Raw genomic sequence first — 46,098 nt, forward strand, 5'->3', positions numbered from 1 at the left:
GCGTGACCCGCACCCAGGACTTCGGCCGCCACGAGCGCAGCCGCACCGACTCGTTCGATGCCTCGCTCAACGCCTCGATCGACGCCTCGTATGAGAAATCGCACGAGAAGTCCTCCAGCTCCTCGTTCGAGAAGGCCTACGACTCTTCGTTCGAGAAAGCCTACGACTCCTCGTACGAGAAGTCGGGCAGCGCGGCCAACGAGTCGTCCAAGTCGGGTTCGAAGAGCTTCAGCGAATCCAGCTCGTATGACCTGAGCAACACTGTGTCGTTCCAGGTCCTGACCCCGACCGGCTGGGCCAACCCTGTGACCAACACCGCTACCCTGAGCGGCTCGGTCAACGGTGGCAGCGGCAACCTCGGTGTCAACGTGGCTGCCGGTGTGGGCAACCAGCAAAGCAACTCGCTGGCCATCTCCAACACCTCGTTCTGAGTGCAACGCCCATGAGGCCCCCTTCGGGGGGCCTTTCTTCGAACAGGACCAGGAGGCACCGACCATGCGTATGATCGCCCTGGCGTTTGTGCTGTGCATGGCCAGTTACAGCGAGGCGGCGCAAATGCCGCTTTCGGTGTTGCCGGGGGGCGCGGTGATCTACAAGCCCATCCAGAGCATCCGCGAGCGCAAGTTCGCCGACCTGGTGCAACAGAAAACCGACTTCAGTTGCGGCGCCGCGTCGCTGGCAACCATCCTGCGCCAGGCCTACTGGCTGGATGTGAACGAGGAGCAGGTGATCGAAGGCATGCTGGCCCACGCCGACCAGGACCTGGTCCGCGTCCAGGGCTTCTCCATGCTCGACATGAAGCGCTACGTCGAAAGCCTGGGCATGCGCGCGCGCGGCTACCGAGTGGCCGCCGAAACCCTGGCCAGCGTGCGCATCCCGGTGGTGGTGCTGATGGACATCCGCGGCTACAAGCATTTCGTGGTCCTGCAGCGCGTAGACAAAGGCTGGGTGTACATCGGCGACCCGGTGCTCGGTCACAAGCGCTACAAGGTCGAGGATTTCCTCAAGGGCTGGAACGGCATCATCTTCGCCGTCATCGGCCAGGGCTACGACAAGGCCAATGCCTTGCTCGACCCGCCATTGCCCCTGAGCGCCAGGGACAGGGTCAACCGCTTCACCCCGGTCAAAGATGCCGAACTGATCGACTTCGGCTTCATCCGCAGCGATTTCTTCTAATGACAATCGAGCACGACGCTCCGGGAGCATCCGATGAAGACCCCAGCCTGGCTCACCCTGATCTGCCTGGCCGCCGCCATGCCGGTCCAGGCAGAAACGTTCAAGCCCATTGAACTCAAAGACCAGGAGCTGGCGAACCTGCGCGGGCGCTACGTGATGCCCGGGCGCATCGTCAGCTTCGGCATCGTCATGTCCACCACCTGGCAGAACGCCAATGGCGATGTCATCGGCGCGACCTCCTCCATGCAGGTCCAGCAGACCACCATCAAGCCGCAGTTCTACGTCTCGATGATCGACAAGAAGGGCTCCGGCCTGGGCAACGCCGAAGGCCGCGGCACCGTCACCGGCGGCGGCGGCCTGAACACCAGCGAAGGCGTCACCCAGGTGGTCAGGGCGGCCGGCGACAACAACACCGCCTACAACAACGTCGATATCAACGTCAGCAGGGCCAGCCAGGCGCCGGACATGCCGCAGCAGGGCCAGGTGCTGGCCGCCGGCACCACGCTGGTGGGTGCCAATGGCGCCGGCTCGCTGAGCGTCTCCGCCAGCGGCGGCGGCGTGCAGCTCAATGTGCTGGCCAGCAACAACCAGGGCAGCAGCCTGCAGCGCATCGCCCAGGGCGGGTTGCTGCAGAACGCGACGCTGCTGGGCGACGGCAACCGGGTCAGCAACCTCACCTCGCTCAACGTGGTGCTGCGCGACAATATGGCCGCCACTTCGCTGAACGGCAATCTTGACCAGCTCAAAGGGCTTCGCGGCTTCGGATACTGATCTACGCTGACGCTCATCGTATGTTGTCTGAAGGGACGGCTAACCCATGCACCGATCGTTGACGTTCAGAGCTGTAGTCTGTTTGAGTACGCTGGCCCCCGCCACCGCGCTGTATGCAGCCGCGGATCCTACGGTCGAGGCGCTCAAGCAGGAGCTTCGCGAGCTGAAACAGCGCTACGAAGCCCAGCAGAACGCCCTGATGGTGCTCGAACAACGTGTGCGCCAGGTCGAGGAAGCCCCTGCGCTGGCGCCGCCCAAGCGCCTGGTGCGCTCGCCCTCGACGCCAGCCAAGGGCGCCGAAACCGTGGCCACGGCCAATGGCGGCAGCTCCTACGGCCAGTCGCTCAAGGAAGATTCGGAACCTGCGCAAAGCGTTTCCAACCTGTACGACGAGGCCAGTGGGTTCTTCGGCGGCGGCAAGTTCAGCGTCGAGACCGGCCTGACCTACACCCACTACGACACCCGGGCGCTGACCCTCAATGGTTTCCTGGCGCTGGATTCGATTTTCCTCGGCAACATCAACATCGACCGCATCAAGGCCGATAACTGGACGCTGGACCTGACCGCCCGCTACAACATGGATCAACGCTGGCAGTTCGACATAAACGTACCGATTGTCTACCGTGAAACGACCTATTCCTCAGGTGGTGTCAGTGGTTCCGGCACCAGCGCCTCGGATGCCTCGGTCACCCGTGATCCGGCCATTGGCGATGTCAACGTGGGGGTCGCCTACAAGTTTCTCGATGAATCGGAGAACTGGCCGGACGCGGTGGTCACGCTACGGGTCAAAGCCCCAACGGGCAAGGACCCTTATGGCATCAAGCTGATCCAGGACCCCACCAACGACAACCTCGCGGTTCCAGAAAGCCTGCCCACCGGCAACGGTGTCTGGGCGATCACCCCAGGGATCTCGCTGGTCAAGACCTTCGACCCCGCCGTGCTGTTCGCCAGCCTGTCCTATACCTACAACGTGCAGGACTCGTTCAGCGATGTCAGCCCCCAGGTGAACAGCAAAGTGAAGGGCGATGTCAAGCTGGGGGACTCCTGGCAAATCGGCGGCGGCATCGCCTTCGCCCTGAACGAACGGATGAGCATGTCGTTCTCGGTCACCGACCAGTTCGCTAGCAAGAGCAAGATCAGACCCGACGGCCAGGACTGGCAGTCGATCACCAACAGCGACTACAACGCCGCGAACTTCAACGTGGGCCTGACCTTCGCCGCCACCGACAACCTGACCATCGTGCCCAACCTGTCCATCGGCCTGACCGAGGATGCCCCCGACTTCTCGTTCAGCCTGAAATTTCCCTACTACTTCTGAGCCGGCCCCCATGCCGGCCCCGTTTTGCGGGGCCGGCGTTTCGTAACCAGCCTTGTCCTACAGCACCTTCATACGCCCAGCCTGATATCATCCAGCAGATTTGTGTGACGGTTTGATGGCAAGAAGGAATGCTGCAGTGAGAAATTTGCTTGACCACCCTCGGGCCCGGCTGATCGCCCTGGCCAGCCTGGTGCTGGTCATCCCCCTGTGCGCACGTGCGCTGCTGGGCTGGTCGGACCCGCTCGGTTACCTCTCGGACCTGGCCATCGGCGCCCTGCTGCTGCTCCTGTTGCAGCGCTGTCCGCTGTGGCTGGCGCTGCCGCTGCTGCTGGCCTGGGGCGGGCTGATGATCGCTTCGGCCGAACTGGTCAGCGCCGTGGGCCGCCTGCCCAACCAGGCCGATCTCACCTACCTGTTCGACCCACAGTTCATGGAAAACTCCACCGGTGGCGGCCTGGCGCAGCCCTGGCTGCCGTGGTTGCTGGGTGGTGCGCTGCTGGCCTGGCTGGCCAGCGCCTGGCGCGCGCGCCGGCAACGCCCCGCCGCCTTGCCGCGCAAGGCCTGGGCGCTGCCGGCAGTGTTGCTGGTCGCCCACTGGGGCAGCCAGCAACTGGTGCCATCGGACGCCGACCAATGGCGCCAGTACAACCTGCCTCACCAGTTGCTGGCCGCCGCTACCGGCGCGCTGCAACACCACGCCCAGGTGCTGGTGGCCGGCGAAACGCCGGTGACGCCGCTGCCGATCAACGGCCTGACCCAGGCCGACCTCGATGGCCGCCGCCTGCTCGACGGCCCCGGCGCGGCCCGCAACCTGCTGCTGATCACCGTCGAAGGCATCCCCGGCGCCTATATCCGCAGCAACCGCCAGGCCATCGGCGGCCGCTTCGACGACGAGCTGATGCCCAACCTCAGCCGCTGGGCCGAGCGCGGCATGAACACCCCCGACTACGTGTTGCATACCCACCAGACCATCCGCGGCCTGTACGCGATGCTCTGCGGTGACTACGACAAGCTGGCCAACGGCACGCCCAAGGGCGTCGAGCTGCTGACCCAGGGCCTGCGCAACCAATCCTGCTTGCCCGCGCAGTTGCGCCAGGCCGGGTTCACTACCCACTACCTGCAAGGCGCCGGCCTGCGCTTCATGGCCAAGGACCGGATCATGCCGCACATTGGCTTCGAGGCGGTGCACGGCCTGGAGTGGTTCGCCAACGACAACTACCTGGAGTTCCCCTGGGGCAAGGACGACAGGGCCTTCTTCGAAGGCGCGCTGGATTATGTCGGCGAGCTGCGCAAGCAACCGCAACCCTGGATGCTGACCTTGCTCACGGTCGGCACCCACCAGCCCTACTCGGCGCCCGAGGCCTACCTGCAACGCCATGCCACCGCCAAGCAGGCCGCCGTGGCCTATCTGGACGACGCCCTCGGCAGCTTCCTCGACAGCCTCGAACGCCAGGGCGTACTCAAGGACACCCTGGTGGTGGTCACCTCGGACGAATCCCACGGCATCGATGGCGTGCGCCTGGCCTCGGCCTGGGGCTTCAACCTGACCCTGGCCCCGGAACAGGCGCAGTTGCCGCACCTCAAGCGCGGCACCTATGGCCATGTCGACCTGAGCACCTCGCTGCTCGACTATTTCGCCCTGCCGATCCCGGCGGCGCTGGGTGGCCGCTCGTTGTACCGCGACTACGAGAGCGGCCGCGAGATGATTTCCTACACCAACGGCGTGCTGCGCTACCACGATGGCCAGGGTACGTTCAGCGAGTGCGACTTCCAGCAACGCTGCCGGCGCTACGCCAGCGAGGGCTTCATCGCCGCGCAGGCCAAGTACCTGGGGCGCGGCGCCGACAGCGTCGGCCCGCAGATCAGCCTGCTGGCCGCGACCCTGGACCAGTCCTTGCTGCAAACGCCGCTCAACCTGCGTTACCAGTTCGGCGGCCCGTCGCCCATTGCCCTGCAGGCCCGCATCCGCGACGACTGGGCCGACAACCTGATCGGCGCGCAGTATCTGGAAATGCCGCAAGGCACCCGCACCAAGGTGCGCTTGAAGGTCCGCGCCCTCGACCCGCGGCATGACGCCTACATTCAGCTCAAGGCCAAGGAACTGGAGCAGGATGTCCAACTGGGCCTGCCCGAGCAGATGCGGGTCAGCGCTGACCAGCCGCTGGAAATGGAGTTCGACTTCGACAACCCGACCGTGCGCAAGGCGTTTTCCTTCCACTTGCTGGGTTACGGCGGCGGAGAGGTCGAGGTGAGTGATTTCAGCGTGATCACTGCCGTGCCGGGTGAAGAGGAGCTACCCGAGGAGCTGATGGACGCTCCCATCGCCCACTCCAGCTGAGTGACCGTTTCCCCCCGCACCGGCTGTGCCGGTGTTCGCCGGCAAGCCGGCTACGCTGATTGCGGCCAGCCTGGCCGGTAGGAGCCAGCTTGCTGGCGAACCAGGCGACGCGCTGGCTGGCACCGGCCGTGCCGGCTCCTGCAGTGTCACCCAGCCCGCTGCAAACCGACCCTCAGCAGCCCTTGGCGGCTTCCTGGGCCGACACCGGCACGTCGAAGACCTTGTCGAAGCCCCATTGGAAAACAAAGGCGTAGACGAAGAAGAACACGAACAACGCCAGGTTGGTCACCAATGCCGCCCACAGGCTGATGCCCAGCCAGTACGCCACCAGCGGCAGCAGGATCAGCACCAGCCCACCCTCGAAGCCCAGCGCATGCAGCACGCGACGCATGAAGGTGCGGCTGCGCTTTTGCTGGCGCGCCTCCCAGCGCTCGAACGCCCAGTTGTAGGCCATGTTCCAGCTCAGGGCGATGCCCGACATCAGGATCGACAGCACCGTCGATTGCGCCATGCCCGCGCCGAACGCCAGTTCCAGCGCCGGCGCCACGCAAGCCACGGCAATGGCCTCGTAGAGAATGGCCTGAACGACTTTGCGCGCCTTGCCTTGCATGTGCAGCTCCCTCAGAAAAGACCCATCACGTTACTAAAACTGTCCTACAAGTAAAAGTCAGAAATACATTATTGACTGACCGTTCAATCAAGAAAAACTAGCATAAACGTTTCCGCAAGCTGCATCTCCCTGGTGTCCGGCCCCCTTCCCGCGCCGACACGACCCCGCTTGCATGACGCCTCGCCAGGGCTTGCCCTGCCGCCGCAAGGGTCATCGGGCACATTGGACAACCCTGCAATCGGCTGCTTGTATCTATCACGTGCGAGCGGCGACACGTCGTACAACTTCGTCCAGGGAATCGAACGAGGAACTCCACCATGGCCTATACCGTGATGATGGTATTCGGTACCCGCCCGGAAGCGATCAAGATGGCCCCGCTGGCCCGGGTACTGCGCAATTGGCCCGAGGTCGACCTGCGCATCTGCTCCACCGGCCAGCACCGCGAAATGCTCGAGCAGGTGCTCACCGCCTTCGGCCTGACGGTCGACCAGGACCTCAGGGTGATGACCCAGAACCAGACCCTCAACGGCCTGTCCCGCGACCTGCTGGACAAACTCGACCAGGCCTACGAACAGGCCAGGCCGGACATCGTCCTGGTCCACGGCGACACCACCACCAGCTTCATCGCCTCGCTGGCGGCGTTCCACCGGCATATTCCCATCGGCCATGTGGAAGCCGGGCTGCGCACCGGCAACCTGCAGCAGCCGTGGCCCGAGGAGGCCAACCGGCGCCTGACCGGGGTGCTCGCCGACCTGCACTTCACCCCCACCCGCGACTCGGACGCCAACCTGATCCGCGAGGGGGTAGCGCCCGAGCACATCGAAGTCACCGGCAACACGGTCATCGACGCCCTGCTGTGGATGCGCGACCACCTCGCCGAACAACAGTGGAAACCCGCCGCCGACTCGCCCCTGGGCGTGCTGCGCGATGATCAACCCATGGTGCTGATTACCGGGCATCGCCGGGAAAACTTCGGTCACGGCTTCGAAGGCATCTGCAAGGCCCTGGCGCAACTGGGCGAGCACTACCCGAGGGTGCAGTTCGTCTATCCGGTGCACCTCAACCCGCAGGTGCAACAGGCTGTGTATGGCGTGCTGTCCGGGCGCAACAACATTCACCTGATGCCGCCCCAGGACTACCAGCACTTCGTCTGGTTGATGAACCGCGCGCACATCATCCTCACCGACTCCGGCGGCGTGCAGGAAGAAGCCCCCGCCCTGGGCAAGCCGGTACTGGTGCTGCGCAAGGTCACCGAACGGCCCGCCGTGCTCAAGGGCGGCACGGTCAAGCTGGTGGGTACCGATATCGAGCGCATCGTCGCCGAAACCCGGCAGTTGCTCGACGACCCGGCGGCCTATGCGCGCATGGCCCAGGTCTACACACCGTTCGGCGACGGCCATGCCAGCGAACGCATCGCCGAGCGCCTGAGCCGCTGGTTCGCCGAGCAATCTGCCGCACGGGACGACGCATGAGCCTGGCCTTCATCGATTTCCTCACTTATGTGCTGTTCGGCCTGAAGATCCTGGCCATCGTCCTGGCCACCTTGATGTTCGTGCTCGGCCTGGACGACCTGTTCATCGACCTGTGCTACTGGGGCCGCAAGCTGATCCGGCGCTTTCGCATCTACGACAAGTACGAGAAAGCCGACGAGAAGCGTCTGTTCGAGGTGCCGGAAAAGCCCCTGGCGATCATGGTGCCGGCCTGGAACGAGGTCGGCGTGGTCGGCGAAATGGCGCGCCTGGCGGCTTCGACCATCGACTACGAGAATTACCAGATCTTCGTCGGCACCTACCCCAACGACCCACAGACCCAGGCCGACGTCGATGCCGTATGCCTGCACTACCCCAACGTGCACAAGGTGGTCTGCGCCCGCCCCGGCCCCACCAGCAAGGCCGACTGCCTGAACAACATCATCGATGCCATCCTGCGCTTCCAGCAGGACGCGCGCATCGAGTTCGCCGGGTTCATCCTGCATGACGCCGAGGACGTGATCTCGCCCATGGAGCTGCGGCTGTACAACTACCTGCTGCCGAACAAGGACATGATCCAGATCCCGGTGTACCCCTATGCCCCGGAATGGAAAGGCTTCACCGCCGGCCACTACGTCGATGAGTTCGCCGAGAACCACGGCAAGGACGTGATCGTGCGCGAGGCCCTCACCGGCCAGGTGCCCAGCGCCGGCGTCGGCACCTGCTTCAGCCGCCGGGCGATCAGCGCGCTGCTCGAGGACGGCGACGGCATCGCCTTCGATGTGCAGAGTCTTACCGAAGACTATGACATTGGTTTCCGCCTGAAGCAGAAAGGCATGAAGTGCATCTTCGCCCGCTACTCGATCACCGACCCCGCCCTGGCCCTCAAGCAGGACTGGCGCCCCGGCATGAGCCGCGAGTTCGCCCAGGTGATCTGCGTGCGCGAGCACTTCCCGCGCGACTGGCAACACGCCATCCGGCAGAAGTCGCGGTGGATCGTCGGCATCGTGTTCCAGGGCACCAGCAACCTCGGCTGGAGCCGCAAGGGCGCGCTCAACTATTTCCTCTGGCGTGACCGCCGTGGGCTGTTCGCCTACCTGCTGAGCTTCCTGGTCAACCTGTTGCTGCTGGTGCTGCTGGCCATGTGGCTGGTCACCGTCATTGCCCCCGAGTCGTGGCGCTTCATGTCGATCCTCAGCGACAGTCACCTGCTCACCACGCTGCTGTGGCTCAACGGCCTGCTGCTATTCAACCGCTTGTTCCAGCGCTTCTGGTTCGTCACCCGCTACTACGGCGTCTTCGAGGGCCTGCTGTCGGCGCCGCGGATGATGTGGAGCAACTTCGTCAACTTCTTCGCCAACCTGCGCGCCCTGCGCCAGGTGATGGAGATGGGCGACTCGCGGCGGGTGGCCTGGGACAAGACCACCCACGAGTTCCCCGCCCTCGCCTCGCCGGCACGCACGCCGCTGGGCCAGCGCCTGGTGGAAAAAGGCCTGATCAGCCAAGCGCAACTGGAACAGGCGATCACCAGCCCAGTACGCCGACGCCTGGGCCGCGAGCTGCTACTGCGCGGCTGGATAGACAGCGAGCAGCTGGTCCAGGCCCTGGCCGAACAGCTGGACCTGCCCTGGGCGCCGCTCAACCCGTTCAAGATTGCCCCAGCACTGATCGCCAAGCTGCCGCGCAAGCTGGCTACCCACTACGGTGTGCTGCCGGTGGAGGAAGACGGCCAGACCCTGGTGCTGGCCAGCGAAAGCCCGGTCAGCCAGGTGTCCCTGGGCGTCATCAGCCGCCAGCTCAAGCGCCCGGTGCGCGCCCGTCTGGCCCCCCAGGGCCGGGTCACCCTGGGCCTGCGCCACCACTACCCCAGCCCCTGGCAAAAACCGGAAACCCGCGAGATGCTCGCGGTGCTGGAGCGTCATCAGGACGACGCCGCGCTGCTGGAAAAAGTCAGCAGCCACCAGGTGATGCTTGGTGCCCTGCTGCAAGTACGCGGCATGGTGCCGGTCACCCTGTTCAACCAGGCGCTGATCGACTTCAACCCCGAGCAGCAGAGCCTGGGCGAGCACCTGATCGCCCGCGGCATCATTACCGAAGCCGTGCTGCAACAGGCCCTTGCCGAACAGGCCAGCGAACAGCAGGCGGCCTACGAACTGACCCGGGAGGTGGCATGAAGCCGCGTATGTCCCTGGCGCTCGCCAGCCTCTTGCTGTGTTCCTCCACCCTGGCCGCGACAACCGCGCCGATGACCGACTTCCAGCGTTTCACCAGCTACCCGTTCATGGAGCGCGGCTACCGTGAAGCGCAGAAGGACAACTGGGCGGAGGTCGAGCGATTGACCCGCCACGTGCTCAAGCGCGTGCCGAATAACAATGAGGCCCGCGCCCTGCTGGCAGAATCCCTGGCGCACCAGCGGCGCTACCAGGAGGCCGAGGCCATCGCCGAGGACCTCGACGACAACCCCGAGCACGCCGACGCCCTGCTCGAACTGCGCCTGACCTGGATCGCGCAGGATCCGCCGCCGGCCAGCCAGGTAGAGGCCTGGCTCGCCAACAGCCAGGGCCAGCAGCGCGTGCGCCTGTGGCAAGCCTATAGCGTCAGCCTGGCCAAGTTCGGTGGCGCGGCCAAGGCGCTGGAATGGCTCAATCACCTGCCGGTGCGCGATGACGGCCTGGTGCTGCGCACCACCAGGGCCAACTTCGCCGAGCAACTGCGCAACTGGGGCGAGACCATCGAGCAGTTGCAACCCCTGGCCGACCAAGGCCAATTGCCCGCCGAAGATTGGCAGCGCCTGGCCAATGCCTATGTACAGCAGGTCGACGAGAAAGGCCTGAACACGCTGCTGGCCAGCGCGCCCTCCCAAGAGGCTGCGACCCGAACCCGCCTGGCCATGGCCAACCGCGCCATCGCCATGGGCCACAACCAGCAGGCCGAGCGCTGGTTGCAAAGCCTGCCCGAGCAGCAGCTGCAACACCCCGAACAACGCCAACAACTGTGGGAACTGGCACGCGAGGGTGACGACGCGCCGCTGGTGCGACGCCTGAGCAATGAACTGCAGCGCCCCTGCCTGGAGACCGTCGACTGGCTGTCGCGCAAGGACCTTGCCCTGGCCCGCGAGCAACTGGGCCAATGCCAGGCCAGCGACAACCAGCGAAGCTATGCGATCCTCAAACAACGCCTCTACGGTGATCCGCCCCAGCCCCCACAACCACGTACCGTGGCGCAATGGGAGCAGCGTTACCGCCAGAGCGGCGACCTCGCCGCACTGGAGCAGGCCACCTTCATGCTGCTCGAGCAACGCCAGGCCGACCGCGCCCGACAGTTGCTCGAACACGCCTACGACCAGCGCCAGGGGCGCCTGACGCCCTCGCTGTTGCAGCGCCTGGGCAACCTCTATGCGCGCAGCGACGGCCCCCTGAGCACCGCGCGCATGCTCGCCCTGGTGCCGCAGGTCGATGTCATCACCCGCAGCCAGTTGCTCGCTCGCCTGGCCGAGGCCGGCCAGTGCGACGCGGTGCGCAAGGTCATTCCGGCCAACCCGAGCGAAGCTGGGCAGTATCGCGCCCTGGGCCGCTGCGCCATGCCCGACCAGCCCGGCGAAGCCGTTGTCTACTACCAGGCCGCCGAACGCCTGGGCGACCACGCCAGCCGCCTGCCCCTGGCTTATGCCCTGGAGGCCTCCGCTGACTCCGAGGCAGCGCTGCCGATCTGGAATAGCCTGCCGGCTGACGCCTGGACCGACAATGCCCGCCTCACGGCAGCGGGTGGAGCCCTGAATGCCGGCGACGCCAACGCCGCGCGTCGTCATTGGGATGCAGCCGCGCATCGCAATACCGACGACTGGGCGCTGGGCGCAGCCATCGCCCAACGCCAGGGCGACGTCCAGCAGGCCCTTGCCTTCCAGCGCGAAGCACTGCGCCTCAGCCCACGCGCCGATCACTACTACGCTGCCGCCGGCACCGCGCAACAGGCCGGCGACACGGCCCAGAGCACGGCCTGGCTGGCCGAGGCGGTGCGCCTGGCGCCCGAACAGCCGCGCTACCGCGCCGACTACGGCATGCGCCTGGCCGGCGCCGAGGACCAGGCCCTGCGCCGTCAGTCGATCCCCTACCTGCAACGCGCCACCGGCGACTTCCCCGAGGACTACCGCCTGGGCGAGACCCTGGCCCTGCGCTACGACGAAGCCGAGGACAGCGCCGCCGCCCGTGCCGAGTTGCGCCGGGTACTGGACGTGGAGCAGAACCTGGTCGACGGCGGCGACGAGTACGGCAGCCTCGATGCCCGCAAGTATCGTCAGCGCCGCGCCCATGAAACCCTGTCGCGGCGCGACACCATCACCCTGGCCAGCACCTGGTCGCCAGCCGGCACTTCGACCAACGACAAGTTCCTCGACACCGGCGAGCGCAGCGGCACGTCGCGCAAGGCGCGTTCGCAGAACGTCCAGCTGGCCATGTGGGACCATGCCCTGGGCGAGGAGCCGAGCCGCAACGGCACTACCCTGTCGGTGTATGGCCGGGTGCTGTTCGGCGGCCAGAGCCGCACCGACTACGCCCAGAGCATGGGTACCGGCGTGGGCCTGCGCTACAAGCCGCTGGGCCAGGCCAACCTCAACCTGTACGCCGAGCTGTACCACCAGCGCCAGATCGACAGCGAGCACTACAACGGCCTGAGCCTGGGCGAGTTGCTCAGCCCGGCCAAGGTCGGCGGCAACTGGGGCGACCTGCGCCACCACGCCGAGTCGAGCAACGACCTGCTGCTGCGTGCCACCGCCTCGTTCCTCGACCAGGGCAAGTACCGCAACGACTGGCGTGTCGACGAGGATGACTGGGACGAGCGCTTCCTCTACCTCGACGCCGCCTGGTGGACCCGCGCCGGCGACCATGCCTGGCTATCGCGTTTCCAGCAGGGCCATGCCTGGAAGTTGCCTGGCAACTCGCCGCAAAGCATCATGCCCTACGGCTTCATCGAGTTCGCCAGCCAGGACCCGAGCAACGACTGGCGCCAGGATGCCCGCGCCGGGGTGGGGGTGCGCTGGCAATGGTGGTTCGACGACGACCGCTACAACGCCTACCGCGGCTCGCTGAAAGTACGCGCCGAGTACCAGCAGGCGCTGGGCGGCAACCTCTACGTGCGCGCCAATGGCGTGCTGGTGGGTGTGGAGATGAACTTCTGATGCGCACCTTACTGGTAATCTGCCTGCTTGCCCTGTGCCTGCCCGCCCAGGCCGACCAGCGCCTGTTCTACCAGCCGCTGAATCGCGATGCGAACGTCACCCCCGGGCAATGGCAACAACTGTGGCGAGCCACCGTGGCCCAGGGCGGCAAGACCCTGATCGTGCAGTGGAGCGCCTATGGCGACAGCGACTTCGGCGGCGCCCAGGGCTGGTTGGCCAGCAGCCTGCGCCAGGCCCGGGAACAGGGCCTGGAACTGGTGCTGGGCCTGTACATGGACCCGGCCTACTACCAGCGCCTCGAAGAACTCGACGGCGAGGGCCTGAACAGCTACTTCAAGGCCCAGTTGGGGCGCTCCCTCACCCAGTACCAGCAGCTCAAGGCCGACTGGGCGCTGCCGGTGTCCGGCTGGTACCTGCCACTGGAGCTGGACGACCTGCACTTTCGCGACCCGGCCAGGCGCGATGCGCTGTACCGCCAGTTGCAGGCATTCAACCGGCAACTGGACAAGCCCCTGCACATCAGCACCTTCAGCGCCGGGCAGCTGTCGCCACGGGTCAATGGCGCGTGGCTCGATCAACTGGCGAGCCTTGGCCTGAATGTCTGGTGGCAGGATGGCGCGGGGACCGGGCGCTTGGCGCCAATGGTGCGCCAGGGCTATGAACAGGCGCTGCCCTGCCGGGTGGGGATCGTGCGCGAAGCGTTCCGCCAGGTCAGCCAGGCCGGCCAAGCGTTCCGCGCCAAGCCTGCCGAACCGGCCCTTGGCGGTGGCTGTCATGCCGAGGCGGTGTTCGCCTTGCGCTACCGGCCCTGGGCCAAGGATGTACTGAAACTGGACGCGTTGTAGGAGCGGCCTGACAGCCCTGGAAAGACACGACAGACAACTATTCCAAGGCCGCCCCCCCTTGTATAAAACCCTCGAAGCCCACATTCGCAAGCAGGATCGCTTCGTGAGCTGGGCGGCACGATGAAGCCGCCCCAGGCGCTGCATCAACCCGCAGGTAGGCGGATCCTGAACTGCGCCCCGCCCAGCGCCGACTGCGCCACCGTCAGCGTGCCGCCCTGCCCCTCGATGGCCCGCCGGCTGATCGCCAGGCCCAAGCCGAACCCCCCGGTATTGCGATCGCGGCTGCGATCGAGCCGGTAGAACGGCTGGAAGATCCGTTCGCGCTCCTCGGGCGGGATGCCGATGCCATCGTCCTCTACCGTCAACAGGCAGGCCCCGTCTTCCAGGCGCAGGCGCAGCAATAGGCTCTCGTCGCAATAGCGCATGGCATTGCGCACCAGGTTCTGCACCGCCCGGGCGGTCAGCCGCGGGTCGAGCACGAACCGCGGCAACTCGGACTCGCAGCGCACTTCCCACTGGATGCCGCGGCTGTCGAGCTCCTCGGCGAAACCGCCGAGCACGCTGTCGACCAGCTCCAGCAACGACACCTCGACCCGCTCGCGGGCCTGCTCGGCATTCTCCAGGCGGCTGTACGACAGCAACTCCAGCACCAGCTCGTCGAGCTCGCGCACATGCCCCACCAGCTCCAGCAGGCGCTTGCGGCTGGCCGGCGGCACCTCGTCGTACAGCAGCACCAGGCCGAAATCCAGCCGGGTCAGCGGCGTGCGCAGCTCATGGGACACCGCGTTGAGCAGTTCGCGCTGGTGGTTGACGTGGCGCTCCAGGTCACCGGCCATGGTGTCGAACACCCCCGCCAGCTCGCCAATGTTCGAACGCGGCGGAATCTGCGTACGCTCGCTCATGGCGCCCTGGCCCAGGCGCCGGGCGGTTTCCTTGAGCCGCTCCAGGTCGCGCCAGTGCGGCCAAACCCACAGCAGCAGGCAGCCGAGCATGGCCGCGCCGATCAGTACCGTCACGCCCCAGGACAGCAGGTTGATGTCCAGCGGGTCGTCCGGCGAGTGCAGGCGCACCAGCCATTGCGAGTCCAGCGGCGCCAGCGCCGTTTCGTAGTAGCCCCAATCGGCAAGGCGCACCACGTACAGGCCCTGCGCCAGGCGCGCCTGCTCCGCCGGCGCGAGGCCGGCCTGGTCGATGCGCTGCAAGGTCACTTCCAGCGGGCTGAACGCCGCGGCCAGGTCTTTTTCCAGCGCCGGCCACTGCGCCTGCGGCGTCTGCTGGAACTGGCGAACGATCAGGGTCTGCACGCCCTTGGCCTGATCCAGGTTGTAGGCCATGAAGCGCTCATGGAACAAGCCGACGATGGCATCGGGGATCAGCAGCAAGGCACCGGCATAGGCGACGATGATCACCAGGTACAGGCGCACCAGGATTTTCAGCATGTTGGCTCAGCACTCCCACTCGACGCGGCTGAACAGGTAGCCCTTGCCCCACACGGTCTTGATCTTGCGCGCTTCGCCGGCGCTGTCGTCGAAACGCCGGCGCAGCTTGGAAATCGCCACGTCCACCGAGCGGTCGGTGCCGTTGAACTCGATACCGCGCAGTTGCTGGAGGATCCGGTCGCGGCTCATCACCTCGCCGGCATTGCGCGCCAGCACCACCAGCAGGTTGTACTCGCCGCTGGACAGCTCCACTTCCTCGCCGCGCCAGCTGACGTTGCGCTCGGCCAGGTCGATGCGCAGGCCGCCAATCTGGATCAGGTCGCTGTCCAGGCGCGGCTCGTTGATACTGCTGCGGCGCAGCAAGGTGCGCACCCGCGCCAGCAGCACCCGCGGCTCGCAGGGCTTGGTGACATAGTCGTCGGCGCCCATTTCCAGCCCCAGCACCTGGTCGTGGCTGTCGTCGCGGGCCGTCAGCATGAGGATCGGCAGGCCCTGGGACTCCTGGCGCAGCAGGCGGCACACCTGCAAGCCATCGAGGCCCGGAAGCATCAGGTCGAGGATCACCAGGTCCGGCTTGTGCCGGTGAAAGTCCTCCAGCACATGGTCGCCCCGGGCGATCACCCGGACATGGAAATCGTTGCGTTGCAGGTAGCTGGCAATCAGCTCGGACAGGGCGCTGTCGTCTTCGACCAGGAGGATGTTCGGCATAAGTGGATTTGAACCAGGAGTGAAGTCAGGCAGGATATAGAATCCTGCGCCAGGCACCGTCGCTTGTTCACACTTTTTCACATACGCCCTACACAGCTTAACAGCGCCCACGCGAACGGCTGCCTTAGCATACGCTCGATCAATTCCGGAAGATCCGTATGTCCATTCCCTGCACCCTGCGCCTGCGCCCTCTGGCGCTGCTGGCGCTGATGACCCTTGCCCTGGCCGGCTGCAATGACGCCGCCGACCAGGAAGAACAAGCCCCCACCCCACAGGTTCGGGTCGAAACCCTGGCCGTCCAGCCGCTGGCCATCAGCACCGAGCTCAGCGGCCGCATCCTCGCCCCGCGTACCGCCGAAGTGCGCGCCCGGGTCGCCGGCGTGGTGCTCAAGCGCGTGTACCGCGAAGGCAGCGACGTGAAACAGGGCGATGTGCTGTTCCTGATCGACCCGGCGCCGTTCAAGGCCGACTTCGACAGCGCCCGCGCCACCCTGGCCAAGGCCCAGGCCACCCTGTACCAGGCCCGCCTGCAGGAACAGCGCTATCGCGAGCTGGTCGACGACAAGGCGGTCAGCCGCCAGGAGTACGACAATTCCCGCGCCGCCTTCCTCCAGGCCGATGCCGCCGTCGCCGAGGCCAAGGCCGCGCTGGAGCGCGCGCGCCTGAACCTGGGCTATGCCACGGTCACCGCACCGATCGCCGGGCGCGTCGGCCGCGCCCTGGTGACCGAAGGCGCGCTGGTCGGCCAGAACGAGACCACGCCACTGGCGACCATCCAGCAACTGAACCCGATCCACGCCGATGTCACCCAGTCGACCCGCGAGCTCAACGCCCTGCGCCGCTCGCTGCGCGCCGGCGAGCTGCAACGGGTCGGCCAGGACCAGGTCAAGGCCACCTTGATCCAGGATGACGGCAGTGCCTACCCGCTGGCCGGCAAGCTGCTGTTCTCCGACATCAGCGTCGACCCGAGCACCAACCAGATCACCCTGCGCAGCGAGTTCCCCAACCCAGACCTCGACCTGCTGCCGGGCAGCTACGTGCGCGTGCGCCTGGAGCAGGCCGTGCAGCCCAAGGGCATCAGCGTGCCGCAGCGCGCCATCCTGCGCGACAGCGCCGGCGTGCCCAAGGTCCTGGTGGTCGACCAGCAGGACCGTATCAGCGAACGCCAGGTGACCCTGGGCAGCGCCCAGGGCGACCGCTGGATCGTCAGCGAGGGCCTGGGCGCCGGCGAGCGCGTCGTGGTCGAGGGCCTGCAACACGTCAAGGCCGGCGACCAGGTGCAGGTCGACGAACAACCGGGCGCCAGCGCTGTCGCCCAGCACACCGGCCAGTGAGGGCCTGATCCATGCCGCAGTTCTTCATCGACCGTCCGGTATTCGCCTGGGTGGTCGCCTTGTTCATCCTCCTGGTCGGCAGCTTGGCCCTGCCCCAGCTGCCGGTGGCCCAGTACCCCGACGTGGCGCCGCCGCAGGTGGAAATCTACGCCGTGTACCCGGGCGCCTCGGCGGCGACCATGGACGAGAGCGTGGTCAGCATCATCGAGCAGGAGCTCAATGGCGCCGACAACCTGCTGTACTTCGAGTCGCAGAGCAGCCTGGGCAACGCCACCATCACCGCCAGCTTCCAGCCGGGCACCAACCCCGACCTGGCCCAGGTGGACGTGCAGAACCGCCTGAAAGTGATCGAGTCGCGCCTGCCGCGGCCGGTAACCCAGCAGGGCCTGCAAGTGGAAAAGGTGTCCACCGGTTTCCTGTTGCTGGCCACCCTTACCGCCGAGGACGGCAGCCTCGACGAGATCGCCCTGTCCGATATCCTCGCGCGCAACGTGATGAACGAGATCCGCCGCATCAAGGGCGTCGGCAAGGCGCAGCTGTATGGCTCGGAACGGGCCATGCGGATCTGGATCGACCCGGCCAAGCTGGTCGGTTTCAAGCTGACGCCCAACGACGTGGCCGAGGCCATCGCCGCGCAGAACGCCCAGGTGGCCCCAGGCAGCATCGGCGACCTGCCGGCCCGGCCAACCCAGGAGATCACCGCCAACGTGGTGGTCAAGGGCCAGCTGAGCACGCCGGAGGAATTCGCCGCCATCGTGCTGCGCGCCAACACCGACGGCTCCACGGTCACCGTCGGCGATGTCGCCCGGGTCGAGATCGGCGCCCAGGAATACCAGTACGGCACCCGCCTCAACGGCAAGGCCACCAGCGCCTTCAGCGTCAAGCTGTCGCCGGGGGCCAACGCCATGGAAACCGCGAGCCTGGTCAAGGCCAAGCTCGACGAGCTATCGCGCTACTTCCCGGCCGGGGTCAAGTACGACATCCCCTATGACACCTCGCCCTTCGTCAAGGTCTCGATCCAGCAAGTGATCAGCACCCTGTTCGAGGCCATGGTGCTGGTGTTCGCGGTGATGTTCCTGTTCCTGCAGAACCTGCGCTACACGCTGATCCCCACCCTGGTGGTGCCGGTGGCGCTGATGGGCACCTTTGCGGTGATGAACGCGCTGGGCTTCTCGGTCAACGTGCTGACCTTGTTCGGCATGGTGCTGGCCATCGGCATCCTGGTGGACGACGCCATCGTCGTGGTGGAAAACGTCGAACGGATCATGGCCGAGGAAGGCCTGGCGCCCAAGGACGCCACGCGCAAGGCCATGGGCCAGATCAGCGGCGCCATCATCGGCATTACCCTGGTGCTGGTGGCGGTGTTCCTGCCGATGGCCTTCATGCAGGGCTCGGTGGGGGTGATCTACCAGCAGTTCTCGGTGTCGATGGCCGTGTCGATCCTGTTCTCGGCGTTCCTTGCCCTGAGCCTGACCCCGGCGCTGTGCGCCACCCTGCTCAAGCCGCTGGCCAAGGGCGAGCACCATGAGCGCAGGGGCTTCTTCGGCTGGTTCAACCGCCGCTTCGAACGCATGAGCGACGGCTATCAGCGCTGGGTCAGCCACGCCCTGCTGCGCAGCGGCCGCTACCTGCTGGTGTATGCCGCGCTGCTGGTGGCGCTGGGCTATGGTTTCAGCCAACTGCCGACCGCCTTCCTGCCCACCGAGGACCAGGGCTACACCATCACCGACATCCAGCTGCCGCCAGGCGCCAGCCAGGCCCGCACCATCGCGGTGGCCAAGCAGATCGAGGCGCACAACGCCGAAGAACCGGGCGTGGCCAACACCACGCTGATCCTCGGTTTCAGCTTCTCGGGCAGCGGGCAGAATGCGGCGCTGGCCTTCACCACGCTCAAGGACTGGTCGGTGCGTGGCAGCGCCGACGATCACGCCCAGTCGATCGCCGAGCGGGCGACCATCGCCTTCACCCAGCTCAAGGACGCCGTCGCCTACGCGGTGCTGCCTCCGCCGGTGGATGGCCTGGGCGAGTCGACCGGTTTCGAGTTCCGTCTGCAGGACCGTGGCGGCATGGGCCACCGCGAGCTGATGCAAGCCCGCGACCAACTGCTGGACGAGGCGCGCAAGAGCAAGGTGCTGGTCAACGTGCGCGAAGCCTCGCTGGCCGAAAGCCCGCAGGTGGAGCTGGAGGTGGACCGCCGCCAGGCCAATGCCCTGGGCGTGTCGTTCGCCGATATCGGCGCGGTGCTCGACACGGCGGTGGGCTCCAACTACGTCAACGACTTCCCCAACCAGGGCCGCATGCAGCGGGTGGTGGTGCAAGCCGAAGGCGACCAACGCAGCCAGGTCGAGGACCTGCTGAAGATCCACGTGCGCAACAACGCCGGCAAGATGGTCCCGCTGGGCGCCTTCGTGCGCGCCCACTGGCAGACCGGCCCGGTACAGCTGACCCGCTACAACGGCTACCCGGCGGTGTCGATCTCCGGCGAGCCGGCGCCTGGCTTCAGCTCGGGCGAGGCCATGGCCGAGGTCGAGCGCCTGGTGGCGCAGCTGCCGGCAGGTTCCGGCCTGGAATGGACCGGCCTGTCGCTGCAGGAACGGCTGTCCGGCAGCCAGGCGCCGTTGCTGATGGCATTGTCGCTGCTGGTGGTGTTCCTGTGCCTGGCGGCGCTGTATGAAAGCTGGTCGATTCCCACCGCGGTGCTGCTGGTGGTGCCGCTGGGGGTGCTCGGCGCGGTGGTCGCGGTAACCCTGCGCGGGCTGCCCAACGACGTGTTCTTCAAGGTCGGCCTGATCACCCTGATCGGCCTTTCGGCGAAGAACGCCATCCTGATCATCGAGTTCGCCAAGGACCTGGTGGACCAGGGCCACGATGCCGTGGACGCGGCGATCAAGGCGGCGCGCCTGCGCTTGCGGCCGATCGTGATGACCTCGCTGGCGTTCATCCTCGGCGTGGTGCCCCTGGCCATCGCCAGCGGCGCCAGCTCGGCCAGCCAGCAGGCGATCGGCACCGGGGTGATCGGCGGCATGCTCAGCGCCACCTTCGCCGTGGTGTTCGTGCCGGTGTTCTTCGTGGTGGTGATGCGCCTGGCCGGGCGTGGTAAAGCCAAGGCCAGCGAGCTGGCCAGCGGCGAAGCCTGACTGGACAAGCCCGGCGTTAAATGGGAGGGTTCCCGGCATTGATTGCCTGGAACCCTTTTTCATGTCCGCCACCCTCTCCCCCTGCTCCATCCTCATCCTTGCCGGCGGCCGCGGCCAGCGCATGGGCGGCCGCGACAAAGGCTTGCTGGCCTGGCGCGGCGAGCCGCTGGTGGCGCATGTGCACCGTACGGCGCGTGGGCTGAGCGACGATGTGGTGGTCTCGTGCAACCGCAACCAGGCCGACTATGGCCGCTACGCCGACCAGCTCGTGGCCGATGCCGAGGACGACTTCCCGGGGCCTTTGGCCGGTGTCATCGCCGGGCTCAAGGTGGCCCGCCACCCCTGGGTGGTGGTGCTGGCCTGCGATGCGCCGCGCATCGACCCGGCATTGATCGAGGACCTCCTGGCGCTGGCGCAGGCCCACGACAGCCCGGCCATGGTGCGCCAGGGCGGCTACTGGCAACCGATGTTCAGCGTCCTGCCCCGGCGCGTGTTGCCACTGCTGGAGCAGGCCTGGCAGACGGGCGAGCGGAGTTTGCAGAAGGCGTTGTTGCAGGGCCGCGTGCAGGGCCTGGAATGTGCTGAAGATGACCTGCGCCTGAGCAATTTCAATAGCCCGGAGTGGTTGCAGGATTAACCTGGACCTTGGTACACCACGCGCCTCTGTAGGAGCGGCCTTGTGTCGCGAAAGGGCCGCGTAGCGGCCCCGGCAATATTTGCCTCGCCACGAGATCCTGGGGCTGCTGTGCAGCCCTTTCGCGACACAAGGCCGCTCCTACACAGCTTGTATGGACCCAAATAAAAAAAACCCGGGGCAAAAATCCCCCGGGGCCGAGCGGTTGGATTCGCCAACCAAAGGAGTTCCGCTCAACCCCTGTCCGGCCACCCGCCACCCAACGCGCGGAACAACTCGACCAGCGCCAGTTGCCGCTGGGTGCTGGCCTCGATGAAGGCCGCCTCATTCACATAATGGCTGCGCTGCGCATCCAGGTAGCGCAGGTGATTGTCCACCCCGCCCTCATAACGCGCCTTGGCCAACGCTTCGGTCGCCCGGCTGGTATCGGCCAGGGCCCGACGCGCCGCTTCCTCGCGGCGCAGGGTGTCGGTGGCGGCCAGGGCATCGGCCACCTCGCGAAAGGCGGTCTGGATGCTGCCCTCGTAAGCGGCTACCGCCGAATCCTTGCGCGCCTCGGCCAGGCTCAGGCCGGCCTTGTTACGCCCGGCATCGAACAACGGCAGCGACAGCTGCGGCATGAAGCTCCAACTGCGCGACCCGCCGTCGAACAAACCGGACATCTGCGCGCTGGAGGTGCCGAAGCTGCCGGTCAGGCTGATCCGCGGGAAGAACGCCGCCCGCGCCGCGCCAATATCGGCGTTGCGCGCCCGCAGCCGGTGCTCGGCGGCAAGAATGTCCGGCCGTCGCTCGAGCAGCGCCGACGGCGCGCCCGGGGCGATGTCCTGCAACACCCTCGGCTCGGCCGGGCGCTGGCCCGCAATCGCCTTGGCCGCCTCGGCACTGCCCAGCAGCAAGACCAAGGCGTTGTAGGCCTGGCGCTGCTGACGCACGGTGGACTCCAGCTCCGCGCGGGACTGCTCGACCAGCCCCAGCGCTTCCTGGTGATCCAGTGCGGTAACCGTGCCGGCGCCACGCCGCTGGCCGACCAGCGCCAGCGAATCCTCGCGGCTGGCCAGGGTCTGGCGAGTCAGCACCAGGCGCCGCTCGGCGCCATCCAGGGTCAGGTAGGCCTGGCTGACTTCGGCGATCAAGGCGATGCGCGCGGCACGGCCAACTTCCTCGGTGGCCAGGTACTGCTCCAGGGCTGCGTCACTCAGGCTCTTGACCCGGCCGAACAGGTCGACCTCGTATTCCGGCAGCGACAGGCCTACCTGGTAGGTGCTGGTGACACCCTCGCGGCCATTGCTCGACAAGTCCGCCGGCAGGTGCTGGCGGTTGCCGGAAGCACCGGCATTCAAGCCCGGCACCCGTTCGGCGCGCTGGATGCGGTATTGGGCGCGGGCCTGCTCGATATCCAGCAGCGTCTGGCGCAGCGAGCGGTTGTTGTCCAGCGCGGTAGCGACCAGTTGGCGCAGCGCCGGGTCGACGATAAAGGCCTGCCAGTCCAGTTGCTCCACCGCCTTGCCATGATGGCCGGCAGCATCGCCCCACGCGGCCGCCACCGGCGCCTCGGGGCGCTGGTAGGTCGGTGCCAGCGAGCAACCGACCAGGGTCACGGCCAGGGCGAAGGGTATTGCCAGATTACGCATGAGCATCACTTCGTCACCTCGACAGCGTGTTGCACGGGGGCCGGCTTGCGCTTGAGCAGCTTCAGCACCCAGACGAAACAGATCGGCACGAACACCACGCCCAGCAAGGTGGCACTGAGCATGCCGCCGATCACCCCGGTACCGATGGCACGCTGGCTGGCCGCGCCGGCGCCGGTGGCGATGGCCAGCGGCACCACGCCGAGGATGAAGGCCATGGAGGTCATCACGATCGGGCGCAAGCGCAGGCGCGCGGCCTCGATGGCGGCGTCGCTCAAGCTGTAGCCCTTCTCCCACAATTCCTTGGCGAACTCGACGATGAGGATGGCGTTCTTCGCCGCCAGGCCAATGATGGTGATCAGGCCGACCTTGAAGTACACATCGTTGGGCAGGCCGGTGAGCAGCACCGCCCACACCGCGCCCAGGGCGCCGATCGGCACGATCAGCATCACCGTCAGCGGAATCGCCCAGCTCTCGTACAGCGCCACCAGCAGCAGGAACACCACCAGGATGGCCAGGGCGAACAGGCCGGCGGCCTGGCCACTGGAGACCTTCTCCTGGTACGAAAGGCCGGTCCAGGCATAGCCGATCCCCGGCGGCAGTTCGCTGACCAAGCGCTCCATCTCGGCCATGGCCTGGCCGGTACTGTGGCCTGGCGCGGCGTCGCCGGCGATCCGGATCGACGGGTAGCCGTTGTAGCGCACCAGTTGCACCGGGCCCTCTTCCCACTGGGTGGTAACGAAGGCACTGAACGGCACCTGCTCGCCCTGGGCGTTCGGCGCATAGAGGCGCAGCACGCTTTCCGGGGTCATGCGCTCGCCCTGCTCGGCCTGCACCACCACCCGTTGCTGGCGCCCAGCGTTGGTGAAGTCGTTGATCACCGCCGAACCGAAAGCGGTGGCCAGGGTGCTGTTGATCGACTCGAAGTTCACACCCAGGGCGCGGGCCTTCTCACGGTCGATCTTGACCCGCAATTGCGGCGCCTCGGCCAGGCCCTCCATCATCGCGTAGAGGATCACCGGGTTGCCGTTGGCACGTGCCAACAGCTGGTCACGGGCCGCCAGCAGCGCCTCGCGCCCCAGCCCGCCACGGTCCATCAGACGCAGGGCGAAACCGCCGGAGTTGCCCAGGCCGTCGATGGGCGGCGGCATGACCGCGGTGATGGTGCCATCGCCGTTGGCGGCGAATTGCGCGTTGACCGCCGCGGTTTCCGCCTCGGCCGATTGCGCCTTGCTACGTTCGGACCAGTCCTTGTAGGTCGGGAACGCCAGCGCGGCGTTGTCACCCTGGCCCGAGAAGCTGAAGCCGCTGACGATGAACGAGCTGGCCGTCGCCTCGCGGGACATCAGAAACTGCTCCAGCGCTTGGGCGGTGTGGTCGGTGCGCACCCGGCTGGCACCCGGCGGCAACTGCACGTCGACGATGCTGTAGCCCAGGTCCTCGGCCGGCACGAAGGCCTCCGGCAAACGCAGGTAGCTATAGCCAAGCAGCACCAGGATGCCGACATAGGCCAGCATCCAGCGCCCGGCACGGGCCACCAGGGCGCTGTTGAGCAGCGAGTAGCGTTCGGTGACGCGGGCGAAGGCGCGGTTGAAGGCGCCGAAGAAGCCGCCTTTTTCCTGGTGGCCATGGGGCACCGGCTTGAGCAGCGTGGCGCACAGTGCCGGGGTGAAGGTCAGGGCCAGGAAGCCGGAGAACAGGATAGAGACCGCCAGCGACACCGAGAACTGCTGGTAGATCACCCCCACCGAGCCGGACATGAACGCCAGCGGCAGGAACACCGCCGCCAACACCAGGGTGATACCCATGATCGCCCCGGACACCTGGCCCATTGCCTTGAGGGTCGCATCCACCGGCGACAGCCCTTCCTCGGCCATCAGCCGCTCGACGTTTTCCACCACGACGATGGCGTCGTCCACCAGGATGCCGATGGCCAGCACCATGCCGAACATGGTCATCATGTTTACCGAGAAGCCCAGCAGCTTCATGATCATCAGCGTGCCGAGCAGGCACACTGGCACCACGATCGACGGGATCAGGGTGTAGCGCAGGTTCTGCAGGAACAGGAACATCACCAGGAACACCAGCACCATGGCTTCGATCAAGGTGTGGATCACCTTCTCGATGGCCACGTCGACGAAGCGCGAGGTGTCGTAGGGCACCGAGTACTCGACGTCTTCGGGGAAGAACTGCGCCAGTTCCGCCAGGCGCTCCTTGACCAGGGTCGCGGTCTGGATGGCGTTGGCGCCGGGCGCCAGCTGCACCGCGCCGGCCACCGCCGGGTGACCGTTCAGGCGCGCCGACAGGTTGTAGTTCTCGCTGCCGATGGCCATGCGCGCGACATCGCCCAGGCGCAGGCTGGAACCATCCGGGTTGGCGCGCAGGACGATCCCGGCGAACGCCTCGGGGGTTTCCAGGGTGCCTTGCACGGCCAGGGTCGCAGTCAGTTCCTGCTCGCTGGCGCCTGGCGTGCTGCCGAAGCTGCCGGCCGGCACCTGGACGTTCTGGTTACGGATGGCGTTGTTGATGTCGTCGATCGACAGGCCGTAGCCCACCAGCTTCTGCGGGTCGACCCAGACCCGCATCGCCGCTTCGGCGGCGAAGAACTGCAACTTGCCCACGCCCGGTACACGCAACAGTTCGTTGTTGATGTTGCGCACGGCATAGTCGGCCAGGGCCGTGGTGTCGCCGTGGTCGCCGGCCTTGCTGGTCAGGGCGTAGATCAGCAGGAAGCCCGAGCTCGCCTGCTCGACCTTCAGCCCCTGGGTCAGCACGGCCTGGGGCATGCGTGCCTCGGCCTTTTTCAGGCGGTTCTGCACGTCGACCTGGGCCATGTCCGGGTCGGTGCCCGGCTCGAAGGTCACCAGCACCTCGGCGACGCCGTTGGAGTTGTTGGTCGACTCGTAGTACAGCAGGCCCTTGGCGCCGTTGAGCGACTCCTCGATGATGCTGGTTACCGATTCCACCATCACCTTGGCGGACGCGCCTGGGTAGGCGGCGCTGATCGAGATCTGTGGCGGCGCCACGCTGGGGTACTGGGCCACTGGCAATGCCGGGATCACCAGCAAGCCGGCCAGGGCAATGAACAGCGCCACGACCCAGGCGAAGTTCGGCCGATTGATGAAGAACTTGGACATCTCGCTTCCCTCGCCTTAATGGGCCGCGGCCTGTTGCACCTGGACTGGCGCCACGGGCATGCCCGCTGCCAGCCCGGCCGGGCTGCCGACGATGACCTGGTCACCGCTGCGCAGGCCTTCGCTGATCTGCCAGCGCGAACCCTGCATCACCCCGGTGCGCACGCTGCGTACCTCGGCCAGGTTGCCGGCCCCGACCACCATCACCCGCGCCTGGCCATCGCTGCCACGCTGCACCGCGCGCTGCGGCACCAGAATGGCCTGCTGGTCAGTGCCCTGTGGGGTGCGCACACGCACATACATGCCCGGCAGGAGGATGCCGTCGCGATTGTCGAAGCGCCCGCGCAAGGTGACCTGGCCCGTGCCGCGGTCGACCGCCACGTCGGTGAACATCAGCGCGCCCTGGCGCTGGTAGTCGGTGCCTTCCACCTGCGCGGTCAGGGTCTGCTCGTCGCCACTGGCCAGGGCGCCGTCCTTGAGGGCCTGGCGCAGACGCAGGGCATCGGCGGCGGACTGGGTGAAATCGACATAGATCGGGTCGAGCTGCTGGATGCGCGCCAGCAACGTGGCGTCGCCCTGCCCGACCAGCGCGCCTTCGGTGGCCAGGGCCCGGCCGATGCGCCCGGAGATCGGTGCGGTGACGGTGGCATAACCCAGATTCAGGCGTGCGCTCTGCACCTCGGCTTGGCTGGCGCGTACCGCCGCCTGGGCACTGCGCAACTCAGCAGTAGCGCTGTCGAAGTCCTGCTGGCTGACCGCTTCGATCTTCACAAGCGGTTCGTAGCGCTTGACCCGCGCCTGGGCCTCCTGCTGCACGGCCTGGGCTCGGGCCAGGTCGGCCTCGGCGCGGGCCAGGGCCGCCTTGAACGGCGCCGGGTCGATCTGGAACAGCACATCGCCGGCCTTGACGTCGGCGCCCTCCTCGAAACGTTTGTGCAGGACGATGCCGGCCACGCGGGCACGTACCTCGGCCACACGCATCGGCTCGACCCGGCCCGGCAGGGTCGAGGCCAGTGCCAGTTGTTCGCTCGCCACCGTCACCGTCTGAACCGCCAATACCGCGTCGGCGGCGGCCGGTTGTTCGTCCGCCGCGCCGCAGCCGGCCAGCGCTACCGCCACCGCCAGCCAGCTGGCCACACCCATTGCACGCAAGTTGCTCATGTACTCACCCGAGCCTTTGATTAGAAAACGGCGCGAATGGTACTTACTGATTCATTTTGAGTCAATTTAGTCTCACATGAGCTTTATGTGAGCAATTGTAAAACCTCAACGCCCGGTCGTCGGCTGTTGCATCCCCACCCCGGTGCGCGCGTCAGATGAGCACGGTGCCATCGAGGTCGACGCGCACCTGCAGGCCACCGACGGCTTGTGGGCCGCTGGCGTATCGCGCGTTTCCCGCTCGCCGGCAGCCCCGTGCGCATCGAGCACTGGCGCCTGGCCCAGCAGCATGGGGTGATCGCCACCGTCAACATGCTCGGTGAGCGGCGCCGGTGTGACGATGTGCCGTTCTTCTGGACCTACCAGCACGGGTGCACTTACGAGGTGCTGGGGCATGCGCGCGGGTGGAACCGCATCGAGTATGTAGGAGCGCCGGAGCAAGGGGATTTCATTGCCCTGCAATGCCTGGATGACCAGGTCGAGGCGGTGATCGCCAAGGGCTATGAACGGGCCATGGCGGTGCCGTCGCAGCGGCTGAAGCGGCCACTGTCGAGCCGCCAGGCGCGGGAGCTGATCGAGGCTTGGCCGGGATGAGGGCACCTGGGGAGGCGGCGCTCGTGCTGATAGGCACTACACCTCTGTCGCCGAACGAATCGCCACCTGCGCCCACCACCCTTTCAAACCCACCATGAACTGTGTAAAACAAATCTCCCACACTGTCAGAAAAGGATGATTCGCGATGCTCTACCGCCCTCTCGGCCAATCCGGCCTGCAGGTCTCGGCCCTCACCCTCGGTAGCATGATGTTCGGCGAGCAGACCAGCACCGAAGACGCTCTGCGCATCATCGACAAAGCCTGGGACCAGGGCATCAATTTCATCGACACCGCCGACGTCTACAACGCTGGGCGCTCCGAGGAGATCGTCGGCGAGGCGGTGGCCCGCAACCGCCAGGACTGGATCGTCGCCTCCAAGGCCGGCTACGGCCCGGTCGATGGCCTGCCAAACCGCAGCGGCCTGTCGCGCAAGCACCTGTTCAATGCCATCGAAGCCAGCCTCACGCGCCTGGGCAGCGACTACCTGGACATCTACTACCTGCACCGCGAAGACCACAACGTACCGCTGGCCGAGACCGTGCGCGCCATGGGCGACCTGCTGGCCCAGGGCAAGATCCGCTACTGGGGCCTGTCCAACTTCCGTGGCTGGCGCATCGCCGAGGTCTGCAACCTGGCCGAGCAGCTCGGCATCGCCAAGCCAGTGGTCAGCCAGCCGCTGTACAACATCGTCAACCGCCAGGCCGAGCCCGAGCAACTGACCGCCGCCGCATACCACGGCCTGGGCGTGGTGCCCTTCAGCCCGCTGGCCCGTGGCGTGCTCAGCGGCAAGTACGCTCCTGGCTCGACCCCCGACCAAGGCAGCCGCGCCGGGCGCCAGGACAAGCGCATCATGGAAGTGGAGTGGCGCCAGGAGTCGCTGGCCATCGCCCAGAAGATCCACGCCTACACAGAAGCCAAGGGGGTCGGCATCGTCGAATTCGCCATCGCCTGGGTGCTGAACAACCGCCTGGTCAGCTCGGCCATCGTCGGGCCGCGTACCGAGGCGCAGTGGGACACCTATGCCGGGGCGCTGGCGGTGAAGATCAACGCCGAGGACGAGGCGTTCATCGATTCGCTGGTCACGCCGGGGCATGCGTCCACGCCGGGGTTCAACGACGTGGCGCATTTCGTCAGCGGGCGCCTGGCGCGTTGAGGCAATCCGCCTGAACCTGCAAGAGCCAGCTAGCGGATCTGGTGCTTGTGCAGCAGGCGGTAGAACGTCGGCCTGGACACCCCCAGCACTTTCGCCGCGATGCTCAGGTTGTCGCTGTGGCGATTCAACACATCGCACAAGGCCTGGCGCTCGGCCCGGTGCTTGTAGTCCTCCAGGGTGCCCAAGGGCTGGTCCTGCTCCGGCAGCGCCTGCAGGCCAAGGTCCAGGGCTTCGATCTGGCGCCCTTCGGCCAGTACCAGGCCACGCCGGACCCGATTGGCCAGCTCACGCACGTTGCCTGGCCAGTCGTGCCGCCCCATCGCCGCCAGAGCGCCTTCACTGAATGAGCGGGGGCGCCTGCCCGTCTCCTGGCTGTAGAACTGCGAAAAGTGGCTGGCCAGCATCGATAGATCGCCATGCCGATCGCGCAGGGGCGCGGTCACCACCTGCAAGACGTTGAGGCGGTAATACAGGTCTTCGCGAAAGCGCCCTTGCCCGATCGCCTTTTCCAGGTCCACGTGGGTGGCCGCCAACACCCTGACATCCACCGCGATGGGCTGGTTGCCGCCCACCCGCTCGATGTGTTTCTCCTGGAGAAAACGCAACAAATTGGCCTGCAACTCTAAGGGAAGATCGCCGATCTCGTCGAGAAACAGCGTGCCGCCGTTGGCCGCCTCGATGCGCCCCACCTTGCGCTGGTGCGCCCCGGTGAAGGCGCCCTTCTCGTGGCCGAACAGCTCGGACTGGATCAGGTGCTCGGGGATGGCGCCACAGTTGATGGCGATGAACGGCATGTCGTGACGCAGGCTCTGCCGATGCAGCGTACGCGCCACCAACTCCTTGCCCGTGCCGCTCTCGCCGCGGATCAGCACCGGCGACTCGGTGGGCGCCAGCTTGCCCAGCAGCTTGCGCAGTTCGCGCAGTGGCCGGCTCTCGCCCAGCAGCTCGTGCGCAGGCTCATTGACCTGCACGGCCCCCTTGCCGCGCAGGCGCGCCATGCCGAACGCGCGCCCCAGGGTAACCTGCACCCGCGACACATCGAACGGCAAGGTATGGAAGTCGAAAAACCATTCGCAAACAAAGTCGCCGACATTCTGCAAGCGCAGCTCTTCGGCGCTGAGCACGGCGATCCATTCGGTGTTGCTGCGCTTGATCAGGTCCTTGACGGCCTCGGGATGGCGCAGGTGCGAGGCCTGCAAGCGCACCAGGCCCACATCGCACGGCTGCTCCAGGGCAGCGTCCAGGGTACAGCTGCGTACCTCCCAACCGACGCTGCGCAAGCCCGGCAGCAGACGGTGGCAGTCGTCGCATGGGTCGACGATCAGCAAGCGGCGGTGGGAAGCAGGTTCAAGCATGACCGTTCCTTGGCGCCAGATTTAAGTTTTTTACGTATAAACAGTTAGTTGCGACGCCAAAATTAACAGTAGCAATGAACTTGACGCCCTCCATGACCGTTGGTCAGCCCATCTGGGTCGGCAAAAGTACCGCAGGGAATTTTCACCCCGGCATGACGTCATAGCCGCCGGGGAGCCGTAGATTAAATTCGGCACGCATAAAAAATTTCAACGGCCATGTGACTTCAACCCTGATCTGGAGCATCAGTACGAATAACCCCGCGCTGTAGACTTTGAAAAACTGCACCGCGGAACTTAATTTCGCTGTTTGGGACCATGAGAGAGACCGAACCATGAACGCCCCGCTCCGTGTCAACGAAGCACTGCTGATCGCCGACCACGCCTTCGAACCCTTCCAGTGCGTTGCCTGGGATGCACCCAACGGCACTGGTGAGCTGAGCCTGGCAGTGATCGACCGGACCAGCACCCGTATCGGCAGCAAGCAAGTATCCTCGCGGGTCTATTCCGACCCAGCGCAATGGGCCAGCCTGATCGAGGAAGTACGCGCGGAACTGTCGCGCAAGGGTTATGACCTGCAACCCTGGTCCATGCCGAAGTAAGACTGCCCCCACAAGTGCGCGCCCTCGCGCACTTGTGCTAACACCTCTTGAGTATTTTCAACAACTTCATACTTGCGACAAAGTGTCGCGCTTGTACCGTTCAGTTGACCGGCGCGAACTGTTCGATATGTCGATAGTCGGCCTGAAGTTGTTCGGCAAGTTGTCGTGCGCGGCCGATACGCACAGCCGCCATTTCCATATCCACCAGCAGGGTGCTGCAAGGCATCGGTTGTGGCGCGTGCCCTTGTTGCAGGCGACCGTCGGTCAATATCAGGCAGCGCTGCACCTCATGGGGCAGGCGCTTGCCGCGCGCCAGCAACCACTGGCGGGCCTCCTCCAGCGCCGCGAACAGGGGCGTGCCGCCGCCCGCGCCCAAGGTTTGCAGCCACGGCTGCAAGGCGCCTGAGGCCTTGAGCCCGTGGCGCTGCCAGTGCGGCTTGCTGCCGCTGGCGGTCAGCAAGGCCAAACGGGCCCGCTGCCGATAGGCCTGGTCGAACAACCCGGCCAGCAGGCCTTTGCCCTGGGCCAGGGCCTGGTGACGACGGGTCGAGGCCGAGGCATCGACAATCACCAACCACAATTCGGGGCCCTGGGCCTGGCGTTGTTGCCAGCACAGATCACGGCGCTGGCGGGGCCGGCCCTTGAGCAGGGTCGCCAGCCAGGCGATCCGGCCGCTGTCGGCGGCGCGTGCGCGACCACGGACAGTGCCCGGCAAATCACCGCCGCGCGGTCTGGCATCCGACGCCTGGGCGCTGCGTGCGCGGATGCTCAGGGCTTTTTTGCCCAGTTGGGCACCTCGCGGCGGGCCGCGCTGGTCACCGCCTGGGGGGGCAAGGCGCCCCAGTCGCCCTGCCCGCCCTGGGCGTCTTGCCCGGGCGCTGGCCCACCGCCTGCGGTGGCTGGCGCATCCGCACCATCGCTGCGGCGACGATGGCGCAAGGCGAACTCGGCAACCGCCTCGACGTCAGCCTCCTCGATCGCCAGATTGCCACGCCAGGCGGCGTGGGCCCGAGCGGCGCGCAACCAGACCAGGTCGGCGCGCAGGCCATCGACCCCGGCGGCGAAACAGCGCTCGGTGATCCAGGCCAGGGCCTGGTCGTCCAGGGCGATGCCGGCCAGGCGCTCGCGGGCGGCCTGGCAGCGGTCGCGCAAGGCCGCTTGCGCGTCGGCCCATTGGCCACGGAATGCTTCAGGGTCGTTGTCGAAAGCCAGGCGCCGGCGAATGATCTGCTGGCGCGCCTCGGGCGCCGGCAGGCCGTCCAGAGCGACATTCAGGCCGAAGCGGTCGAGCAGTTGCGGGCGCAACTCACCCTCCTCAGGGTTCATCGTGCCGATCAGCACGAAGCGCGCGGCATGGCGGTGGGAGATACCGTCGCGCTCGATGCGGTTGGTTCCGCTGGCCGCCACATCCAGCAGCAGGTCGACCAGCGGATCGGGCAGCAGGTTGACCTCGTCCACATACAGCACGCCGCCATCGGCATGGGCCAGCACGCCAGGCGAGAAGCGCGCCTGGCCCTGGCCCAGCGCGGCATCCAGGTCGAGAGTGCCGACCAGGCGCTCCTCGGTCGCCCCCAGGGGCAGGGTCACGAACGGGCCATCACCCAGCAGGTCGGCCAGGCCACGGGCCAGGGTGCTCTTGGCCATGCCGCGCGGGCCCTCGATCAGCACGCCGCCGATCTTCGGGTCGATGGCGGTCAGGCACAGGGCCAGCTTGAGGTCGTCGGCGCCGACCACGGCGGCCAGGGGGAATTGCACGGGTTCGCTCATCTTCAGCTATCTTCCTCGCCATCGAGCAACTGTTGCTCGAGGCTGTCGCGGTAATCGCCCGGCTCCTGCCACAAACCACGCTGCTGGGCTTCCAGCAGGCGCTCGGTAAGGTCGCGCAGGGCCTCGGGGTTGTGCTCGCGCAGAAACGCACGGGTGGCCGGGTCGAGCACGTAGGCGTCGGCCAGGCCCTGGTAATGGTGGTCGTCGATCAGGTGGGTGGTGGCGTCGAAGGCGAACAGGTTGTCGACCGTCGCCGCCAGCTCGAAAGCCCCTTTATAGCCGTGCCGCTTGGCGCCGTCGATCCACTTGGGGTTGAGGGCGCGGGCGCGGATCACCCGGTTCAGCTCTTCCTTCAAGGTGCGGATGCGCGGTCGGTCGGCCTGGCTGTGGTCACCGTGGTAACTGGCGCGCGCACTGCCGGCCAAGGTCTCGGCGGCGGCCAGCATGCCACCCTGGAACTGGTAGTAGTCGTTGGAGTCGAGCAGATCGTGCTCGTGGTTGTCCTGGTTCTGCAGCACCGCCTGCACCTGGCTCAGGCGCTGGGCGAAGCGCGCGCGCGCCGGGGTACCCTCGTCGCTGGCGCCATAGGCGTAGCCGCCATGGTTGAGGTAAACCTCGGCCAGGTCGTCGCGGCTGTGCCACAGGCGCCCGTCGATGGCGTTCTGGACCCCGGCGCCATAGGCCCCGGGCTTGGCGCCGAACACCCGCCATCCCGCCTGGCGGGCCGCCTGCTCGGCGTCCAGGCCTTCGGCCAGCAGGGCGGCGCGCTCGGCGCGCACGCGGGCGGCCAGCGGGTTGTAGTCGTCAGGCTCGTCCAGCGCCGCCACCGCCTGCACGGCCGCGTCGAACAGGCGGATCAGGTTGCCGAAGGCGTCGCGGAAGAAACCGGAGACCCGCAGCGTCACATCCACCCGCGGCCGGTCGAGCAGGCTCAATGGCAGGATCTCGAAGTCGTCGACCCGCAGGCTGGCGCTGGCCCAGACCGGGCGCACGCCCATCAGCGCCATGGCCTGGGCGATATCGTCGCCGCCGGTGCGCATGGTCGCCGTGCCCCACACCGACAGGCCCAGTTGGCGCAGGTGGTCACCGTGGTCCTGCAGGTGGCGTTCGAGGATCAGGTTGGCCGAGGCGAAGCCCAGGCGCCAGGCGGTGGTGGTCGGCAGGTTGCGCACATCGACGGTATAGAAGTTGCGCCCGGTGGGCAGCACGTCCAAGCGCCCGCGGCTGGGCGCACCGCTGGGCCCGGCCGGAACGAAACGTCCAGCCAGGGCGGCCAGCAGGCCGTCCATTTCGGCGCCGCCACAGGCATCGAGGCGCGGCGCGACATCGTCCAGCAAGGCCGCGAGCACATCGCGCAGCGGTTGCCAGCACGGCTCCTGCGGCAACTCGACAGCGCCGCATAGCGCCTGCTCGATCAGGCTCGACGCCAGCAGCTCGAGGCGTTCGCGGGTATCGCCGCAGGTCCGCCACAAGGCCGCGTCCACCGCCTGCAGCGGCGCAGGCCGCGGCCCGTCCCAGGGCTGCCCCAGGTCGCAGTCCAGTGGATCGAAGCCGAGCCCAAGGGCCTTGGCCAAGGTACGGATCAGGCTGGCGTTGGCCCCCTTGCCATCACCGCGCGCCACCCGCAACAAGGCCAGCAGGGTATCGGTGCGCAAGCGCCCGCCCGGCGATTGGCCGAACACATGCAAGCCGTCGCGGATCTGCGATTCCTTGAGGTCGCACAGATAGGTGTCCAGGCGTGGCAGCCACACCGCCGCGTCGTCCAGCTGGCCTTCGAGTTGCAGCTCGCGGTCGATGTGGTTGCGCTTGAGCAGCTCGAGTATGTCCCGTTGCAGCTCCTGGGCCCGACGTGGGTCGAGCAGCTGGGCTTCGTAATATTCGTCGGCCAGCTGCTCCAGGTGACGCAACGGGCCGTAGGTCTCGGCCCGGGTCAGCGGCGGCATCAGGTGGTCGATGATCACCGCCTGGGTACGCCGCTTGGCCTGGGCGCCCTCGCCCGGATCGTTGACGATGAACGGGTAGATGTTCGGCAGCGGCCCGAGCAGCGCGTCCGGCCAGCACTCGGCGGACAGCCCCACGCCCTTGCCCGGCAACCACTCCAGGTTGCCGTGCTTGCCGACATGGATCACGGCATCGGCGGCAAAGCCGTTGCGCAGCCAGAAATGGAACGCCAGGTAGCCATGCGGCGGCACCAGATCCGGGTCGTGGTACACCGCGCTGTGGTCCACCTGGTAGCCCCGCGCCGGCTGGATACCGACGAAGGTCAGGCCATAGCGCAAGCCGGCGACCATCATCCGCCCGCTGCGGAACATCGGATCCTGCTCGGGGGCGCCCCAGCGCGCCAGCACCGCACGCTGGTTGGCCTCGGGCAGCGCGGCGAAGGCCGTCTGGTAGTCGGCCAGGCTAAGGCTCTGGGCGCAGGGTCGCTGGTCGAGGTGGTCGAGGTCGTTGGTCACGCCGCCCAGCAACTGCTGGATCAGCGCGGTACCGCTGTCGGGCAGGCCGGCGACCGGGTAGCCCTGGCCCTGCATGGCCCTGAGTATGTTCAACGCCGCGCCCGGGGTGTCCAGGCCCACGCCATTGCCAATGCGCCCGTCGCGAGTCGGGTAGTTGGCCAACACCAGGGCCACGCGTTTTTCCTGGTTGTCCAGGCGCGCCAGCGCCACCCAGCGCCGCGCCAACTCGGCCACGAAGTCCATGCGCTCGGGGTGGGCACGGTAGCAGACCACGTCGGCCTGGCTGCGCTCGCTGCGCCAGGCCAGGTCCTTGAAGCTCACCGGGCGGGTGATGATGCGCCCGTCAAGCTCCGGCAAGGCAATGTGCATGGCCAGGTCGCGGGCGCCCAGGCCCTGCTCGCTCTGCTCCCAGCCGGGCTGGTTGTCCTGGGCGCAGATGGCCTGCAACACCGGTACGTCGCGGCGCAGCGGGCGCAGGTTGGGCTGCTCTGGGCTGGACAAGGCAAAGCCTGTGGTATTGATCACCACCTCGGCCTGCACCTCGTCGAGCCAGGCTTGCACCTGCTCCAGGCAGGCGTGCTCCTTGAGGCTGGCCACGGCGATCGGCAGCGGGTTGAGCCCGCACGCCTGCAAGCGCTGGCAGAACACATCGATGAACGCGGTGTTGGCCGCCTGCAAGTGCGAGCGATAGAACAGCAGCGGCGTCACCGGGTACTCAGGGTTCCACTCGCCGTACCAGTCCTGCAGCCCGGCACTGGCGCGGGCCGGGTGATAGACCGCCGTGCGCGGCAGCGGCTGGGGCTCGCCCCAGGAGTAGTCACGCCCCAGCCATTGGCTGGCCAGGCACTTGAACAGGTTGAGCGCGTTGGCCTTGCCACCCTGGCGCAGGTAGTGCCACAGGCGCTCGGCCTGGGCCCCGCGCAGCGTGCCCAGGTCGGTGAGTTCCGGGTCCGGGCGGTCGTCGCCCGGCACCAGGACCAACTGCACGCCACGGCTGGCGAGGGCCACCAGCTGCTCGACGCCGTAGCGCCAGTAGCCGACACCGCCATGCAGCGAGACCAGGACCAGCTTGGCATGGCGCAGGACCTGGTCGACATACAGGTCGACCGAGGCGTGGTTCTGCACCTGCATCGGGTTGGCCAGGCGCACGCTGGGAAAATCGTCCGGCAACTGCTCGGCGGTTTCGGCCAGCAGTGCCAGATGGGAGTCGCCGCTGCAGAGGATCACCAGCTCGGCAGGTGTCTGGCCGAGATCGGCAATGCTGTCGTCCGGCACGAAGCCGCCGGGCTGGGTCCGCAGCAGGTGCATGGGTCAGGCACCCAGGGCCTGGCGCAGGCGCGCTTCGAGCTGCATGGCGTCAAGGTCCTGGCCAATCAGCACCAGGCGGGTGATGCGCGGTTCATCGCTGCGCCAGGCGCGGTCGAAGTGCTTGTCGAAACGGGTGCCCACGCCCTGGATCAGCAGGCGCATCGGCTTGCCGGGGATGGCAGCGAAGCCCTTGGCGCGCAGGATGCCGAATTCACCGACCAGTTGGCTCAAGGCGTCGAGCAGCAGGCTTTCGTCGGCCTCGGGCAGGTCGATGGAAATCGAGTCGAAGGCATCATGATCGTGGTCGTCGTGATCGTCACCGTCGTGGTGCGAATCATGATGGGTGCGACGCCCATCGATATGCGCCTCGGACTCGGCGCCCACGCCCAGCAGCACGTCGAGCGGCAGGCGGCCACTGCTGGCCTCGATCACCTTGACCGCCGGCGGCAGTTCCTCGGCCACCTCGGCGCGCACCTTGGCCAGGCCGGCGGCGTCGATCAGGTCGGCCTTGTTCAGCACCACCAGGTCGGCGCTGGCCAACTGGTCGGCGAACAGCTCGTGCAGCGGCGACTCATGGTCCAGGTTGGGGTCGAGCTTGCGCTGGGCGTCGACCTGCTCGGGGTAGGCGGCGAAGGTGCCGGCAGCCACCGCCGGGCTGTCGACCACGGTGATCACCGCATCGACCGTGCAGGCGTTGCGGATTTCCGGCCACTGGAAGGCCTGTACCAGGGGCTTGGGCAGGGCCAGGCCGCTGGTTTCGATCAGGATATGGTCCAGGTCGCCGCGACGGGCCACCAGCTCGCGCATCACCGGGAAGAACTCCTCCTGCACGGTGCAGCACAGGCAGCCGTTGGCCAGTTCGAAGACCCAGCCCTGTGCCTCTTCCTCGGTGCAGCCGATGCTGCACTGCTTGAGGATCTCGCCGTCGATGCCCAGTTCGCCGAACTCGTTGACGATCACCGCGATACGGCGGCCCTGGGCGTTGTCGAGCATGTGGCGGAGCAAGGTGGTCTTGCCCGAGCCGAGAAAGCCGGTGACGATGGTGACGGGGAGCTTGGCCAGTGTTTTCATGTCGCGTTGCCCTTGGCGGCTGTGGCGCGGGCATGCGGGACGGCGGCCGCGGCCATGCTGGCCGGGCGCGTTCGCCACCGGATCACCCCGCCCGGTTGAAAGTCGAAAACGTCGCGAGGCAGGTCTCCTGGCTTGCACCATCCGGCGCCGGGGCCGGTGGGTCGGCGCCTTCCCGCGCGCCTGCGCAGTGGCTGTGCCGAACCTTTCAGTGCCTACAGTTGCGGGGGCAGCCGCGGCTTGTACCGCGTTCCCGTCTTAGCTCAGGCCAGGCCTGAGAACCTCGAAGCGGCAAGGCTACGCATCCACCCGACAACGGTCAACCGCCGCCGCGATTGACGCCGGCTACGCCCCGTGATTTGCTAGCGCATTGCCTGCAGGTGCCCCCAGCCGGGGGTGAAACGGGAAACCGGTGCGTCACATGGCCTCCAACAGGCCAGGACAAAGCCGGTGCTGCCCCCGCAACGGTAAGCGAGCGCACCCTGCCTCGCCAGCCCGGAGACCGGCCTGCCGTGCTCGCTGAACAACCCCGCGGTGGGCGGGTGCTGTCGCATGCCCTGGGCCATCCGTGCCTGGGCGCGTCGCGCTTGCCCGTTGCCCAAAACAAAAGCAGCAGAGGAACGCGTCATGCCTATCACCAGTGCCAAGCACAGCATCGCCACCCCCGTCAGCCTCAGCCAGCGCCTGCTGGTCGCCGTGGGCGCCAGCCTGCTGGGCCTGAGCCTGGTGTACTTCGCCGGCTTCTCGCACATCGAGGCGGTACACAACGCCGCCCACGACACCCGCCACAGCGCCGCCTTCCCCTGCCACTGAGTATCCCCGCATGATCACGCGCATCGCCCGCACCGCGGGTTTCAGCGGGCTGCTCGCCGCCCTGCTGCTGACCCTGCTGCAAAGTTTCTGGATCGCCCCGCTGATCCTCCAGGCGGAAACCTTCGAGAGCGCCGAGCCGGTAGCCGAGCAGCATGAACACGCGCCAGCCGAAGCCGGCCACAGCCATGAGCACAGCGCCGAGGCCTGGGCACCGGAAGACGGCTGGCAGCGGGTGCTGGCCACCACCGGTGGCAACCTGGTGGTAGCTGTCGGCTTCGCCCTGATCCTCGCCGCGCTGTACAGCCTGCGCGAGCCGGGGCGCGTCAGCACCGGGGCGCTCTGGGGGCTGGCCGGCTTCGCCGTGTTCTGCCTGGCCCCCACCCTGGGCTTGCCCGCCGAGCTGCCAGGCACCGCCGCCGCCGACCTGGGCCAACGCCAGGCCTGGTGGATCGGCACTGCCGCCGCCACCGCGGCCGGCCTGGCCTTGCTGGTATTCAGCCGGCATTGGTTGTTCAAGGTGCTGGGTATCGTGCTGCTGGTAAGCCCCCATGTGATCGGCGCGCCGCAACCGGCGGTGCATGCAAGCCTGGCGCCAGAGGCCCTGGCCAGCCAGTTCAAGATCGCCTCCTGGCTGACCAACGCCGCGTTCTGGCTGGCCCTGGGCCTGCTCAGCGCCTGGCTGTTCCGCCGCGCCAACCCGGCCTGATGCTCGACTTCCGCCTGCAGCCGGCGCTATACGCGGGCTTTGGTTGTCGCCGCGGCTGCCCCGTCGAAACCCTGGCGGTGCTGCTGCGCCAGACCATGGCCCGCCACGCCCTGCCCCTGTCTGCCTTGCGTGCCATCGCCAGCATCGACCCCAAGGCCCGGGAACCGGGCTTGCTGGCCCTGGCCGAGCGCCTTGGCGTGCCGTTTTTGTGCTTCGACGCCACGCACCTGCTGGCTTTCGAGCCGTTGCTTAGCCAACGCTCGGCCACTGCCTACGCCCAGACCGGCTGCTGGGGCGTGGCCGAAAGCGCCGCCCTGGCCCTGGCTGCCCGCGTTTCGCCACAACCCAACCTGCACGTGCCACGGCAGGTCCTTGCCGGCGCTACCCTGGCGCTGGCCATCGGCGGATAATCCGCTTCTTTACCTGCAAGGAACCGCCATGACGGTCTACTTCATCGGTGCCGGCCCCGGCGATCCGGAACTGATCACGGTCAAGGGCCAGCGCCTGATTCGCCAATGCCCGGTGATCATCTACGCAGGCTCGCTGGTCCCGCCTGCGCTGCTCGAGGGCCATAACGCCCGAACCGTGCTCAACAGCGCCGAAATGCACCTGGAGCAGATCGTCGAAGCCATGCGCCAGGCCCACGCCGAAGGCCTGGACGTGGCCCGGGTGCACAGCGGCGATCCCAGCCTGTACGGCGCCATCGGCGAACAGATCCGCCACCTGCAGGCACTGGGCATCGACTACCAGATCATTCCCGGGGTCACCGCCACTGCCGCCAGCGCCGCGCTGCTGGGCTGCGAGCTGACCCTCCCGGACGTGGCGCAGACGGTGATCCTCACCCGCTACGGCGACAGCTCGCCGATGCCGCCTGGCGAGCAACTGGCCGACCTGGCCCGGCATGGCAGCACCCTGGCCATTCACCTGGGGGTCAAGCACCTGGCGCGCATCGTCGACGAGCTTTTGCCGCACTATGGCGGCGACTGCCCGATTGCCGTGGTGCACCGTGCCACTTGGCCGGACCAGGATTGGGCCCGTGGCACCCTGGCGGATATCGTCGAGCGGGTAGCGGCCAAAGGCTTTCGCCGCACCGCGCTGATTCTGGTCGGCCAGGTGCTGGGCGATGCGCCGTTCGCCGAATCCGCGCTGTACCGCGCCGGGCACGCCCACCTGTACCGCCAGGGCAGCTGAAGCGATTGCCGTCGTTGACGGCCGCGCCGTCCTGTAGGAGCGGCCTTGTGTCACGAAAGGGCTGCAAAGCAGCCCCGGCATTCTTGAATGGAATGCGGCCATCCTCGAAAAATCGCGAAGACCTTGCAAGGGCTGATTGCCGTCGGGGATGGCGGCGTTGCACACTGCGTGCAACTTGCCAACGGAATGCCTGCCATGCTCGAACTGCGCCCCAACTGCGAATGCTGCGACCGCGACCTGCCGGCCGAAAGCCCGGATGCACTGATCTGCTCGTTCGAGTGCACCTTCTGCCGCCCCTGCAACGACCGCCACTTCCAGGGCCAGTGCCCCAATTGCGGCGGGCAACTGATGATCCGCCCCACCCGCACCGGCAAGGCCCTGGCCAACAACCCGGCAGCGACCCAGCGGGTCAACAAGCAACACGCAGCTTGCCCTTGAGGGTATTTGTAGGAATTTTCAACAACATCTTGTAGGTTTATCAACACACCTATACTCGCCTATTACCAAGGCTCCTGATTATCCGTAAGGTGCGCGCAGCCCAGTTGGCCCGGCACCTTGCGTATGCAGTACAGCGCAGGACACGGGCTGCACCTTGTACAGGAGTTACCCATATGACATCCGTGTTGCTGGTTGATGACCACCACATTGTTAGATTGGCCGTGCGCATGCTGCTCGAACGCGAACGTTTCACCATCGTGGGTGAAACCGACAAAGGCAAGCAGGCCAAGGACCTGGCCGCCAAAACCAAGGCCGAGGTCGTCATCCTCGACATTGGCCTGCCCGACCTCGACGGCATGGAGGTGATCAAGCGCCTCAAGGTGCTGGATCCTGCGCCGAGGATCATGGTCTACACGGGCCAGCCTGCCGATCTTTACGTGCGCCGCTGCATGGACGCGGGCATCTCCGCTTTCGTCAACAAGGACGAAGACCTCGACGCCCTGATGTTCGCTCTCAAGGCCTTGGTCAAGGGCTACTCGACCTTCCCGCAGATGGCGGTCAACAGCAACACGCTGGGGAGCGAGAGCGAGCGCCTGGGCCAGTTGTCCAATCGCGAAATGGAGGTACTACGCCGCCTCAGCAAGGGCCAGGCCAACAAGTTCATTGGCGAAAAGATGAGCCTCAGCGCCAAGACCATCAGTACCTACCGTGGCCGGATCATGGAAAAACTCAAAACTGAGTCACTGGTCGAAATGGTTGAGCTCGCCAAACGTAACGACGTGGCCTGAAGCATGATCGGGCGCACGCTGCTGTGCCTGGTGCTGGTCCTAACATGGCCGTTTCCCGCCCCTGCCGCCGTGCAGGGCGAAAGCCGCCACCTGCTGGCGCGGGCCTTGAGCGCCGCGCCCCCGTTGCAACTCGACGACGCCGACCGGCGCTGGCTGGCACAGCGTAAAGAGCTGGTGCTGGGAAGCTCGCGTCCGGACTACCCGCCATTCGACATCAACACCAGCCAGGCCGACTACGAAGGCTTGAGCGCCGACTACGCCGGGCTGATTGGCGAACAGCTCGGCGTGCCAGTGCGGGTGCGCCGCTATGCCAGCCGGGCCCTGGCCCTGGCCGCGCTGCGCGCCGGCGAAGTCGACTTGCTGGGCACCTCCAACGCCTTCGAGGCCAACGATGCCGAGCTGGCCCTCACCCACTCCTATGCCGACGACCTGCCGGTCATCGCCTCGCGCCATTCCCGCACGCTGCGCGAAGACGACGACCTGGCCGGGCTGCACCTGGCCATGGTCGACCACTACCTGCCGATGCAGACCGTGCAACAGCTGTTCCCCCAGGCCCAGTTGCGTCTGTATCGCTCGACCCTGGCCGGTATCGCGGCGGTGGCCCTGGGCCAGGCCGACGCCTACCTGGGCGATGCCATCAGTACCGACTACGTGATCGCCAAGGGTTACCAGGGGATGGTCAAGGTCGACCACTTCGTCAAGGCGCCGGCCGGCACCTTTGCCTTTGCCCTGGCCCGCGACAACCCGCGCCTGCTGAAACTGGTGAACCTGGCCTTGGCCAGGATCGCCGACAGCGAGCGGCTGAACATTCTGCGCCGCTGGACCAGCGGCAGCACCAGTGTCCTGCTCGATCGCCGCCTGGCCGCCCTGACCCCGGAAGAGCGCGACTGGATCGAGCAACACCGCCAGGTCAAGGTCATGATCAATACCACCCTGGCGCCGCTGAGCTTTACCGATGCCCAGCAAAACCCCCGTGGCATCGCCCTGGACCTGTTGGAACGCATCAGCCTGCGCACCGGCCTGCGCTTCCAGGTCGTCGAGTCCGAATCATTCCAGGACATGGTCGAGCAGACCGCCCAGGGCCAGGTCGACATGATCGGCGCCATCGGCTATGGCGTGCACCGCGCCCTGCGCCTGCGCTACACCCGGCCCTACATGATCAGCCCGCGGGTACTGGTTACCCGGCACAATGCTCCGCCGCTGATTGGCGACCAGCCGCTGAGCGGCCTGCGCGTGGCGCTGCTGCGCGGCTCACCGTTGCGCGATGGCCTGGAGCGCCAGGCCATCGGCATCCAGCCGATCGAGGTGGAGAACCCCTTGCAACTGATGGAGGCCGTGGCCAACGGCGAGGCCGACGTGGCGATCAGTTCGCACATCAACGCCGCCTACTTCATCAACCAGGTGTTCAAGGGCCGCCTCAGGATCGCCGGCCTGCAAGGTGACGAGCCAGCCCTGGCGGCATTCGCCGTCAGCCCGGCGCTGCCGCAGTTGCAGGCGATCCTCGACAAGGCGCTGCTGAGCATCCCGCCGGACGAACTGGAGCAACTGGTCAACCGCTGGCGTACCAATGCCGTGGTCAGCGACAGCCCCTGGCGCAACTACCGTACCCTGGCCTTGCAGGTGCTGGTGCTGGCCGCCGTGCTGCTGGCCGGCGTGGTGTTCTGGAATACCTACCTGCGCAAGCTGATTCACCAGCGCACCGAAGCCCAGCGCGCCTTGCAGGAGCAGTTGGCGCTCAGCCGCAGCTTGCTCGAACAACTGCGCCAGGCCAAGGACGATGCCGAACGGGCCAGCCAGGCGAAAAGCACCTTCCTGGCGGTCATGAGCCATGAAATCCGCACGCCGATGAACGCGGTCATCGGCTTGCTCGAGCTGGCCCTGGAGGACAGCCGCCACGGGCGCAGCGACAGCCACGCGCTGAAAACCGCCCACGACTCGGCGCTCGGCCTGCTCGACCTGATCGGCGATGTGCTCGATATCTCGCGCATCGAGTCCGGTCATATGACCCTGCAGCCCCAGCCGGTCGAGTTGGTCGAGCTGGTTCAGGCGACCTTGCGGGTGTTCGAGGGCAATGCGCGGGCCAAGGGCATCGAGCTGCGCGGCGCACTGCCCGAGCCACCCTGCTGGGTGCGGGTCGATGCCTTGCGCCTCAAGCAGGTGCTGTCGAACCTGATCAGCAACGCCATCAAGTTCACCGACCGCGGACAGGTCGACGTGACCCTCACCGCCAAGGCGCTGGACGCCCAACGGCTGCGCATCACCCTGCAGGTTCGTGACAGCGGCATGGGCATCAGCGCCGCCGATCAGGCGCGCCTGTTCAACGCGTTCGCCCAGGCCGACGGCAGCCAGGGCCGCCAAGGTGCCGGGCTGGGCCTGGTGATCAGCCGCGAGCTGTGCGAGTTGATGGGCGGCCAGTTGAGCCTGCAAAGTCTCGAGGGCCTCGGGACCCAGGTCGACATCCTGCTCACCTTGCAGGTCTGCCCCCCACCCAGTCGGGAGCCGGTGAGCGGTATCGGCCGAGAGATCGCCGGCGGGCCGCTGCAGGTGCTGGTGGTCGACGATTATCCCGCCAATCTGCTACTGCTCGAGAAACAGTTGCGCTCACTTGGGCACCACGTAGTGCTCGCCGACCAGGGCGAGGCGGCCCTGGCGCTGTGGCAGGCCGGGCACTTCGATGTGGTGCTCAGCGACTGCAGCATGCCGGTGATGGACGGCCATGAACTGGCCCGGCGCATCCGCGCTGCGGAGAAAGAACACACGCGGCCGGCTTGTCGCATCATTGGCGTCACCGCCAACGCCCAGGCTGAAGAACGCCAGCGTTGCCTGGACAGCGGCATGGACGACTGCCTGTTCAAGCCAATCGGCCTGCAGGCCCTGAAAGGCTGCCTGGCCCACCTGCACGGCATCGACCCAAACACCTGCCCCACGACACGTGCCAGTGGTTTCGATCTGGAACAGCTGCGCCACCTGACCCAGGATGACGAGCAGCTGATCATGCGCCTGCTGGAGCAGTTGGCCGCCAGCAATGCCGAGGACCTGCAGGCCCTGCGGGCGCTGGGCAGCTCCCCGCCCAGCGAGGCGCTTGGCCCGGTGGTACACCGGATCAAGGGTGGGGCCAAGATGCTCAAGGTCAGGACCGTGGTGCAGGACTGCGAAGCCCTGGAGCAGGCCATCGCCCACCGCCAGCCGCTCGCTTCGTTGCTCGAACGGCTGCACGCCAGCCTGCAGGGCCTCGAACGCGAACTGCGGGAAAACCTCAGTGCAATTGCAGGGTCGAACTAATCTGGCTGATCGCGTCAACCACGTGCCGCGAACCCTGCTGGATTTCCATGATCACCGTGCCCGCCTCGTTGGCCAGTTCCACCCCAACCCCGGTACGGGTCAGGCTCGACTGCATGCTGGCCACCGCGGTCAGGGACAGGTCGTGGTTCTGCCGCACCACCTCGACGATCTCCAGGGTGGCCTTGCTGGTACGCGCCGCCAAGTTGCGCACCTCGTCGGCCACCACCGCGAAGCCGCGGCCGTATTCGCCGGCCCGCGCCGCCTCGATCGCCGCATTGAGCGCCAGCAGGTTGGTCTGGTCGGCGATGCCACGGATGGTCAGGACGATCTGGCCGATCGCCTCGGACTGTTTGCTCACGGCATCGATACTGCGCGCGGCCTGGTTGAGCTCGGCGGAAATCTGCTCGATCACCTCGACGGTCTGCTGCACCACCTGGGTGCCCTTGCGCGCGCAGGCGTCGGTCTGTACCGAGCTGGCATGGGCGGCATCGGCGGCGGTCTGCTGGGTGCTGACCTGGTTGGTGATGTCGCTGGCGAACTTCACCACTTTGTACAAGCGGCCCTTGTTGTCGAAGATCGGGTTGTACGAGGCCTCCAGGTAGACGGTCTGGCCCTGTTTGTTGATGCGCTCGAAGCGGTGCGAGTGGTACTCGCCGCGGTTGAGCGAGGCCCAGAAGTCGCGGTACTGCGCCGACTCACGTTCGTGGGGCAGGCAGAACAGCCCGTGGTGCCGGCCCACCACTTCCTCCAGGCGATAGCCCATGGTGTCGAGGAAGTTCTGGTTGGCCTTGATCACCCGCCCGGCCGGGGTGAACTCAATCACCGCCATGGAACGGCCGATGGCCTTGAGCAAGCTTTCGCTCTCGTGCTCCTCATTGACATGGCGGGTGATGTCCGAGGCCACCTTGATGACACTGGTGACCTGTTGCCGCTCGTCGATCACCGGCATGTAGCTGGCTTCCAGCCAGACCTCGCGGCCGGCCTTGTCGAGGCGCTCGAAGGTGCCGCTGATGGCCTTGCCCTGCCCCAGTTCGCGCCACAGTTGCTGGTACTCGGCGCTCTTGGCATAGGCCGGGTCACAGAAGATGCGGTGGTGCTTGCCGCGAATCTCCTCGGCGCTGTAGCCCATGGTGCTGCAGAAATGCTCGTTCGCCTCGAGGATCGTGCCGTCTGGCGCGAACTCGATCATCGCCATCGAACGGCTGATCGCTGCCAGCTTGGCCTCCATGCCCGCCAGGGCCTGGCGGCAACGCTGGATCTCGACCAGATCGGACTTGCGATGGTATTCGAACATGAGCCGGGGCTCCTTCTGCTCTGGGATGAACCTGAGCATAGATCGGCGTTTTCGCGGTGCAAGCGAACTGATATCACTTTTGAACTAGCTATTCGCGGCCGTTTGTCTGGTGGTTTTTGCCGACGATCTGCCACCGTTGCTGGCGAACCAGGCGCCGCGATGGATGGCACCGGCTGCGCCGGTGTTCGCCGGCAAGGCCGGCTCCTACGCCGATTGCGGCCTGCAATACCTGTAGGAGCCAGCTTGCTGGCGAACCAGGCGCTGCGATGGATGGCACCGGCTGCGCCGGTGTTCGCCGGCAAGCCGGCTCCTACGCCGATTGCGGCCTGCAATACCTGTAGGAGATTCTATGGTTTCAGGGAAGCCCATTAGCTGACTTTAGGTTGATATTCGTCCTGCCCTTTCAGCAGGGCG

At 66.7% G+C, this 46,098-nt stretch carries 33 protein-coding genes, 1 pseudogene and 2 riboswitches (1 of these 36 running past the window's edge); of the genes and pseudogenes, 22 read left to right on the forward strand and 12 right to left on the reverse strand.

Annotation, left to right across the window (positions count from 1 at the left end):
* The 5 genes from NJG22_RS17200 to NJG22_RS17220 form a co-directional block, all read left to right on the forward strand.
* A protein-coding gene (locus NJG22_RS17200) for a heme utilization protein (protein WP_253096214.1) crosses the window boundary here: on the forward strand, positions 1-431 show its 3' portion. Its footprint begins 880 nt before the window's first position; only the last 431 of its 1,311 coding nucleotides appear in the window; its start codon lies beyond the left edge, outside the window; its stop codon occupies positions 429-431.
* A 64-nt stretch (positions 432-495) separates the two neighbouring features.
* Positions 496-1,176: a C39 family peptidase gene (locus tag NJG22_RS17205; protein WP_253096215.1), complete on the forward strand. Its 681-nt coding sequence runs from the start codon at positions 496-498 to the stop codon at positions 1,174-1,176.
* A gap of 33 nt (positions 1,177-1,209) precedes the next feature.
* Complete coding sequence (locus tag NJG22_RS17210) at positions 1,210-1,947, forward strand: hypothetical protein (protein WP_253096216.1); 738 nt, start codon at positions 1,210-1,212, stop codon at positions 1,945-1,947.
* 46 nt (positions 1,948-1,993) lie between these two features.
* Positions 1,994-3,265, forward strand: coding sequence for a hypothetical protein (locus tag NJG22_RS17215; RefSeq protein WP_253096217.1), 1,272 nt, complete (start codon positions 1,994-1,996; stop codon positions 3,263-3,265).
* Positions 3,266-3,401: 136 nt separating this feature from the next.
* Positions 3,402-5,603, forward strand: coding sequence for an LTA synthase family protein (locus NJG22_RS17220; RefSeq protein WP_253096218.1), 2,202 nt, complete (start codon positions 3,402-3,404; stop codon positions 5,601-5,603).
* A 172-nt stretch (positions 5,604-5,775) separates the two neighbouring features.
* Here the strand turns inward: NJG22_RS17220 and NJG22_RS17225 are convergent, their stop codons facing one another.
* Positions 5,776-6,213, reverse strand: a complete 438-nt coding sequence (locus NJG22_RS17225) for a PACE efflux transporter (RefSeq protein WP_253096219.1) — start codon at positions 6,211-6,213, stop codon at positions 5,776-5,778.
* Between the two features lie 317 nt (positions 6,214-6,530).
* On the opposite strand from NJG22_RS17225, the gene wecB reads away from it, so the two are divergent.
* From wecB to NJG22_RS17245, 4 genes are read left to right on the forward strand one after another with little or no spacing between them, the layout of a single operon-like run.
* Positions 6,531-7,685, forward strand: coding sequence for a UDP-N-acetylglucosamine 2-epimerase (non-hydrolyzing) (gene wecB, locus NJG22_RS17230; RefSeq protein ID WP_253096220.1), 1,155 nt, complete (start codon positions 6,531-6,533; stop codon positions 7,683-7,685).
* Complete coding sequence (gene nrfB, locus NJG22_RS17235) at positions 7,682-9,856, forward strand: cyclic di-3',5'-guanylate-activated glycosyltransferase NrfB (protein WP_253096221.1); 2,175 nt, start codon at positions 7,682-7,684, stop codon at positions 9,854-9,856. The genes wecB and nrfB overlap by 4 nt, the downstream gene beginning before the upstream one ends.
* The gene (locus NJG22_RS17240; protein ID WP_253096222.1) at positions 9,853-12,855 is read left to right on the forward strand and encodes a phage receptor; all 3,003 of its coding nucleotides are present in this window, start codon (positions 9,853-9,855) and stop codon (positions 12,853-12,855) included. The genes nrfB and NJG22_RS17240 overlap by 4 nt, the downstream gene beginning before the upstream one ends.
* Positions 12,855-13,700 carry a DUF4434 family protein gene (locus tag NJG22_RS17245; protein WP_253096223.1) on the forward strand — a complete coding sequence of 282 codons (846 nt, stop codon included), beginning with the start codon at positions 12,855-12,857 and terminating at the stop codon, positions 13,698-13,700. Before NJG22_RS17240 ends, NJG22_RS17245 begins: the two co-directional genes overlap by 1 nt.
* 143 nt (positions 13,701-13,843) lie before the next feature.
* On the opposite strand, the gene NJG22_RS17250 is transcribed toward NJG22_RS17245, so the two are convergent.
* Together NJG22_RS17250 and NJG22_RS17255 are read right to left on the reverse strand one after the other, a co-directional pair.
* Positions 13,844-15,139, reverse strand: coding sequence for an ATP-binding protein (locus NJG22_RS17250; RefSeq protein ID WP_253096224.1), 1,296 nt, complete (start codon positions 15,137-15,139; stop codon positions 13,844-13,846).
* Between the two features lie 6 nt (positions 15,140-15,145).
* Complete coding sequence (locus tag NJG22_RS17255) at positions 15,146-15,847, reverse strand: response regulator transcription factor (RefSeq protein ID WP_253096225.1); 702 nt, start codon at positions 15,845-15,847, stop codon at positions 15,146-15,148.
* Positions 15,848-16,011: 164 nt separating this feature from the next.
* On the opposite strand from NJG22_RS17255, the gene NJG22_RS17260 reads away from it, so the two are divergent.
* The 3 genes from NJG22_RS17260 (at position 16,012) to mobA (ending at position 20,955) form a co-directional block, all read left to right on the forward strand.
* Positions 16,012-17,181 carry an efflux RND transporter periplasmic adaptor subunit gene (locus NJG22_RS17260; RefSeq protein WP_366518804.1) on the forward strand — a complete coding sequence of 390 codons (1,170 nt, stop codon included), beginning with the start codon at positions 16,012-16,014 and terminating at the stop codon, positions 17,179-17,181.
* A gap of 11 nt (positions 17,182-17,192) precedes the next feature.
* Positions 17,193-20,318, forward strand: coding sequence for an efflux RND transporter permease subunit (locus NJG22_RS17265; protein WP_253096229.1), 3,126 nt, complete (start codon positions 17,193-17,195; stop codon positions 20,316-20,318).
* A gap of 61 nt (positions 20,319-20,379) precedes the next feature.
* Positions 20,380-20,955, forward strand: a complete 576-nt coding sequence (gene mobA / locus NJG22_RS17270; RefSeq protein WP_253096232.1) for a molybdenum cofactor guanylyltransferase MobA — start codon at positions 20,380-20,382, stop codon at positions 20,953-20,955.
* Positions 20,956-21,185: 230 nt separating this feature from the next.
* On the opposite strand, the gene NJG22_RS17275 is transcribed toward mobA, so the two are convergent.
* From NJG22_RS17275 to NJG22_RS17285, 3 genes are read right to left on the reverse strand one after another with little or no spacing between them, the layout of a single operon-like run.
* Complete coding sequence (locus NJG22_RS17275) at positions 21,186-22,589, reverse strand: efflux transporter outer membrane subunit (RefSeq protein WP_253096235.1); 1,404 nt, start codon at positions 22,587-22,589, stop codon at positions 21,186-21,188.
* Positions 22,589-25,717, reverse strand: a complete 3,129-nt coding sequence (locus NJG22_RS17280) for an efflux RND transporter permease subunit (protein ID WP_253096239.1) — start codon at positions 25,715-25,717, stop codon at positions 22,589-22,591. The genes NJG22_RS17275 and NJG22_RS17280 overlap by 1 nt, the downstream gene beginning before the upstream one ends.
* Before the next feature lie 15 nt (positions 25,718-25,732).
* Positions 25,733-26,875, reverse strand: a complete 1,143-nt coding sequence (locus NJG22_RS17285) for a MexC family multidrug efflux RND transporter periplasmic adaptor subunit (RefSeq protein WP_253096241.1) — start codon at positions 26,873-26,875, stop codon at positions 25,733-25,735.
* 166 nt (positions 26,876-27,041) lie between these two features.
* On the opposite strand from NJG22_RS17285, the pseudogene NJG22_RS17290 reads away from it, so the two are divergent.
* Positions 27,042-27,466 (forward strand): annotated as a pseudogene (locus NJG22_RS17290) (pyridine nucleotide-disulfide oxidoreductase); the annotation flags it as partial.
* A gap of 145 nt (positions 27,467-27,611) precedes the next feature.
* Positions 27,612-28,619, forward strand: a complete 1,008-nt coding sequence (locus tag NJG22_RS17295; RefSeq protein WP_253096244.1) for an aldo/keto reductase — start codon at positions 27,612-27,614, stop codon at positions 28,617-28,619.
* Positions 28,620-28,648: 29 nt separating this feature from the next.
* On the opposite strand, the gene NJG22_RS17300 is transcribed toward NJG22_RS17295, so the two are convergent.
* On the reverse strand, positions 28,649-29,974 hold the full coding sequence (locus tag NJG22_RS17300) for a sigma-54 dependent transcriptional regulator (RefSeq protein ID WP_253096246.1): 1,326 nt from the start codon (positions 29,972-29,974) through the stop codon (positions 28,649-28,651).
* A gap of 332 nt (positions 29,975-30,306) precedes the next feature.
* Between NJG22_RS17300 and NJG22_RS17305 the strand changes: the two genes are divergently transcribed.
* Positions 30,307-30,573, forward strand: coding sequence for a hypothetical protein (locus NJG22_RS17305; RefSeq protein ID WP_134689731.1), 267 nt, complete (start codon positions 30,307-30,309; stop codon positions 30,571-30,573).
* 100 nt (positions 30,574-30,673) lie between these two features.
* On the opposite strand, the gene NJG22_RS17310 is transcribed toward NJG22_RS17305, so the two are convergent.
* Genes NJG22_RS17310 through cobW form a run of 4 tightly spaced genes read right to left on the reverse strand, consistent with a single transcriptional unit; the run spans position 30,674 to position 37,175 of the window.
* Entirely contained in the window at positions 30,674-31,288 is a 615-nt protein-coding gene (locus tag NJG22_RS17310; RefSeq protein ID WP_253096248.1) for a magnesium chelatase, read from the reverse strand.
* 53 nt (positions 31,289-31,341) lie between these two features.
* Entirely contained in the window at positions 31,342-32,340 is a 999-nt protein-coding gene (locus NJG22_RS17315; RefSeq protein WP_253096251.1) for an AAA family ATPase, read from the reverse strand.
* Between the two features lie 2 nt (positions 32,341-32,342).
* On the reverse strand, positions 32,343-36,104 hold the full coding sequence (gene cobN / locus NJG22_RS17320) for a cobaltochelatase subunit CobN (protein ID WP_253096253.1): 3,762 nt from the start codon (positions 36,102-36,104) through the stop codon (positions 32,343-32,345).
* Between the two features lie 3 nt (positions 36,105-36,107).
* Entirely contained in the window at positions 36,108-37,175 is a 1,068-nt protein-coding gene (cobW, locus tag NJG22_RS17325; RefSeq protein ID WP_253096256.1) for a cobalamin biosynthesis protein CobW, read from the reverse strand.
* A gap of 99 nt (positions 37,176-37,274) precedes the next feature.
* Positions 37,275-37,473: riboswitch (cobalamin riboswitch) on the reverse strand.
* A gap of 60 nt (positions 37,474-37,533) precedes the next feature.
* Positions 37,534-37,698: riboswitch (cobalamin riboswitch) on the forward strand.
* 101 nt (positions 37,699-37,799) lie between these two features.
* On the opposite strand from cobW, the gene NJG22_RS17330 reads away from it, so the two are divergent.
* The 7 genes from NJG22_RS17330 (at position 37,800) to NJG22_RS17360 (ending at position 44,390) form a co-directional block, all read left to right on the forward strand.
* On the forward strand, positions 37,800-37,985 hold the full coding sequence (locus tag NJG22_RS17330; RefSeq protein ID WP_134689735.1) for a CbtB-domain containing protein: 186 nt from the start codon (positions 37,800-37,802) through the stop codon (positions 37,983-37,985).
* A gap of 10 nt (positions 37,986-37,995) precedes the next feature.
* Positions 37,996-38,691, forward strand: a complete 696-nt coding sequence (locus tag NJG22_RS17335; RefSeq protein ID WP_253096259.1) for a CbtA family protein — start codon at positions 37,996-37,998, stop codon at positions 38,689-38,691.
* A complete protein-coding gene (locus NJG22_RS17340; protein ID WP_253096262.1) occupies positions 38,691-39,101 on the forward strand; it encodes a cobalamin biosynthesis protein in 411 nt (136 codons plus the stop codon). The genes NJG22_RS17335 and NJG22_RS17340 overlap by 1 nt, the downstream gene beginning before the upstream one ends.
* A 28-nt stretch (positions 39,102-39,129) precedes the next feature.
* On the forward strand, positions 39,130-39,882 hold the full coding sequence (cobM, locus tag NJG22_RS17345; protein ID WP_253096265.1) for a precorrin-4 C(11)-methyltransferase: 753 nt from the start codon (positions 39,130-39,132) through the stop codon (positions 39,880-39,882).
* Between the two features lie 195 nt (positions 39,883-40,077).
* A complete protein-coding gene (locus NJG22_RS17350) occupies positions 40,078-40,320 on the forward strand; it encodes a DUF1272 domain-containing protein (RefSeq protein WP_253096267.1) in 243 nt (80 codons plus the stop codon).
* A 173-nt stretch (positions 40,321-40,493) separates the two neighbouring features.
* Positions 40,494-41,108 carry a response regulator transcription factor gene (locus NJG22_RS17355; protein ID WP_253096270.1) on the forward strand — a complete coding sequence of 205 codons (615 nt, stop codon included), beginning with the start codon at positions 40,494-40,496 and terminating at the stop codon, positions 41,106-41,108.
* A gap of 3 nt (positions 41,109-41,111) precedes the next feature.
* On the forward strand, positions 41,112-44,390 hold the full coding sequence (locus NJG22_RS17360; RefSeq protein WP_253096272.1) for a transporter substrate-binding domain-containing protein: 3,279 nt from the start codon (positions 41,112-41,114) through the stop codon (positions 44,388-44,390).
* On the opposite strand, the gene NJG22_RS17365 is transcribed toward NJG22_RS17360, so the two are convergent.
* Positions 44,365-45,684 (reverse strand): PAS domain-containing methyl-accepting chemotaxis protein, encoded by a 1,320-nt coding sequence (locus NJG22_RS17365; RefSeq protein ID WP_253096276.1) that lies wholly within the window; start codon positions 45,682-45,684, stop codon positions 44,365-44,367. The two genes, NJG22_RS17360 and NJG22_RS17365, sit on opposite strands and share 26 nt — an antisense overlap.
* Positions 45,685-46,098: the final 414 nt, after the last annotated feature.

Origin of the sequence: Pseudomonas sp. VA159-2 (genome assembly GCF_024126635.1) — a bacterium.
Lineage (GTDB): Bacteria > Pseudomonadota > Gammaproteobacteria > Pseudomonadales > Pseudomonadaceae > Aquipseudomonas > Aquipseudomonas muyukensis.

Excerpts from the sequence above, each read along its gene's own strand:
- NJG22_RS17205 (WP_253096215.1), top strand. The coding sequence starts at position 496 with ATGCGTATGATCGCCCTGGCGTTTGTGCTGTGCATGGCCAGTTACAGC.
- NJG22_RS17210 (WP_253096216.1), top strand. The coding sequence starts at position 1,210 with ATGAAGACCCCAGCCTGGCTCACCCTGATCTGCCTGGCCGCCGCCATG.
- NJG22_RS17215 (WP_253096217.1), top strand. The coding sequence starts at position 1,994 with ATGCACCGATCGTTGACGTTCAGAGCTGTAGTCTGTTTGAGTACGCTG.
- NJG22_RS17225 (WP_253096219.1), bottom strand. The coding sequence starts at position 6,213 with ATGCAAGGCAAGGCGCGCAAAGTCGTTCAGGCCATTCTCTACGAGGCC.
- wecB (WP_253096220.1), top strand. The coding sequence starts at position 6,531 with ATGGCCTATACCGTGATGATGGTATTCGGTACCCGCCCGGAAGCGATC.
- nrfB (WP_253096221.1), top strand. The coding sequence starts at position 7,682 with ATGAGCCTGGCCTTCATCGATTTCCTCACTTATGTGCTGTTCGGCCTG.
- NJG22_RS17240 (WP_253096222.1), top strand. The coding sequence starts at position 9,853 with ATGAAGCCGCGTATGTCCCTGGCGCTCGCCAGCCTCTTGCTGTGTTCC.
- NJG22_RS17245 (WP_253096223.1), top strand. The coding sequence starts at position 12,855 with ATGCGCACCTTACTGGTAATCTGCCTGCTTGCCCTGTGCCTGCCCGCC.
- NJG22_RS17250 (WP_253096224.1), bottom strand. The coding sequence starts at position 15,139 with ATGCTGAAAATCCTGGTGCGCCTGTACCTGGTGATCATCGTCGCCTAT.
- NJG22_RS17255 (WP_253096225.1), bottom strand. The coding sequence starts at position 15,847 with ATGCCGAACATCCTCCTGGTCGAAGACGACAGCGCCCTGTCCGAGCTG.
- NJG22_RS17265 (WP_253096229.1), top strand. The coding sequence starts at position 17,193 with ATGCCGCAGTTCTTCATCGACCGTCCGGTATTCGCCTGGGTGGTCGCC.
- mobA (WP_253096232.1), top strand. The coding sequence starts at position 20,380 with ATGTCCGCCACCCTCTCCCCCTGCTCCATCCTCATCCTTGCCGGCGGC.
- NJG22_RS17275 (WP_253096235.1), bottom strand. The coding sequence starts at position 22,589 with ATGCTCATGCGTAATCTGGCAATACCCTTCGCCCTGGCCGTGACCCTG.
- NJG22_RS17280 (WP_253096239.1), bottom strand. The coding sequence starts at position 25,717 with ATGTCCAAGTTCTTCATCAATCGGCCGAACTTCGCCTGGGTCGTGGCG.
- NJG22_RS17285 (WP_253096241.1), bottom strand. The coding sequence starts at position 26,875 with ATGAGCAACTTGCGTGCAATGGGTGTGGCCAGCTGGCTGGCGGTGGCG.
- NJG22_RS17295 (WP_253096244.1), top strand. The coding sequence starts at position 27,612 with ATGCTCTACCGCCCTCTCGGCCAATCCGGCCTGCAGGTCTCGGCCCTC.
- NJG22_RS17300 (WP_253096246.1), bottom strand. The coding sequence starts at position 29,974 with ATGCTTGAACCTGCTTCCCACCGCCGCTTGCTGATCGTCGACCCATGC.
- NJG22_RS17305 (WP_134689731.1), top strand. The coding sequence starts at position 30,307 with ATGAACGCCCCGCTCCGTGTCAACGAAGCACTGCTGATCGCCGACCAC.
- NJG22_RS17315 (WP_253096251.1), bottom strand. The coding sequence starts at position 32,340 with ATGAGCGAACCCGTGCAATTCCCCCTGGCCGCCGTGGTCGGCGCCGAC.
- cobN (WP_253096253.1), bottom strand. The coding sequence starts at position 36,104 with ATGCACCTGCTGCGGACCCAGCCCGGCGGCTTCGTGCCGGACGACAGC.
- cobW (WP_253096256.1), bottom strand. The coding sequence starts at position 37,175 with ATGAAAACACTGGCCAAGCTCCCCGTCACCATCGTCACCGGCTTTCTC.
- NJG22_RS17330 (WP_134689735.1), top strand. The coding sequence starts at position 37,800 with ATGCCTATCACCAGTGCCAAGCACAGCATCGCCACCCCCGTCAGCCTC.
- NJG22_RS17335 (WP_253096259.1), top strand. The coding sequence starts at position 37,996 with ATGATCACGCGCATCGCCCGCACCGCGGGTTTCAGCGGGCTGCTCGCC.
- NJG22_RS17340 (WP_253096262.1), top strand. The coding sequence starts at position 38,691 with ATGCTCGACTTCCGCCTGCAGCCGGCGCTATACGCGGGCTTTGGTTGT.
- cobM (WP_253096265.1), top strand. The coding sequence starts at position 39,130 with ATGACGGTCTACTTCATCGGTGCCGGCCCCGGCGATCCGGAACTGATC.
- NJG22_RS17350 (WP_253096267.1), top strand. The coding sequence starts at position 40,078 with ATGCTCGAACTGCGCCCCAACTGCGAATGCTGCGACCGCGACCTGCCG.
- NJG22_RS17355 (WP_253096270.1), top strand. The coding sequence starts at position 40,494 with ATGACATCCGTGTTGCTGGTTGATGACCACCACATTGTTAGATTGGCC.
- NJG22_RS17360 (WP_253096272.1), top strand. The coding sequence starts at position 41,112 with ATGATCGGGCGCACGCTGCTGTGCCTGGTGCTGGTCCTAACATGGCCG.
- NJG22_RS17365 (WP_253096276.1), bottom strand. The coding sequence starts at position 45,684 with ATGTTCGAATACCATCGCAAGTCCGATCTGGTCGAGATCCAGCGTTGC.